51 protein-coding genes (1 of these 51 only partly in view) are annotated in these 56,421 nt (G+C 72.5%); 30 read left to right on the top strand and 21 right to left on the bottom strand.

Annotated features, from left to right (window positions below):
• On the bottom strand, nt 1-480 hold the 5' portion of the coding sequence (locus ACTVAJ_RS01240) for a TetR/AcrR family transcriptional regulator (RefSeq protein WP_470386125.1). 78 nt of this gene lie to the left of the window's left edge; 480 of the gene's 558 nt are visible here — the first part of the coding sequence; the start codon lies at nt 478-480; the stop codon falls past the left edge of the window.
• A gap of 67 nt (nt 481-547) precedes the next feature.
• Here ACTVAJ_RS01240 and ACTVAJ_RS01235 point away from each other — a divergent pair, with 67 nt between their 5' ends.
• From ACTVAJ_RS01235 to ACTVAJ_RS01195, 9 genes are all read left to right on the top strand, one after another.
• On the top strand, nt 548-1,540 hold the full coding sequence (locus ACTVAJ_RS01235) for a DsbA family oxidoreductase (protein ID WP_470386124.1): 993 nt from the start codon (nt 548-550) through the stop codon (nt 1,538-1,540).
• Between the two features lie 305 nt (nt 1,541-1,845).
• Nucleotides 1,846-3,309 carry a sugar transferase gene (locus ACTVAJ_RS01230; protein WP_470386241.1) on the top strand — a complete coding sequence of 488 codons (1,464 nt, stop codon included), beginning with the start codon at nt 1,846-1,848 and terminating at the stop codon, nt 3,307-3,309.
• A gap of 3 nt (nt 3,310-3,312) precedes the next feature.
• A complete protein-coding gene (locus ACTVAJ_RS01225) occupies nt 3,313-4,104 on the top strand; it encodes a 3'(2'),5'-bisphosphate nucleotidase CysQ (RefSeq protein WP_470386123.1) in 792 nt (263 codons plus the stop codon).
• Between the two features lie 51 nt (nt 4,105-4,155).
• Nucleotides 4,156-5,088: a sulfate adenylyltransferase subunit CysD gene (gene cysD / locus ACTVAJ_RS01220; protein ID WP_470386122.1), complete on the top strand. Its 933-nt coding sequence runs from the start codon at nt 4,156-4,158 to the stop codon at nt 5,086-5,088.
• Nucleotides 5,089-5,137: 49 nt separating this feature from the next.
• The gene (cysN, locus tag ACTVAJ_RS01215; protein WP_470386121.1) at nt 5,138-6,406 is read left to right on the top strand and encodes a sulfate adenylyltransferase subunit CysN; all 1,269 of its coding nucleotides are present in this window, start codon (nt 5,138-5,140) and stop codon (nt 6,404-6,406) included.
• A 319-nt stretch (nt 6,407-6,725) separates the two neighbouring features.
• Nucleotides 6,726-7,199 carry an ATP-binding protein gene (locus ACTVAJ_RS01210; protein WP_470386120.1) on the top strand — a complete coding sequence of 158 codons (474 nt, stop codon included), beginning with the start codon at nt 6,726-6,728 and terminating at the stop codon, nt 7,197-7,199.
• Nucleotides 7,200-7,314: 115 nt separating this feature from the next.
• Nucleotides 7,315-8,205 carry a sulfotransferase gene (locus tag ACTVAJ_RS01205; protein ID WP_470386240.1) on the top strand — a complete coding sequence of 297 codons (891 nt, stop codon included), beginning with the start codon at nt 7,315-7,317 and terminating at the stop codon, nt 8,203-8,205.
• Between the two features lie 109 nt (nt 8,206-8,314).
• On the top strand, nt 8,315-9,460 hold the full coding sequence (locus ACTVAJ_RS01200; RefSeq protein ID WP_470386119.1) for a glycoside hydrolase family 26 protein: 1,146 nt from the start codon (nt 8,315-8,317) through the stop codon (nt 9,458-9,460).
• 57 nt (nt 9,461-9,517) lie between these two features.
• The gene (locus tag ACTVAJ_RS01195) at nt 9,518-10,099 is read left to right on the top strand and encodes a 3'-5' exonuclease (RefSeq protein ID WP_470386118.1); all 582 of its coding nucleotides are present in this window, start codon (nt 9,518-9,520) and stop codon (nt 10,097-10,099) included.
• 14 nt (nt 10,100-10,113) lie between these two features.
• On the opposite strand, the gene ACTVAJ_RS01190 is transcribed toward ACTVAJ_RS01195, so the two are convergent.
• The 8 genes from ACTVAJ_RS01190 to ACTVAJ_RS01155 form a co-directional block, all read right to left on the bottom strand.
• Nucleotides 10,114-11,616, bottom strand: a complete 1,503-nt coding sequence (locus ACTVAJ_RS01190; protein ID WP_470386117.1) for a glycosyltransferase — start codon at nt 11,614-11,616, stop codon at nt 10,114-10,116.
• Nucleotides 11,613-12,071 (bottom strand): UDP-N-acetylglucosamine--LPS N-acetylglucosamine transferase, encoded by a 459-nt coding sequence (locus tag ACTVAJ_RS01185; RefSeq protein ID WP_470386116.1) that lies wholly within the window; start codon nt 12,069-12,071, stop codon nt 11,613-11,615. The genes ACTVAJ_RS01190 and ACTVAJ_RS01185 overlap by 4 nt, the downstream gene beginning before the upstream one ends.
• 58 nt (nt 12,072-12,129) lie before the next feature.
• Nucleotides 12,130-13,704: a lipopolysaccharide biosynthesis protein gene (locus ACTVAJ_RS01180; RefSeq protein WP_470386115.1), complete on the bottom strand. Its 1,575-nt coding sequence runs from the start codon at nt 13,702-13,704 to the stop codon at nt 12,130-12,132.
• Nucleotides 13,671-14,552, bottom strand: a complete 882-nt coding sequence (locus tag ACTVAJ_RS01175) for a sulfotransferase domain-containing protein (RefSeq protein ID WP_470386114.1) — start codon at nt 14,550-14,552, stop codon at nt 13,671-13,673. Before ACTVAJ_RS01175 ends, ACTVAJ_RS01180 begins: the two co-directional genes overlap by 34 nt.
• Before the next feature lie 80 nt (nt 14,553-14,632).
• Nucleotides 14,633-15,856, bottom strand: coding sequence for a phosphotransferase (locus tag ACTVAJ_RS01170; protein WP_470386113.1), 1,224 nt, complete (start codon nt 15,854-15,856; stop codon nt 14,633-14,635).
• Entirely contained in the window at nt 15,853-17,238 is a 1,386-nt protein-coding gene (locus ACTVAJ_RS01165; RefSeq protein ID WP_470386112.1) for a ligase, read from the bottom strand. The genes ACTVAJ_RS01170 and ACTVAJ_RS01165 overlap by 4 nt, the downstream gene beginning before the upstream one ends.
• Nucleotides 17,238-18,869, bottom strand: a complete 1,632-nt coding sequence (locus ACTVAJ_RS01160; RefSeq protein WP_470386111.1) for a Wzz/FepE/Etk N-terminal domain-containing protein — start codon at nt 18,867-18,869, stop codon at nt 17,238-17,240. The genes ACTVAJ_RS01165 and ACTVAJ_RS01160 overlap by 1 nt, the downstream gene beginning before the upstream one ends.
• Before the next feature lie 198 nt (nt 18,870-19,067).
• Nucleotides 19,068-19,463 (bottom strand): DUF4190 domain-containing protein, encoded by a 396-nt coding sequence (locus ACTVAJ_RS01155; RefSeq protein ID WP_470386110.1) that lies wholly within the window; start codon nt 19,461-19,463, stop codon nt 19,068-19,070.
• Between the two features lie 408 nt (nt 19,464-19,871).
• Between ACTVAJ_RS01155 and purN the strand changes: the two genes are divergently transcribed.
• The 4 genes from purN (at nt 19,872) to ACTVAJ_RS01135 (ending at nt 24,088) form a co-directional block, all read left to right on the top strand.
• Complete coding sequence (purN, locus tag ACTVAJ_RS01150; RefSeq protein WP_470386109.1) at nt 19,872-20,507, top strand: phosphoribosylglycinamide formyltransferase; 636 nt, start codon at nt 19,872-19,874, stop codon at nt 20,505-20,507.
• Nucleotides 20,504-22,072: a bifunctional phosphoribosylaminoimidazolecarboxamide formyltransferase/IMP cyclohydrolase gene (gene purH / locus ACTVAJ_RS01145; RefSeq protein WP_470386108.1), complete on the top strand. Its 1,569-nt coding sequence runs from the start codon at nt 20,504-20,506 to the stop codon at nt 22,070-22,072. Before purN ends, purH begins: the two co-directional genes overlap by 4 nt.
• Nucleotides 22,073-22,080: 8 nt before the next feature.
• Nucleotides 22,081-22,932 (top strand): bifunctional methylenetetrahydrofolate dehydrogenase/methenyltetrahydrofolate cyclohydrolase, encoded by an 852-nt coding sequence (locus ACTVAJ_RS01140; protein WP_470386107.1) that lies wholly within the window; start codon nt 22,081-22,083, stop codon nt 22,930-22,932.
• 205 nt (nt 22,933-23,137) lie between these two features.
• Nucleotides 23,138-24,088 (top strand): hypothetical protein, encoded by a 951-nt coding sequence (locus tag ACTVAJ_RS01135; RefSeq protein WP_470386106.1) that lies wholly within the window; start codon nt 23,138-23,140, stop codon nt 24,086-24,088.
• On the opposite strand, the gene ACTVAJ_RS01130 is transcribed toward ACTVAJ_RS01135, so the two are convergent.
• Nucleotides 24,034-24,519, bottom strand: coding sequence for a MarR family winged helix-turn-helix transcriptional regulator (locus ACTVAJ_RS01130; protein WP_470386105.1), 486 nt, complete (start codon nt 24,517-24,519; stop codon nt 24,034-24,036). The two genes, ACTVAJ_RS01135 and ACTVAJ_RS01130, sit on opposite strands and share 55 nt — an antisense overlap.
• 74 nt (nt 24,520-24,593) lie before the next feature.
• Between ACTVAJ_RS01130 and ACTVAJ_RS01125 the strand changes: the two genes are divergently transcribed.
• Nucleotides 24,594-25,052, top strand: a complete 459-nt coding sequence (locus tag ACTVAJ_RS01125; RefSeq protein WP_470386104.1) for an SgcJ/EcaC family oxidoreductase — start codon at nt 24,594-24,596, stop codon at nt 25,050-25,052.
• A 35-nt stretch (nt 25,053-25,087) separates the two neighbouring features.
• Here the strand turns inward: ACTVAJ_RS01125 and ACTVAJ_RS01120 are convergent, their stop codons facing one another.
• Nucleotides 25,088-25,693 (bottom strand): FHA domain-containing protein, encoded by a 606-nt coding sequence (locus tag ACTVAJ_RS01120; protein ID WP_470386103.1) that lies wholly within the window; start codon nt 25,691-25,693, stop codon nt 25,088-25,090.
• Between the two features lie 795 nt (nt 25,694-26,488).
• On the opposite strand from ACTVAJ_RS01120, the gene ACTVAJ_RS01115 reads away from it, so the two are divergent.
• Nucleotides 26,489-26,920 (top strand): DUF3017 domain-containing protein, encoded by a 432-nt coding sequence (locus ACTVAJ_RS01115; protein WP_470386239.1) that lies wholly within the window; start codon nt 26,489-26,491, stop codon nt 26,918-26,920.
• A 184-nt stretch (nt 26,921-27,104) separates the two neighbouring features.
• The gene (locus tag ACTVAJ_RS01110) at nt 27,105-28,322 is read left to right on the top strand and encodes an NADP-dependent isocitrate dehydrogenase (protein ID WP_470386102.1); all 1,218 of its coding nucleotides are present in this window, start codon (nt 27,105-27,107) and stop codon (nt 28,320-28,322) included.
• 602 nt (nt 28,323-28,924) lie between these two features.
• Here the strand turns inward: ACTVAJ_RS01110 and ACTVAJ_RS01105 are convergent.
• Nucleotides 28,925-30,214, bottom strand: a complete 1,290-nt coding sequence (locus ACTVAJ_RS01105; RefSeq protein ID WP_470386101.1) for an LCP family protein — start codon at nt 30,212-30,214, stop codon at nt 28,925-28,927.
• 147 nt (nt 30,215-30,361) lie between these two features.
• Complete coding sequence (locus ACTVAJ_RS01100; protein ID WP_470386100.1) at nt 30,362-31,483, bottom strand: galactokinase family protein; 1,122 nt, start codon at nt 31,481-31,483, stop codon at nt 30,362-30,364.
• A 137-nt stretch (nt 31,484-31,620) separates the two neighbouring features.
• Here ACTVAJ_RS01100 and ACTVAJ_RS01095 point away from each other — a divergent pair, with 137 nt between their 5' ends.
• From ACTVAJ_RS01095 to ACTVAJ_RS01075, 5 genes are all read left to right on the top strand, one after another.
• Nucleotides 31,621-32,736: a YihY/virulence factor BrkB family protein gene (locus ACTVAJ_RS01095; RefSeq protein ID WP_470386099.1), complete on the top strand. Its 1,116-nt coding sequence runs from the start codon at nt 31,621-31,623 to the stop codon at nt 32,734-32,736.
• Between the two features lie 160 nt (nt 32,737-32,896).
• The gene (locus tag ACTVAJ_RS01090; RefSeq protein ID WP_470386098.1) at nt 32,897-34,069 is read left to right on the top strand and encodes a glutamate--cysteine ligase; all 1,173 of its coding nucleotides are present in this window, start codon (nt 32,897-32,899) and stop codon (nt 34,067-34,069) included.
• A 25-nt stretch (nt 34,070-34,094) separates the two neighbouring features.
• Nucleotides 34,095-35,333 carry an amidohydrolase gene (locus ACTVAJ_RS01085; protein ID WP_470386097.1) on the top strand — a complete coding sequence of 413 codons (1,239 nt, stop codon included), beginning with the start codon at nt 34,095-34,097 and terminating at the stop codon, nt 35,331-35,333.
• 117 nt (nt 35,334-35,450) lie between these two features.
• A complete protein-coding gene (locus tag ACTVAJ_RS01080; RefSeq protein ID WP_470386096.1) occupies nt 35,451-36,548 on the top strand; it encodes an adenosine deaminase in 1,098 nt (365 codons plus the stop codon).
• Nucleotides 36,548-37,180 (top strand): PH domain-containing protein, encoded by a 633-nt coding sequence (locus ACTVAJ_RS01075; RefSeq protein ID WP_470386095.1) that lies wholly within the window; start codon nt 36,548-36,550, stop codon nt 37,178-37,180. Before ACTVAJ_RS01080 ends, ACTVAJ_RS01075 begins: the two co-directional genes overlap by 1 nt.
• Before the next feature lie 642 nt (nt 37,181-37,822).
• Here the strand turns inward: ACTVAJ_RS01075 and ACTVAJ_RS01070 are convergent.
• Nucleotides 37,823-38,647 carry a purine-nucleoside phosphorylase gene (locus tag ACTVAJ_RS01070; protein ID WP_470386094.1) on the bottom strand — a complete coding sequence of 275 codons (825 nt, stop codon included), beginning with the start codon at nt 38,645-38,647 and terminating at the stop codon, nt 37,823-37,825.
• A 393-nt stretch (nt 38,648-39,040) separates the two neighbouring features.
• Between ACTVAJ_RS01070 and ACTVAJ_RS01065 the strand changes: the two genes are divergently transcribed.
• From ACTVAJ_RS01065 to ACTVAJ_RS01055, 3 genes are all read left to right on the top strand, one after another.
• Nucleotides 39,041-40,423, top strand: a complete 1,383-nt coding sequence (locus tag ACTVAJ_RS01065; RefSeq protein ID WP_470386093.1) for an NAD(P)H-quinone dehydrogenase — start codon at nt 39,041-39,043, stop codon at nt 40,421-40,423.
• Between the two features lie 193 nt (nt 40,424-40,616).
• Nucleotides 40,617-40,988, top strand: a complete 372-nt coding sequence (locus ACTVAJ_RS01060) for a TFIIB-type zinc ribbon-containing protein (RefSeq protein WP_470386092.1) — start codon at nt 40,617-40,619, stop codon at nt 40,986-40,988.
• 7 nt (nt 40,989-40,995) lie between these two features.
• Nucleotides 40,996-41,640 (top strand): AAA family ATPase, encoded by a 645-nt coding sequence (locus tag ACTVAJ_RS01055; RefSeq protein WP_470386091.1) that lies wholly within the window; start codon nt 40,996-40,998, stop codon nt 41,638-41,640.
• Nucleotides 41,641-41,753: 113 nt separating this feature from the next.
• On the opposite strand, the gene ACTVAJ_RS01050 is transcribed toward ACTVAJ_RS01055, so the two are convergent.
• Both ACTVAJ_RS01050 and ACTVAJ_RS01045 read right to left on the bottom strand, forming a co-directional pair.
• A complete protein-coding gene (locus tag ACTVAJ_RS01050) occupies nt 41,754-43,037 on the bottom strand; it encodes a chemotaxis protein CheA (RefSeq protein ID WP_470386090.1) in 1,284 nt (427 codons plus the stop codon).
• A gap of 156 nt (nt 43,038-43,193) precedes the next feature.
• The gene (locus tag ACTVAJ_RS01045) at nt 43,194-44,639 is read right to left on the bottom strand and encodes a dicarboxylate/amino acid:cation symporter (RefSeq protein ID WP_470386089.1); all 1,446 of its coding nucleotides are present in this window, start codon (nt 44,637-44,639) and stop codon (nt 43,194-43,196) included.
• A gap of 422 nt (nt 44,640-45,061) precedes the next feature.
• Here ACTVAJ_RS01045 and ACTVAJ_RS01040 point away from each other — a divergent pair, with 422 nt between their 5' ends.
• A complete protein-coding gene (locus tag ACTVAJ_RS01040; protein WP_470386238.1) occupies nt 45,062-45,721 on the top strand; it encodes a Uma2 family endonuclease in 660 nt (219 codons plus the stop codon).
• 70 nt (nt 45,722-45,791) lie between these two features.
• Here the strand turns inward: ACTVAJ_RS01040 and ACTVAJ_RS01035 are convergent, their stop codons facing one another.
• From ACTVAJ_RS01035 to ACTVAJ_RS01025, 3 genes are all read right to left on the bottom strand, one after another.
• The gene (locus ACTVAJ_RS01035; RefSeq protein ID WP_470386088.1) at nt 45,792-47,561 is read right to left on the bottom strand and encodes an acetyl/propionyl/methylcrotonyl-CoA carboxylase subunit alpha; all 1,770 of its coding nucleotides are present in this window, start codon (nt 47,559-47,561) and stop codon (nt 45,792-45,794) included.
• A gap of 81 nt (nt 47,562-47,642) precedes the next feature.
• Complete coding sequence (locus tag ACTVAJ_RS01030) at nt 47,643-47,873, bottom strand: acyl-CoA carboxylase subunit epsilon (protein WP_470386087.1); 231 nt, start codon at nt 47,871-47,873, stop codon at nt 47,643-47,645.
• On the bottom strand, nt 47,870-49,480 hold the full coding sequence (locus ACTVAJ_RS01025) for an acyl-CoA carboxylase subunit beta (RefSeq protein ID WP_470386086.1): 1,611 nt from the start codon (nt 49,478-49,480) through the stop codon (nt 47,870-47,872). The genes ACTVAJ_RS01030 and ACTVAJ_RS01025 overlap by 4 nt, the downstream gene beginning before the upstream one ends.
• 252 nt (nt 49,481-49,732) lie before the next feature.
• On the opposite strand from ACTVAJ_RS01025, the gene ACTVAJ_RS01020 reads away from it, so the two are divergent.
• Nucleotides 49,733-52,378, top strand: a complete 2,646-nt coding sequence (locus tag ACTVAJ_RS01020) for a phosphoenolpyruvate carboxylase (RefSeq protein WP_470386085.1) — start codon at nt 49,733-49,735, stop codon at nt 52,376-52,378.
• 71 nt (nt 52,379-52,449) lie between these two features.
• Here the strand turns inward: ACTVAJ_RS01020 and ACTVAJ_RS01015 are convergent, their stop codons facing one another.
• Nucleotides 52,450-52,701: a hypothetical protein gene (locus ACTVAJ_RS01015; RefSeq protein ID WP_470386084.1), complete on the bottom strand. Its 252-nt coding sequence runs from the start codon at nt 52,699-52,701 to the stop codon at nt 52,450-52,452.
• A gap of 116 nt (nt 52,702-52,817) precedes the next feature.
• Here ACTVAJ_RS01015 and ACTVAJ_RS01010 point away from each other — a divergent pair, with 116 nt between their 5' ends.
• From ACTVAJ_RS01010 to ACTVAJ_RS00995, 4 genes are all read left to right on the top strand, one after another.
• Entirely contained in the window at nt 52,818-53,681 is an 864-nt protein-coding gene (locus ACTVAJ_RS01010; RefSeq protein ID WP_470386083.1) for a biotin--[acetyl-CoA-carboxylase] ligase, read from the top strand.
• A 220-nt stretch (nt 53,682-53,901) separates the two neighbouring features.
• Nucleotides 53,902-54,894, top strand: coding sequence for an adenylate/guanylate cyclase domain-containing protein (locus ACTVAJ_RS01005; protein WP_470386082.1), 993 nt, complete (start codon nt 53,902-53,904; stop codon nt 54,892-54,894).
• Nucleotides 54,895-55,009: 115 nt separating this feature from the next.
• Nucleotides 55,010-55,627, top strand: a complete 618-nt coding sequence (locus ACTVAJ_RS01000; protein ID WP_470386081.1) for an MBL fold metallo-hydrolase — start codon at nt 55,010-55,012, stop codon at nt 55,625-55,627.
• Nucleotides 55,628-55,742: 115 nt separating this feature from the next.
• A complete protein-coding gene (locus ACTVAJ_RS00995; protein ID WP_470386080.1) occupies nt 55,743-55,937 on the top strand; it encodes a hypothetical protein in 195 nt (64 codons plus the stop codon).
• Here the strand turns inward: ACTVAJ_RS00995 and ACTVAJ_RS00990 are convergent.
• The gene (locus ACTVAJ_RS00990; protein ID WP_470386079.1) at nt 55,907-56,272 is read right to left on the bottom strand and encodes a hypothetical protein; all 366 of its coding nucleotides are present in this window, start codon (nt 56,270-56,272) and stop codon (nt 55,907-55,909) included. The two genes, ACTVAJ_RS00995 and ACTVAJ_RS00990, sit on opposite strands and share 31 nt — an antisense overlap.
• Nucleotides 56,273-56,421 lie beyond the last annotated feature (149 nt).

Here is a 56,421-nt window from a genome sequence, read left to right as displayed (position 1 = left end):
GATCACCCCGACGAGCGCGCCCGCCAGGTAGGCGGCGTGGGTGCGCACCGGGACGTCGTCGAAGCCGGGCGGCCGGGCCCCCTCCGCGAACCGCGCGGCGAGCACCTGGGCCAGCCGTTCGCGGAGCAGGTGGGAGAACCGGGCGCTGCCCTGGTCCGAGAGCATGCGGCGGTAGAGGACGGCGTCCTGCGCCACGTGTGCGAACAGGTCCACCAGCGGTCCGGGCGGCCGGTCGGCGGGGACGTCGAGCGGGCACAGCGCGGTGCAGCGCGCGACGTGGGCGACGGCGCCCTCCATGGTGTCGGCCACGAGGGCGTCCAGGTCCGGATAGTGCTGGTACACGGTGGCCCGGTTGATCCCGGCCCGCCGGGCGACGGCCGCGATGGTGAGCGTGTTCAGGTCGTGCTCGGCGGCCAGGCTCCGCAGGGCGGCGCGCAGGCGGTCGCGGGTGCGTTGGACGCGGGGGTCGTCTGGGTTCACGGCACCAGCCTACGCCAGATAACCGACGCATGTTGCTTAAACAACGGGTGTTGTTTATCTTGGCTCCATGAGGATCGAGATCTGGGCGGACGTCGTCTGCCCCTGGGCCTACATCGGCAAACGGCGGCTCGAACGCGCCCTCGACACCTGGGACGGGGAGACCGTCGAGGTGGTCTGGCGCCCCTACCGCATCGACCCGACGGCCCCCGCCGAGGCCGAGCCCCTGGCCGAGCTGCTGCGCGACCCCCTCGTGGACACCGCGCTGCGGGCCTGCGCGCCCGACCTGACCCCGGCGCAGAACCGGGTGCGGGTCGGTGCGATCGCGGCGGACGAGGGGCTCGGTCCGCGGTGGGGCGCGGCCTGGCGCGTCAGCAGCCAGAACGCGCACCGACTGGCGTGGCTCGCCCTGGAACACGGCGGGGCCGGGCTCCAGGACGCGGTGGTGGAGGGCCTGCTCCACGCCCACTTCGTGGCCGCCGAGGACATCGGCGCGCCCGGCACGCTCGACCGGATCGCCCGCGACGCCGGGTTCCCCGAGGGAGGGGCCCTCCTGCGCGACGGGGCGGGGGAGGAGGAGGTCCGCGAGCTCGTCCTGCGCGGCCGGGCCGTCGGCGTGCGCACCTCCCCGAGCTTCGTCGTGGGCGGCCGGGCCCTGGCCGGGGCCCAGGAGGGCGACGCCGTCCTGGAGTTCGCCGCCGACGCGGCGGAGGCGGAGCGGAGCCGGGGCCGGTCCCTGCCTCCGGAGGTCGAACGGCTCCGCCAGGCCGAGTCGCTGCTCGCGGCGGCCGACCCGCTGGGCGCGCTCACCCTGCTCCGGCCGCTCATGGCCGAGCACGGGCGGGACCGCGGCCTCCGACTGCTCGCGGCGCGCTGCCACTACCGGGCGGCGGCGCTGGTGAGCGCCCGCGGCGTCCTGGAGGAGCTCGTGGCGGAGGCGCCCGACGACGGCTACGCCCACCTGCTCCTGGGGCGCGTGCTCCAACGGCAGGGGGAGCGGGAGCTGGCCGGGCCGCACCTGCGGTTGGCCGCTGCCCTGACCCCCGAGTACGCCGTGTCCTGACGGGCCTCCCGCCGCGGGCCGCCGCCCGGGGCGGGAGGTTTCGGTCTCGACCAAGACACGTTCTTGGGACGACCCGGACCAGCTTCACCAACAAGCCGACACGTCACGCGACTTCTCCACTACTTTTGGTTACTGTTCGGGTCGACGGTCCATGTCCGCCGCCCGACCCCACACCCCGCACCCACCCTTTCGCATGGGCCCCGAGGCGCCAGGTGTGGTGACTCATGGTGAGGTTCTCAGGACGCGTAGTGCCCTTGGGGGGAAGTGTGGTCACAACCAGCGGGGTGGAGCCCGCCCAGGATCGGATCGCCCGGCCGACCGGCGCGGAGGGACTCGACACCGAGGCGCGCGGCCGGTCGTGGACGCGTCCGTACGTGGCGGGGCTGGTCGCACTCGACCTGGTCGCCGCCACCGTGCCGGCCCTCGGCGGAACCGCCGTCCGGTTCCAGGACTCCGTGCGGGTGCCGGAGGCCGTCCCCTACCTCCAGCTCTCCCTGCTGCTCCCGGTGGTGTGGGTGGTCTTCGTCTGGCTGGGCGGCGGCTACGAGCGCCGCTTCCTCGGGATCGGGACCGAGGAGTACCGCCGGATCGCCGTCGCCGGGGTGTTCCTGGCCGCCTCCCTGGCGATCAGCGCCTACGCGGTCGCCTTCGACCTGTCGCGCTGGTACGCCCTCGCGGTCCCGCCGCTCGTCGTCGCGTCGAGCCTGGCCCTGCACTACGCGCGCCGCAAGGCCCTGCACCGGAGCCGCCGCTCCGGCCGGTGCATGAGCGGGGTGGTGGTCGTCGGCTACCGCTGCGCCGCCCGCGACCTCATCCGCCGCTTCCGCGGGGAGATCTACCACGGCATGCGGGTGGTCGGGGTGTGCCTGCCCCCCGAGGAGACCGGCGCGCGGGGGAGCGGCCCCGACACCGTGGAGGGCTGCCCGGTCCTGGGTACCTTCGCCGAGGCCGCGGAGGCCGCCAGCCTCGTCGGGGCCGACACCGTGGCCGTGCTGGCCTGCCCCGAGATGGACGGCGTCGAGCTGCGCCGGCTGGCGTGGGCGCTGGAGAAGAACGGCACCGACCTCATCGTCGCCTCCGCGCTCATGGAGGTCGCCGGTCCGCGCACCTCCATCCGCCCGGTCGCCGGGCTTCCCCTCCTGCACGTGGAGCACCCCGAGCTGGAGGGAGGGCGCCGTCTGCTCAAGGGGGCCTTCGACCGCTGCGCCGCTGCCCTCGCGCTGGCCCTCCTCTCCCCGTTGTTCCTGGTGCTGACCGTGCTCATCCGTTCCGAGGGCGGCGGGCCCGCCCTGTTCACCCAGACGCGGGTCGGCAGGGGTGGCGTCGAGTTCACCGTGTACAAGTTCCGTACCATGGTGGTCGGGGCCGACGCTCTGAAGAAGATGCTCAGGCCCCGCAACGAGCACGACGGGGTGCTGTTCAAGATGCGTCGCGACCCCAGGGTGACGCCCGTGGGGGCATGGCTGCGCCGGTACTCGCTCGACGAGCTTCCCCAGCTCGTCAACGTGGTCCGGGGGGAGATGTCGCTTGTCGGCCCCAGGCCGCCGCTGCCGGAGGAGGTCGCCCAGTACGGGCACGACGTCCGACGCCGGCTCGTGGTCAAGCCGGGCATGACGGGTCTGTGGCAGGTCAGCGGCCGATCCGATCTCTCCTGGGAGGAATCGGTCCGCCTGGACCTGAGGTACGTGGAAAACTGGTCGCTGACGTTGGACATCCAGATCCTGTGGAAGACGTGGTCAGCGGTGATCCGTGGGGCGGGAGCTTACTAGCCGGTGAAGAGCATCAGAAACGATCATGAGGTGGCCCGGGACCTGGCGACCGAGGCGGGCCAGCTCCTGCTGCGGCTGCGCGCCCGGCACGGGTTCGCCGAGCCCGACGTGCTGCGGACCCTGGGGGACAGGACCTCCCACGAGTTCCTCTTCTCCGCCCTCGGGCGGCTGCGTCCCAGCGACGCGGTGCTCTCCGAGGAGGGCGCGGACGACCTGTCACGGCTGCGGGCCCGGCGCGTCTGGATCATCGACCCGCTGGACGGCACCCGGGAGTTCGCCGAGGCGGGCCGCACCGACTGGGCCGTGCACGTGGCCCTGTGGGAGAACGGCGACCTCGTCGCGGGCGCCGTCGCCCTTCCCGCCCAGGGCAGCACCGTCTCCACGGTCGACCCGCCGTGGCTGCCGAGCGAGCGCCCCGGAGACCAGCGCCTGCGCATCACCGCGAGCCGGTCGCGGCCGCCCGCCTTCGTGCAGCGCATGGCCAACCAGCTCGGCGCCGAGGTGATCCCCATGGGGTCGGCGGGGGCGAAGATCTGCGCCGTCCTGCTGGGCATCGCCGACATCTACGTGCACGCGGGCGGCCAGTACGAGTGGGACAGCGCCGCGCCCGTCGCGGTCGCGCGCGCCGCGGGCCTGCACACGTCGCGGATCGACGGTTCGCCGTTGCGCTACAACGTGGCCGATCCGCTACTCCCCGATGTCCTTGTATGTCGATCGGAATTGTCGGGTATGTTGTTGGCAAGCATCCGCGACGGTGCGGACCTGGACAGCGCGGGGCCGCACGCGGGGGGCTGACCGAAGGGGGCCCTCCGCCGTCGGCCGTGTCGGTATCACAAAGGCGGATTCATGGGTCAGTCCAGTCAGCAGGCGCCCGGGCGCTACCAGCTCTCCCAGCTCGACGTGCTGGAGGCCGAGGCGATCTTCATCATGCGCGAGGTGGCCGCGGAGTTCGAGCGGCCGGTGCTGCTCTTCTCCGGCGGCAAGGACTCCATCGTCATGCTCCGCCTCGCGGAGAAGGCCTTCTGGCCGGGCGCCATCCCCTTCCCCGTGATGCACGTGGACACCGGCCACAACTTCGACGAGGTGATCGAGTTCCGCGACCGCCGCGTCGCCGAGGCGGGCGTCCGGCTGGTCGTGGCCTCCGTCCAGGAGCAGATCGACGCGGGCAAGGTCGCCGAACCCACCGGGCGCTGGGCCAGCCGCAACCGGCTCCAGACCTCCGCACTGCTGGAGGCCATCGAGGACCACGGCTTCGACGCGGCCTTCGGCGGCGCCCGCCGCGACGAGGAGAAGGCCCGCGCCAAGGAGCGGGTGTTCTCCTTCCGCGACGAGTTCGGGCAGTGGGACCCCAAGAACCAGCGCCCCGAGCTGTGGAGCGTGTTCAACACCCGCATCGAGCGCGGCGAGCACATCCGGGTCTTCCCGATCTCCAACTGGACCGAGTTGGACGTGTGGAGCTACATCCAGCGCGAGCGGCTGGAGCTGCCCTCCATCTACTTCGCGCACGAGCGCCGGGTCTTCGAGCGTGACGGCATCCTGTTGGCCGACTCGCCCATCATCCAGCGCGACGAGACCGAGACCGTCTTCGCCGAGACCGTGCGCTACCGCACCGTCGGCGACCTGACCTGCACGGGTGCGGTCAAGTCCACGGCGGTGGAGCTGGACGACATCATCGCCGAGATCGCCGCGACCCGGATCACCGAGCGCGGACAGACCCGGGCCGACGACCGTGCCAGCGAAGCCGCCATGGAGGACCGCAAGCGCGAGGGCTACTTCTAGTCGGGCCGCGCCGCACGCTCCCACCCCTTCGACCCTGGACCAGGCAAGCATGAGCAACGACATCCTGCGGTTCGCCACGGCGGGCTCCGTCGACGACGGCAAGAGCACCCTGATCGGCCGACTGCTGTACGACTCCAAGTCGATCTTCGAGGACCAGCTCGACGCGGTCGAGCGCACCAGCGCCGCCCGCGGCGAGGAGCAGACCAACCTGGCGCTGCTCACCGACGGCCTGCGCGCCGAGCGGGAACAGGGCATCACCATCGACGTGGCCTACCGCTACTTCGCCACGCCCAAGCGCACCTTCATCATCGCGGACACCCCGGGCCACATCCAGTACACCCGGAACATGGTCACCGGCGCCTCCACCGCCGACCTGGCGATCATCCTCGTGGACGCCCGCAAGGGCCTTCAGGAGCAGAGCCGCCGCCACGCCTTCCTCACCTCCCTGCTCCAGGTCCCGCACCTGGTGCTGGCGGTGAACAAGATGGACCTGGTGGACTACTCCCAGGACCGCTTCGAGGAGATCAAGGCGGAGTTCGCCGACTTCGCGAGCAAGCTCGACGTGTGCGACCTCACCTTCGTGCCGCTGTCGGCGCTGCACGGCGACAACGTGGTGAGCCGCTCGGAGAACATGCCCTGGTACACCGGGCCCTCCCTGCTCCACCACCTGGAGAACGTGCACATCGCCTCGGACCGCAACCTGATCGACGCGCGCTTCCCGGTGCAGTACGTCATCCGGCCGCACAAGTCCGACGACCCCGAGCTGCACGACTACCGGGGCTACGCGGGCCAGCTCGCGGGCGGCGTGCTCAAGCCGGGCGACGAGGTCACCCACCTGCCCTCGGGGCTGAGCACGCGTGTGTCCAGGATCATGACCGCCGACGGCGAGGTGGCCGAGGCCTACTCGCCGATGTCGGTCACCCTCCTCCTGGAGGACGAGATCGACATCTCGCGGGGCGACATGATCTGCCGTCCCAACAACACGCCGAAGGTGTCGCAGGACATCGAGGCGATGGTGTGCTGGATGACGGACGCGCGCAAGCTCACCCCGCGCTCCAAGCTCATCGTCAAGCACACGACGCGCACCGCGAAGGTCGTGGTCAAGGACCTGCGCTACCGGCTCGACGTGAACTCGTTGCACCGGGACGAGGAGGCCGACCACCTGGCGCTCAACGAGATCGGCCGGGTGCGTCTGCGCTCCACCCAGCCCCTGTTCGTGGACGAGTACGCCAAGAACCGCCAGACGGGCGGGTTCATCCTCATCGACGAGGCCACCAACGCCACGGTCGCCGCGGGGATGGTCGTCAAGGCCGACTAGGGCGGTGTGCGTTCCCGGGCCCGTCCCGCGGCACCCTGTCGGCGTCCCGACGACGCACCTGCCGGGGCGACCGTTCCGGAAGGGAGTCCGTGACCGGGGCCGCCTCCGGGCGGCCCCTCCGCGCGTGCCGGATGCCGGTATCCGGACACCGTGACCTCTGAGGACTCAGAAGTTCACAATGAACACAAGGTTTACATTCGGCAACGCATGAGTCATCCTTGGGGCATCAGTGCAGGTGAGACCGGTGTCCTTGGCCCAAGTGGCGCGTCGCACGCCCCACCGCCGATCGGCACCGAGTCCTGTTCGAAGGAACGGCGTGATGCCCTCCACCGCAAAGGTCGACCCGTCTCCCCTCCCCGCCGCCGGGGAGTTCGTCGAGGAGGACCCGGGTACGCCCGCCTCCGCCGGTGAGACCCACCGTCTCCCCGGTGTCCTGGCCAGCGCGTCCAGCGCCCGCCGCGTGGTGGAGCAGTTCCTGTTCCGCCTGGGCCGCACCGAGCTCGTCGAGTCCGCGACCCTCGTCGCCAGCGAACTCGTGACCAACGCCGTCACGCACGGCCGTCCGCCCGTGCACCTGGACCTGACCTGGTCGGCCGACGGCCACCCCGCCCTGCGCCTCGACGTCCACGACCACGGGCGCATCGCCCTCCACGCGGTGGACCGCCACAGTGACGAGGAGGCCGAGCGCGGGCGCGGGCTCGCCGTCATCGACCACCTGGCGGCCCGCTGGGGTCTGACCCCCCACCCCGTCCACGGCACCCACGCCTGGGCGGAGCTCGTCGCCGCGGGATAGCCCGGTCGCGCCCACGCGGACCCCGACCCCCGAATGTCACGTTTCGACCACGCGTGGTGACTCCACGTCATATCCTGGACGCGTGGATGGCTATCGTCTGGTGTTCGTCGGTGGAATGGGGCGCTCCGGGTCGACCCTGGTCGAGCGGCTCCTCGGTGAGTTGCCCGGGTTCTGCTCGGTCGGGGAGGTCGTGCACCTGTGGCGGCGCGGGCTCCTGGAGAACGAGCGCTGCGGGTGCGGTCGGCCGTTCGCCGACTGCGGATTCTGGTCGGACGTGGGCAAGGAGGCCTTCGGCGGCTGGGACCGTCTGGACGCGCACGGCGTGCTGCGGCTCAAGGACGGCGTCGACCGTACGCGCTTCCTTCCCATGCTGCTCAACGGGTCCGGCGGGGGTGTTCTCGCCGCCCGCGCCGAGCGCTACACCGATCTCTACCACCGCCTGTACTCGGCGGTGTCGCTGGTCAGCGGTGCGCACGTGGTCGTGGACGCCAGCAAGCACGCCTCGCTCGCCGCGTGCCTGCGGTGGCGGTTCGGCGCCCGGATGCGACTGCTCCACGTGGTGCGCGACCCCCGGGCGGTCGCGCACTCCTGGGGCAAGCGGGTCCCGCGTCCCGACGCCTCCCCGGACAGCAGCGAGCCGGAGATGGCGCGCTACTCGGCCGGTCGGGCCGCCGTGCAGTGGATGTCCCAGAACACGACCCTCGACGCCCTCGCCCGCCGGGGCACCCCGACCCTGCGGGTGCGCTACGAGGACTTCGTCGCGGACCCGGTGGCCGAGTTCGCCCGCATCGCCGAGTTCTCCGGGTACACCGGAGATCCGCCCGCGGTGGGGGAGGAGGCCGTTCCGCTGGCGCGCACGCACGCGCTCTCGGGCAACCCGATGCGCTTCTCGGCGGGGGCGGTCGGGGTGCGGCCCGACCACGGCTGGCGGGACTCCCTGGCGCCCTGGCGCCGGGGGCTGGTCTCGGCGGTGACCGCGCCCGTGCGCGGCCGCTACGGCTACTGACACCGAGACGGGCGAGGCGGAGAGCGGTTGGGGGTTGCTTTGCGCCCGAATTATAACGTAAAGTCATTACCCACGAACTCTGTGTAGTTCTGGCTCTGGGGGCACTGACGTGAACAGGGGACCGACACGAGGACTGGCGGCGACGGGCGCGATGCTCGCCGCACTGACACTGGCGGGACCCGGGGTCACCGCCGAGGGGCGGGTGGCACCGCTCGACGACCACTCCCCGCCCACCGACCACCCGCTGCCCGTGGACCGGATCGGCGGGAACACCGCGGCCCTCCTCGGGCTGCCCGCGCCGACCGAGTCCGTGTGCACGGTCTCCGAGATCCTCGAACCCTCCTGCGGGGTGTGGTGGGGCGCCAGCCCCTACGCCGACCGGGTCGAGTCCCTGGAGTCCGCCGTCGACCGCGACATGGACATCGTCTACACCTGGCGCGGTATCGACCAGGCGGACGCGCCGGGGGACCGCGAGCGGCGCCTGGTCGCCGAGGGCCGGTTCGTGCACACCAACATCGAGGCGCGCCGCTTCGAGCGCTCCGGGCACCCCGACATCGCCTACGAGGACATCCTCGACGGCGATTTCGACTCCTCGCTGCGTTCGCAGGCGCGCACGATCGCCGAGTTCGACGTGCCCTACTTCGTCACCTTCGACCACGAGGCCGACGCGGACAAGCGCTACCGCAAGCGCGGCACCCCCGACGAGTTCGTGCGCGCCTGGCGGCACGTGGTCGACCTCTACCGCGAGGAGGGCGCCGACAACGTCATCTGGGTGTGGAACGTGACCGGCTGGCGCGACAACCTCGACCGCCTCCCCGGCCTGTGGCCCGGCAACGACCACGTCGACTGGATCAGCTTCGAGGCCTACAACATGACCGACTGCGACCTCATGCCGCACTGGGACGACGTGCACTCCTTCGAGGACGCCCTGCGGCCCGCCTACGACTGGATCCAGGAGGAGGGGCCCGGCCACGGCATCGACCCCGGCAAGCCGATCATGATCGGCGAGATGGGCACCACCGACATCGGTCCCCGGGAGACGCTGCGCTGGTACGCCGACATCCCCGAGGTCCTGCGGCGGTACGAGCGGGTGCGCGCGGTCAAGGTCTGGGACAACGAGGTCTCCGGCTGCGACTTCCGGATCAACGCCAACGAGTACGCGCGGCGCGGTTTCGAACTGGCCGGACGGGACCCCTACGTGAACCTGCCCGACCGGGTCCGCCGGATGGCCGCCTACGCCCACAGCCGGGACTGAGCGCCGCCGGGGCGTAAACCCGGTGACACGGGCGGCGCCGGTCCCTAGGGTCGCGGCATGGACCAGAACCTGCTGAACGTGGTCGACGTCGAGGCGACCTGCTGGCGGGGCTCGCCGCCACCGGGCCAGGCCAACGAGATCATCGAGATCGGACTGACCGTCGTCGACCTGGCCGAGCGGCGGCGCGTGGCCCGGCACGGCCTGCTCGTGCGGCCCGGCCGCTCCCGGGTCAGCGCCTTCTGCACCGAACTGACCTCGCTCACCCAGGCCGAGGTGGACACCGGAGTGGACTTCGCCGAGGCGTGCCGGTGGCTGGTGGAGGAACACGGGGCCCAGGGGCGCCCCTGGGCCAGCTGGGGCGACTACGACCGCGACCAGTTCACCCGCCAGTGCCTGGACACCGGGACGCCCTACCCCTTCGGGGAACACCACACCAACGCCAAGCGGGTGTTCGGTGAGTTCCACGGCACACGGAAGAAGGCTCCGGGCATGGACCGCGCGCTGCGCATGGCCGACCTGCCCCTGGAGGGGCGCCACCACCGGGGTGAGGACGACGCCTGGAACATCGCCGCGCTGGTCCTCTTCCTGGTGGAGCGCGACGCCTGGCCCGGACCGGCCCCCGGGGACCGGGACCGGTAACGGGCGCGCCCCGCCTAGACCCCCTTGCCCCGCAGGTGGAGGGCGCGAAGCACCCATCCGGCGGGCACCCCGCACACGACGACCAGCGCGACCAGGGCGCGGCCCTCGGTGAGCCGGTGCCGCAGGGTGGTGCGGATCCAGCGCATCGCCTCGCCGCGCCGGCCGGCCGCCGCCTCGGCGAAGGCGATCTGGCCCGCCACCCGCGCGTAGCCGCGCGGCACGAGGGCGAACTCGGGATAGCGCTCCAGCAGCCAGCGCAGCGCCGTGGAGATGGTCCGCCACCGCCCCGCGAAGTGCGACTTGCGGTGCCACAGGACCCGCACGCCCGGCTCGGGCAGGTTGCGCACGGGCCTCCGGCGCGCCAGCCGCAGCAGGAGTTCGTAGTCCTCCGCGTAGCTGCCCGGGATCTCCTCGCTCACCGTCCCGCAGCCGTCGATCATCGCCCGGCGGCGGATGAGGAAGGTCGACGGGTGCAGTTCGGTCAGCCGTGAACCGAGCAGGTCGCCGAAGGTGACCGTGGTGCGGTCCAGGATCCGCTCGGCCTCGACCCGGTCGTAGACCACCCGGATGCCGCAGCACACCAGCTCGGTGTCCGGCTCGGCCACCATGACCAGCACCTGGGCGCGGAGCTTGTCGGGCAGCCACGTGTCGTCGTCGTCGCAGAAGGCCACCAGGTCCGTGTCGGCGGCCAGCACGCCGGTGTTGCGCGCACCGGCCAGCCCGGGGGTCAGGGTGTTGGTGACCACGCGCACCGGGCGGTCGCCGCCGTCACGGGCCAGGGAGGCGTCGGGCTGGTCGTTGTCGTACACCACGATCGTGGTGATCCGCCCGGCGTAGGCCTGCTCGCGGATCGCGCGCAGGGTCCGGCGCAGCAGCTCGGGGCGGTCCCGGGTGGGGACCACGACCGTCACGTCGGGCCAGTCGTCACCGACGGGAGCGGTCCGGGACTCGGGCGGGGCCGTGCGGGGGGACTCGCTCAGCAGGTCGATGAGCTCACCGGCGCGCAGCGCGGCGCGCTCGGGGCCGTCGTCCTCGCCGGGGCGGACGTGGAAGTCCCCGGGGGAGGCGAGGGCCCGGTCGATCAGCGCGGCCAGCTGCTGGGGGGTCGAGCACGCGCGGACCCGCCCCGCCTCCTCCAGCCGGTTGACGAACAGGAGCTGGTGATCGTCGACGTGCTCGTCGAGCTCGGGGTCGCGGGCCACGACGATCGGCAGGTGGCCGGCTCCGCGCGCCTGGACGATGGTTCCCGGACCGCCGTGCGTGACCACGACCCTGGCCGCGCGCATGTGCGTGCCGAGCTCCTCTCCCCCGAGGAAGGCGGTGCCCGCCGCGCGCTCGGGCGGGGTGCTGTGCCCGTACTGGACGAGGACGCGCAGATCCCGGTTGCGGCGGGCGTAGTCGTCGGCCCACCGGACCAACCGGTCGAACGCGTGGTGGTCCGTGCCGAGGCTGACCACCACGTCCGGATGGTCGCGGTCGTCGGGGCGCGGTGTCGTGCGGGCGGTCTGTTCGGTCACAGGAGCGGTCCTACCGTGATGGCACCGGGCATGAACGATCGCTGCTCCTCCCACTGGGCGAGGAACAGCCGGGTGAAGGGGCGGCAGAGGCGGGCGGTGAGGGTGGGGGTGTCGAGGCGGTCGTAGACCTCGATGTAGACCGTCGGAACCCGCAGGAACCACGCCAGGACGAAGAACGGCAGCGCCACGCCGGCCCCGGTCGTCACGACCGCGCTGGGGCGCCCCTCGCGCAGGACCCGCACCGCCAGCCACGTGTTGCGCAGGAGGTTGCCCACGTGGCGGGTGGTGGGGTGGAAGGCCCAGCGCACCTCCTCCCCGCCGAGGGCGGACACCGCGTCGGGGGTGCGGAAGGTCACCCAGAGGCGTCGCCTGTCCCGCCACCAGGGCCGCAGGGACAGGAGTTGGGCGAGGTGGCCGCCGCTGGAGGCGACCAGGAGAACCGGTCGAGCAGACATGGAGTCATCATGGCATAACTCAACGTAGTGATTCGGGTGGTGCGGCGAGCCCGAGGTCTCAACTTCGCAGCCGGAGACCGAGATGCCCGCGCAGCAGCCACACGACGGACAGGTGGCCGACGGCTCCGACGGCGACGGAGACCGCGAGCGCCGCCGGGACCTGACCCAGGAGGCCCACCACCAGCAGGGGGAGGGCCGCGAACCAGATGAGGGCGCTGCCCGCGGCGACCATCACCGAGTCCCCGAAGGGGTGCAGGACCACCCGTTCCCGCAGCTGCCACAGCGGTAGCACCTTGCGCACCGCCACGGAGGCCACCAGGGCCACCGCGGCGCCCGTCGCTCCCAGCGCCGGTGCCAGGGCCACGCACACCAGGACGTTCGCGGCCAGTGCCAGGACGTTGTTGACCAGGTTGAGCGCGCTCCGTCCGGTCATCGCCAGGATCAGGTCGCCCATCCCCAGCACGGACCCGACCAGCTGTCCCGAACACACCACCACCAGGGCGGTCACCCCGGCCGCGTACCCGCCGCCGAACAGGCCCATGACCTGCGGTGCGAACACCAGGGCGGACAGGTACAGGGGCCAGGTCAGACACACCAGCCACGCCGTTCCCGCCTGGTACAGCGACCGGACACCCCGGTGGTCGCCGGTCGCCAACTGCTCCGCGAACTGCGGCTGGGCGGCGGCCAGTACCGCCTGGTTGCCGAACTGGCCCAGGACCATGACCCGCGTCGCGGCCGTGAACACCGCCGCGCTCGTCAGTCCGCCCAGCAACGCCACGAGCACCACCCCGCCGCGCTGCACGCCCATCTGGGCGACCCCGGCCACCGCGCGGGGCAGGGCGAAGGACCAGAACACGCGCGGCGGGACGCTCCCGTCGCTCCGGAGGCCGTCGAGGGCCTCCGGCGCGGTGTCCGTCGCTCCGGACGCCGCGCCGTCGTCTCCCCCCGGTGCCGGAGCGGCCCGCGTGAGGAGGCGGCCCAGCCAGAACCACGCCAGCACCCCCGCCGGAAGGTAGGGCCCCGCCCACGCCAGTGCCAGCAGCCCCGCCGACCCCGACAGCGCGACCGCGCCCACCAGCGCCAGCTGGGCCAGCGGCCGGCCGACCTTGTCCACCAGGACCGTCGCGGCCATGTCGTGGTGCGCGCGGGTGGCGGCCAGGGCCGAGTCGACCATGACCGCGAACGGTACGAACACGGCCAGCAGCCGCAGGTAGGTCTCGGCGTCCTCGGTGGCCAGGGCCCCGGCCACCGGATCGGCGAACAGCACCATCAGCACGCCGAGCAGCCCGGAGAGGGCCACGGGCGGTCCCAGGGCGACCCGCAGCAGCCGTCGCACGGCCTCCGCCCGGCCGAGCACGCGCAGGCGCGTGATGAAGTAGACCAGCCCGTCCGGGGCGCCCGCGCCCGCCACCGTCGCCGCGATGAGGAACACCGACGTCGCCGAGAACAGCAGCCCGGCCGCCTCCTGGGAGAAGGCCCGGGTGATCGCCACGATCAGCGCCAGGTTGAGCACGGCGCCGACCGCGGCCCCCGCCATGTTGAGCACACCGCCGCGCAGGACGCGGCTCAGTGCGGCGCCCGCGCGGTCCTCGGTGGCGGTCACGCGCACCACGACGGGGTCCGCCCCCACCATTGGGCCAGCCGCGCGTCGCTCTCGGTGAACCGCTCGGTGAGTTCGGCACGCAGCGGTTCGGGCATCGACGAGCGGCGGCGGGCGTTGTGCCGACCGGGCGGTGTGCCCGGCCCCGGGGGGAGGCCGAGGAACCGCTCGATCCCGGCCAGAGCCCGCGCGGTGCCGTCGAACAGGTCCGCGTAGTCCACGACATGGATCCGCTCCCGACCCAGGTACCGCTCCAGCCGCGCCAGCTGCTCGGCGTACCGGCCGCGTGCCAGGTAGGCGTGGTGCTGGTGGGCGAACGAGTAGTACCCGGGCTCCGTGAGCAGCCGTTCCTCCTCGCCGGACAGCCTCCCCTCCTCCAGGTCGACCGCCCGGGCGAACGGCTCGGACTCGAACCCGCGCGCGCTCTCGTGGGCGTGCGCCGAGTAGGCGCGTTCCACGGGGTCGCGCAGGATCACCACGACCAGCACCTCCGGGAGCGTCCGCGCGATCCGCTCCGCCGCCAGGGGGTGGAACAGGTAGTACGGGCTGGACTCCATGACGCGCACGCGCGGCCGACTCCGGCGTTCCCGCAGCGAGGCGCGCAGCGGGAAGCACGACCGGTACCATCCCACCCCCCGGGAGTACCCGACGTCGAAGAAGTGGACCCCCTTGCGCAGCGTGGGCCCGGTCACCGCGGGATGTCGGGTCAGGGACTTGAAGAGCGACGTCGTTCCCGACCGCTGGGCGCCGCAGATGAGTACGTCGGGCAGGGCACGCGCGGTGCTGGTCGCACCGCCCAGCCCGTCCGCCAGGGGCAGGAGCGCCCGCCGGACGGGATCGGACAGGCGGCGCAGAGCGGCGGTCGGCGTGTCCACGTGCATCACGGAGTCCTTCGCTGGTCGTGGCGGATGGGCCCGTTCCCGGCCGGGGCCGGTCGTGGGCGCTGTGGGGCGGGCCGGTGTCAGCCGGTGTGGGCGGCCTCGTGCGTCGCCCTCTCCTGGAGACCCTCCAGGGCGGGGAGCAGCCAGTCGTCCACGGACGCCAGGTGGCCGCCGCTCTCGGCCTGACGGTCGTACAGGTAGCGGGTGGCCAGGTCGATGAGGTACAGGGCCATGACCGTCGACACCGCGTGCGGGCGCAGCCCCGTCTCGGCGACCAGCGGGTCGCGCAGCAGCCGCGAGCCGCTGTCGAGCCACCGGTGCACACCGGGGTGGACGCCCGCCTGGACGCACTCGTTGAGGTCGTAGTGCAGCGCGTCGAACCCGGCTGGCGCGTCCAGGGTCAGCCGCTCCCAGTCCCACACGAAGGCCCGGCGCGCGGTACTGGCGATGTTCCAGCGGGTCAGGTCGCCGTGCCAGGCCCCGAAGGGGAGGGTCACGTCCGGCAGGCGGCGCAGCGCCGCGCGCAGCGGGGCCGCCTCGGGGCGCGTTCCGAGCGCCGCGATCCGCTCCTCCAGGGCGATCCGGTAGGGGCTGTCGGACAGGCGCCGTTCCCGGACACCGGTCAGCCCGACGATCTGGATCACGCACCGCAGCAGCTGGCGGCGGGTGGGCCGGTCGGTCTGGTCGCCGACCGGCAGGGCCTCCTGGACCAGCAGCGGGTGGCCGTTCCACTCGCCCTCGTAGAGCAGGCGCGGGACCGTCACGTCCCGGAGCCGGGCGTCGGTGAGGTGGCGCAGGGCCCGGATCTCGGCGCGCACGAGGCGCGACGTCAGGTCGTTCACCGCGACCTTGGCGTAGCCGATCGTCCGGCCGCCGGGGGTGAGCAGCAGCAGGACGGGCTTGCGGTTCGCCCTGGGCGGGCCCAGGTGGATGGCGATCGCCAGCTTCCGGTCGAGCGCCGAGGTGAGCGCGTGCTCGATGCCGGGTCCCGCGCCCACGTACAGGCGGTCGCGGAGCAGCAGCGGCGCCAGGCCCGTGGCGAACGCTCCGGTGAGCAGGGCGGCGCGGACCCGTTCGGAGAACGAGTGCCCCTGGAAGAAGGAGGCGATGCCCCGGGTGGCGGCCGAGCGGTCGTGGGCGGGCAGGATCACGCGCGGATTGTGCGCGTTGGGGACCGGAAGGTACTGGTTGCCCCGCTCGTGGCGGACGAGCCGCCGCACACCGCCGTCCCCGGGACCGAGCAGGCCGCCGCACGGCCACAGGACCGCGGCCAGGTCGGTCAGGTAGGTCGTCTCGCCGTTCACCGAAGACCCCCTCTGGTGCGCACGGTGGCCCCGGGCGTCGGCCGCGCGCCGCCGCGCCAGAGCAGGGCGACGGCGACGAGGGTGACGGCCAGCGGGGACATCAGCGCGACGTAGAAGAACATGTACCAGAACAGCAGCAGTACGGTCAGCAGGGCGCCCTGACCCGCGGGGGAGGCCGTGGCCCGGTGGCGCCACACCGTCCACGCGGGCAGGGCCAGGAGGAGCGCGGTACCCACCCATCCGTTGGCGACGAGGGTCATCCACAGCTGACCGGCGTTGCCGATGACGTGCTGGCCGCAGCCGGGGCACTCGGCGGTGGGGCCGATGGCGATCGACTCCGAACTGCCCTCCATCTCCCGCGTCGTGCCCCAGCCCACGACCGGCGACAGGTCGGCGGCGGCCACGGACGCGACGTTGCTCGCGGCCCGGCCGTCGTCGCTGTGCGGGTTGTCGGCGCGGGCGCGCACCACGTCGGCCAGCGGAGACACGGCCAGTACGAGCAGTGCGACCGCGACCGCGACCGCGCAGGCGCCCACCAGGGCCACCCGGCCCCGGCGGAGTGCCTGGACGGCGCCGTAGGCCAGCGACAGCACCAGCCCCGCCCACAGCGCCCGGTTGAGGGAGTGGACGACCGGGACCACCGCCGCCGCGGTGGCGGCCAGGGCGGCCCACCGCACGGCTCCCCTCCCGTGGAGGATCCAGCCGACCACGAGCCACACCAGGAGCAGGGAGATCATGTACCCCCAGATGTTGGTGTACTCCCAGGGCGCCTTGGGGCGGGCCGACTCGTAGCCGAAGATGTCCATGACCTGCGCGGACGCCGGGTGCACCAGGGTCTGGACGTAGGGGTCGGAGGCCAGGGCTCCGGGCAGCAGGTACTCCAGCGGGGCGGTGAACTCGAACCGGGGCGCGAGCATGCCCAGGTAGCCGCCCGCGATCGTGGCCAGGCACAGCACGGACAGCGCCCACACGACCGTCCGCGTCGGCAGTTCGCGCTCGGACAGGTTGCCGACGTAGAGCATGAGGACGGTCAGCGCCAGGTAGTTGACCACGCGCAGCGCGGCCCCCGCGTAGCCTCCGCTGCCCGGTACGGTGCCGGGTACCTCCAGCGGGACCATGGCCAGTCCGAACACGGTCCACAGCAGGAACAGCGCCCACATCCAAAAGCCCGAGGGCAGCCGGAGCCCGACCGTCCGGTGGCGGCGGACCAGTTCCGCCGCCATGGGGACGGCGAACAGCCAGTACGCGAACTGGCCCAGGCCCAGCGCCCACCACAGCGGATACCCGGCCAGCAGCCAGACCACCGGCCGACCGGTGGCCGGGGGCGGGCCGACCGGGACACCGGACCCGGGGAGGGGACGCGGGGCGGTGGGTGCCGCCATCAGTTCCGTGCCCCGACGGTGTCGGCGGCCGGGTCCTGCGTACCGGCTCCGGGCCGGTCGGCGGAGTCCTCCGCCGCGGTGGCCGCGCGCGCCGTGTCGGCCCTCTCCGGCGCCGCGCCCTCCGCCCCGCTCCCGGCGTCACCCGCCTGGTGGGAGGCGCCGTCGTCGGCACGGGGCAGGCGGGGCAGCGCCGCCACCCCGGGGACGGGCAGGCCGAAGCGGGCGGCGGCACAGGTCAGCGACGCCAGGTCGGCGCGACGGGTGCGGCCGAGTTCGACGACCGGGAGCAGCAGGTCGGCCGAGGAGGCCAGGGCGTGGACGTCGGCCCGCTCGGTCGCGGACGGGACGGCGATCACCACGTACTCCGCCCCCTCCCGCAGGAGTCCGAGCAGTTCCGGCATGGCGGTTCCCTGGACGGGTGCGGCGGCCCCGGGGCGGCCGTACCGGAGCACGCGCAGGCGGGGCGCGGACGCGGGGCGCACCTCCAGTCGGGCGGGGTCCTCACCGTCCAGGAGCGCCTCGGCCAGTCCCGGCCCCGGGGGTAGGTCCAGCGGGTCGGCGGCGGTGTCGGCGCAAACGAGCAGGGTGTCCGAGCCGGTGCGGGCGAGGGAGGCGGCCAGGTTGGCGGCGGCGGCCGGACCGGAGCGTCCGGGCGCGGTGGCCGCGACGAGCAGGACGCCGGGGGCCGGGACGCGGGCGCGCACCGCGTGGGCGCACTCGTTGACGCGCTGCCCCGCGCGGTCGCCGTCGCCGAACAGGCCGGGCGCCTTCCGGTCCGGTGCGGTCAGGTCCAGCAGGACCGGGACGCCGCCGATCCGCGCGGTGGCCTCGGTGTCGCGCAGGACCGGGTCGAGGCGGTCGCGCGCGTACGCGAGAAGGAGTCCGGCGAGCAGCCCCGCGGCGACGCCGCTGGCGAGCCACACGGGGACCACGGGGGAGGTCGCGCTCTCGGGGAGGTTCGCGGGGGTGATGACCCGGCCGGGTTCGACGGTCTCCCGGAGCGCGGTGAGCGGTCCGGCCCCGCGCCCGAGCTCGGCGATCTCGGCGCGCAGGGAGTCGGCCTGGGCGGAGGAGCCCTCACCCAGTTCGGCCAGCTCGTCGTAGCGGGCCTCCTGCTCGCCGCGCAGGGCGGCCAGGTGGGCGGCGATCAGGTCGCCGACCTCGGACCCGCGCTGTTCGAGGTAGGCCCCGGCGTAGGCGTCCGCGCCCTCCCTCGCCGCCTCGGGGCTCCGCGCCGTGTACGTGATCTCCAGCACGTTGCTGTTGGGCGGTACGGACAGCGACACGCGGTCGCGCAGCTCGTCGCTGTCGGGCGGGGCGGCGTCGGGTCCGGCGAGGGTGGCGGCGGCCGCGGTCGAGACCTGGTCGGACAACACGACCTGCGCCTCGGTGTCGAGGTTGACGTCCCCGGCCAGGCGGCCGGAGCGTTCGCCGGTGAACTCGGCCATGCCGCTGGGGCGGACCTGGACGGCTGTCGTGGACTCGTAGGTGGGGGGGAGCGCGACCACCCCGGCCGTGGCGAGGACCAGTCCTCCGAGCACGCCGACCCCGACCAGCCGCCAGCGGCGGCGCAGCAGGGCCGTGTACTCCTTCAGTTCCGGTCCGGGCGGGCCAGGGGCGTCGGTGTCCATCGGGTCCTCTCCACACGCGCGTGTGCCACACTTTTAGTGAACGATTGCATACTAAGTGTAGTCCCTTTGGGGGTGCGTGTTGCTTGCGGAAACTGCCGTTTCCGGCGGGGAGGTGCCCGGAAGAACCGGTCGGGCGGCGGTTCCGGCGGCAGGGGGCGACGGGGGTCATCCCACCGCCCCCGGGGGCTCGGACGTGGCCTAGCCGGCGAACACCGCCGACGGGGGAAGGCCGGTGGCGGACTCCCATGCCTCGTCGCACGCCGTCTGCGTGGACACCGTGTGCGCGCGGGCCGAGCAGTCGCGGTAGGCCCGCACCTCCTCGTCGTACATCACGAACACCGAGATCACCGCGAGCGACATGACGATGCCGAGCGTTCCCACCACCACGCTCAACAGGGCACCGGGCGCCTGGGTCTGGTTCGCCCGCGCGGACCGGCGCGCGCGGAACCCCTGGACGACTCCGAACAGGGACAGCACGACGCCGTAGGGCTGGAGCAGCAGGCCGGCCATCCCGAGGAAGAGGCCCCACAGGCCCCCTCGCTCGACCTTGGGCGTCTGCCCGTCGGTTCGGGGTTCCGGGCTGTTGTCGGTCACGGGTTCACTCCTTCGACGCGCCCCGATCGGGCGCCGTGGTCCGCGTCCGCACGCGGACCCTCCTCTGTGGCGGTGGTTCCGGGGCAGGTCCGCGAAGCACGGGCGCGGTCCGGTCCCGGGCGCGCTTGGCCCGGTCCCCGTGGGTCCGACGCTACCCGGACCGATAGGGTGGGAACACGGACGGGCCGCCTCGGTCCGGCCGCCACCCGTCATGACCCCAGGGGCACCGCTCCGCCGGGGACGCGCGGGTCACCCCCCAGCGACGCCCCTGGCACGGCCCGGAACGGGCCCGAGGCCCTGCGGGCGCGCGAACCCCGGATGCTGCGCCGTCCCCCGGCGCCCCCGGACATCGGGAGCCCGCTCCCGCACCGCCTTCTACACACTGGGAGAAGCACATTGTCCGCGCGAGTGGTCGTCCTCATATCGGGCACGGGCAGCAACATGGCAGCCCTGGTCGACGCGGCCCAGGATCCCGGGTACGGCGCCGAGATCGTCGCCGTCGGCTCGGACCGGCGGGGGACCCGGGGTATCGAACTGGCCGGGAAGGCCGGGGTGCCCACGTTCGTCGTCCCCTTCCGAGACTACTCCGACCGAGCCGAGTGGGACACGGCCATGGCCGACCGGATCAGCGAGTACGAACCCGACCTGGTGGTCTCCGCCGGGTTCATGCGCATCCTCGGCCCCGCCGTCCTCGGCCGCCACACCGCGGTCAACATCCACCCCGCCCTGCTTCCCTCCTTCCCCGGCGCGCACGCCGTGCGTGACGCGCTCGCCCACGGTGTCCGGATCACCGGCACCACCATCCACTTCCTCGACGAGGGCGTCGACTCCGGGCCGATCATCGACCAGGTGGCGGTGCCCGTCGAGGACGGCGACGACGAGTCCAGCCTCCACGAGCGCATCAAGGGCGTGGAGCGGCGGATGCTGGTCGACACGGTCGGCAGGCTCGCCCGCGAGGGCTGGACGGTCGACGGCAGGCACGTGCGGTTCGGCCGCACCGAGCACAGCGTCGCGGACGCGACCGACACGAAGGAGCAGCGGTGACCCAGCAGGCCATCAGGCGTGCGTTGATCAGCGTGTACGACAAGACCGGTCTGGAGGAGCTGGGGGCCGGCCTGGCCGAGGCCGGGGTGGAGATCGTCTCCACCGGCTCGACCGCCGCGCGGCTGCGCGACGCGGACGTCCCCGTCACCAACGTCGAGGACGTCACCGGCTTCCCGGAGATCATGGAGGGCCGGGTCAAGACCCTGCACCCGAACGTCCACGCGGGTCTCCTCGCCGACCAGACCAACCCGGACCACGTCGCCACCATCGAGGGTCTGGGCATCGCCCCCTTCGACCTGGTCGTGGTCAACCTCTACCCGTTCCAGGAGACCGTCGCCTCGGGCGCCTCCGCGGCCGACTGCGTCGAGAAGATCGACATCGGCGGCCCCGCGATGGTGCGCGCCTCGGCCAAGAACCACGCCAGCGTCGCCGTCGTCGTCGACCCGGCCGGCTACGACGACACCCTCCGGGCCGTGCGCGAGGGCGGGTTCACCCTGGAGCAGCGCAGGCGCCTGGCCGGGCTCGCCTTCCGCCACACCGCCACCTACGACGCGGCCGTCGCCTCCTGGTTCGCGGGCGCCTACGCCCCCGACGAGGAGGGGGCCGAGTCGGGCTGGCCGTCCTACCTGGGCATCGGCTACTCCCGCAAGGACGTGCTGCGCTACGGCGAGAACCCGCACCAGAAGGCGGCCCTGTACACGGTCGAGGGCGTCCCGCCGGTCGGGCTGGCCGGAGCCGAGCAGCTGCACGGCAAGGCCATGTCCTACAACAACTACGTCGACGCCGACGCCGCCCTGCGCGCCGCGCACGACTTCGACGCCCCGTGCGTGGCGATCATCAAGCACGCCAACCCGTGCGGCATCGCGGTCGGCGCGGACAACGCCGAGGCGCACCGCCTGGCGCACGCCTGCGACCCGCTGTCGGCGTTCGGCGGTGTGATCGCCACCAACCGCCCGGTCGGGGCGGAGCTGGCCGGGCAGATCGCCGAGATCTTCACCGAGGTCGTCGTCGCCCCGGGCTTCGCGCCCGAGGCCGCCGAGATCCTCACCAGGAAGAAGAACATCCGCCTCCTGGTCGTGGAGAACCCCGGCTTCGCCACGGGCGTGGAGAACCGCCAGATCAGCGGCGGCCTGCTGGTGCAGTCCCGCGACGCGATCGACGCCCAGGGCGACGACCCCGCGAACTGGACGCTGGCCACCGGCGAGCCGGCCGACGAGGCCACCCTCGCCGACCTCGTCTTCGCCTGGCGGGCCGTGCGCGCGGTCAAGTCCAACGCCATCCTGCTGGCCTCCGGGGGAGCGACCGTGGGCGTGGGCATGGGCCAGGTCAACCGCGTCGACTCCGCCCGGCTCGCGGTCACCCGCGCGGGCGAGCGCGTGAGCGGCTCCGTCGCCGCCAGCGACGCGTTCTTCCCCTTCCCCGACGGCCTGGAGATCCTCACCGGGGCTGGCGTGCGCGCCGTCGTCCAACCGGGCGGGTCCGTCCGCGACGAGGCGGTCATCGCCGCGGCCAAGGAGGCCGGGGTCACCATGTACCTCACCCGCACCCGCCACTTCTTCCACTAGGAGCCGACATGAGCGCGACGATTCTCGACGGCAAGGCCGTCGCGAAGGCCATCCGCGGGGACCTGGCCGAGCGGGTGGCCAAGCTGAGGGCCAAGGGGATCACCCCCGGCCTGGGCACGGTCCTGGTCGGCGACGACCCCGGCAGCCACTCCTACGTCCGGGGCAAGCACCGCGACTGCGCCCAGGTGGGCATCGCGAGCATCCGCCGCGACCTGCCCGCCGACGCCACCCAGGAGGACGTGGAGCGGGCGGTCCGCGAGCTGAACGAGGACCCGGCCTGCACCGGCTACATCGTGCAGCTGCCCCTGCCGAAGGGCCTGGACGAGAACCGGGTGCTGGGCCTCATCGACCCGGCCAAGGACGCCGACGGGCTCCAGCCCTCCAACCTGGGCAAGCTCGTCCTGATGCAGGAGGCCCCGCTGCCGTGCACCCCGCGCGGCATCGTGGAGCTGCTCACCCGCTACGACGTGCCGCTGCGCGGGGCCGAGGTGGTCGTGGTGGGCCGCGGCGTCACCGTGGGCCGTCCGCTCGGCCTGCTGCTGACCCGTCGCTCGGAGAACGCCACCGTCACCCTGTGCCACACGGGCACGCGCGACCTGGCCGAGCACACCCGCCGCGCCGACGTGATCGTCGCCGGCGCCGGCGTCCCCGGGCTGATCGGCAAGGACATGGTCCGTCCGGGCGCTGCCGTGCTCGACGTCGGTGTCTCGCGCACCGAGTCGGGCCTGGTCGGCGACGTCCGGCCGGACGTGGCCGAGGTCGCCGGGTACCTGTCGCCCAACCCCGGCGGCGTGGGCCCGATGACCAGGGCGATGCTGCTGGTGAACGTCGTGGAGGCGGCTGAGCGCCAGGCGGTCTGACGACCCTTCCGGACCGGGGCGGTGGCGCGCCCGCGCCACCGCCCCGGCCCGCGTTCGTGCGGCCGTTGCCGAACGCGGGCCGGGGCGACGCGCAGGCCCACCGCACGTACGCGCCGGAGCGGCCCCGTCCTACGCGCGTCCGCGTACGCGAAAGCCCGATCCGGGCCGACGACGCCGGAGCCCCGTCCGTTCAGGATGGTCCGGTATGAGCACCCCGGTACGCGTCGTGTACGACGCACTCTCCCGACTCTGGACCCGGGGCGGCCGCGTCGACCGGACCGCCCTCCTCGTCGCCGGCGCCCTGTTCGCGAGCGGCCTGCTCCACGTGGCCGTGCTCGTGTGGACGGGCGGCCCGTGGACGGGGCCCCTGTCCCTGCGCAAGCCCGCCACCTTCGGCCTCTCCTTCGGACTGACCCTGGCCACGGTGGTCTGGGCCACGACCCTCGTACGGATCCGCCCGGGACTCCGCGCCTTCCTGCTCTGCCTGTTCACCGCCGCCTGCGTGGTGGAGACCGTCCTGGTGGCCACGCAGGCGTGGCGCGGGGTCCCCTCCCACTTCAACTTCGAGACCCCCGTCGACACGGCCGTGACGGGCACGCTCGCGGCCGGCGGCATCGTGATCATGGCCGCCGTGCTGACGTTCACGGCCGCGGTCCTCTCGCGCGGGGCGACGGCGTCCCCGAGCACGCGGATCGCGGTGCGCTTCGGCTTCCTGGCGCTCCTGCTGTCGATGGCGACCGGAGCGGTGATGATCGCCACCGGCGTGGCGGAGGTCAGGACCGGCGATCCTGAGGTCGCCTACACGACGGCGGGCGCGCTCAAGCCCCTGCACGGAGCCGCGATGCACGCGGTACTGGTCGTGCCGGGGATCGCCTGGCTGCTGTCGCGCTCAAAGACGCAGGAGCGCACCCGCCTGCGGTCGGTGTGGGCGGCGGTCGCCGCGTACACGGTGCTCCTGGCGGCGGCGGGATACGTCTCGTTCGCCGCAGGTCCGGTCCTGGACGCGCCGCCGTTCGTCGTGGCGGCCGCCGCGGGCGCGCTCTCCGGGCTCGCCGCGGTGGGCGCGACGGCTCTGTACCGGCTCCGGGGGACCGGCCGCGCTCAGGACGACGGTGGGGAGGGGGGCGTGCGCAACTCCTCGGCGGCCTCCCGGTAGGCCTCGGCGGCACCGGTGACGTAGGCGAGCACCGCCGCGGCCTGCTCGGGGGAGAATCCGGCGATCACCGCGCCCACCTTCTCCCGGACGGCGGCGAGGGTGCCGTCGAGGTCGGCGGGTTCGTGGCCGGTCGGGCTGACCAGGACGCGGCGGCGGTCGTCGGCGTCGCGTTCGCGGCGGACGTACCCCTGGCGCTCCAGGCGGTCGATCATCCGGGTGGTCGCCCCGGTGGTCAGTCCGGTGCGCTGTGACAGCTCGCCGGGCGAGCACGGGCCGTTCAGGGTGAGCAGGTTGAGCGCCTGGAAGTCGGTGGGGTTGAGGCCGGTCCGCTCCGCGGCGACCTGGTGGTAGAGGACGATCGCCGCGACGTAGCGACGGTAGGCGGCGTGCATCGGCTGGTCGGCGGGCGGTTCTTCCCGGGGCGTTGACATCGGCGGGGATCCCTTGGATAGTATCTGCATTGGTGCAGATACTTTATCAGAGCAGATAACCTTGGAGGTCCGACATGACACGCACTGATGCCAGGGCACGGGACGAACGCGCGCTGACCGAGGCGGTGGAGGAGATGTCGCGGGCCTGGAACGCCGGGGACGCGCGGGCCTACGGCGCCTGCTTCGCCGAGGACGCCACCTACACGACGTGGGTCGGAACCACCTACGTCGGACGGGAGGAGATCACCTCCTCGCACGCGGCCCTGTTCGAGACCTTCCTCAGGGGGTCGCGCATGAGGGCGGAGGTCACCCACACGCGCTTCTTCGGGTCCGACGTGGCCGTGCTCACCACCCGGGGAGACGTCGCCAAGGGGCGCGGGCCCGGCAGGCTCACCAAGGCCCAGACGTTCACGATGGTGCGTCAGGGGCAGCGGTGGCTGGCGGCGTCCTTCCACAACACCAAGCGGCGGCCGCTGATGGAGGCGCTCAGCTTCCGGATGGAACCCCGGACCGCGCCCGTACCGGTGCGGTGAGTCCCTCCCCGTGCCCGCGGCGGGAGGAGCCGGGGTCAGCTGGCCCGGCGGGAGGACCCGCCGGCGGGCATCGGGCGGACCAGCCCCAGCGCCACGACCTCGTTGGCCAGGCGGGTTCGGCGGTTCTGCCCCTCGGGGATGCGGAACTTCTGGTACAGCCGCAGCAGGTGCTGTTTGACCGCGGCCTCGGTGACGACCAGGGCCTCGGCGATGTCGCGGGCCGTGGCGGGGGCGACGAAGGCCTCCTCCGACAGCGCGGGCTGGCACAGGGCGGTGAGCACGTCCAGTTCCCGGCGGGTCAGCTCGGGGGCCGCGCCGCGGCGGAGTTCGATGTCGGGGCTGATCTGTTCACGCGGCAGTCCGCCCACCCGGCAGCGCGCCGTGCCGAAACTCACGACGTCGTCCTCCTCCAGCACCCTGCGCGCGATGGGGCGGCCGTTGACACGGGTGCCGTTGCGGGACAGGCCCAGATCGACGACGTAGACGTAGGGTCCGCGGCGAACGAGTTCGGCGTGCAGCAGTGAGACGCTCGGATCGCCCAGCCGGACGTCGGCGCCCTCGCCGCGTCCGACGGTGGTGACCTCACCGGTGAGCTGACGGATGTCCCCGGTCTCTTCGACCCGGAGGTAGGGACCGTCCACGGTGACTCCTCCCGGGCTGGTGGTGTGGCGCGGCCTGCGGGGGTTCGGGTGACGGTGGGGGAGTGGCGGTCGTCGAGTGGTGGCTGCTCGGTCTGCGCGTTGAGTGGGCTTCATGGGGGTCGGTCCTCGCTCACCGTTGCACTCGTCTCAGGTTGGATTACCCGGGTGGTACGCGTTCTACGCGCTTACTCCGGAGTTAGGCGGATACGGCGCGGAAACACACGCGTCTGACCCCTCCGGGCGCGGGTAACGGTCGTAGGGGCCATCCACGGGCGACGTGGCCGATTCCGTGAGCGCTGGGGCGTCAGCGACACGAATGACCGACCGGGCAGTGCGTCGCCGCATCCCGCGCCCAAGCCGAGAAGGACATCGGGAACCGGGTGCCCGTACGGCAGCGGGCCGGGACGCCCGGGCTCGGGAAGGGGCACACGGCCGATCCGGCGTCGAACCACACCCGGCGGGGGTCCCGGTGGAAAGGCGGGCGTCCGCGGGGCGTTCGGGCGGCCCGGGCCGGGAATCCCCGCACAACCCATGGCGGGAGGGGACCCGACCACGGTTCCCCTTCCTGCGGAGAGGGGAGCAGTCAATACAATGGGCCGCGTCTCGTCCGCTCGGGCTGCGGTATGCCCAGGGCGGACCCCCGTAGTCACCTGGTCGGTGCGGCCCAGTGGCGCCGCATGCCCGTGCGGACACGTCGCAGTGTGCCGTGTGGCCGATCTGTGCCGACTGCGGGACGAGCAGGTGGGCGGGCCGCGCGGCGGCCGCCGCCTTCGGATCGGACGGGTCGGACGCGCTGTGGACAAGGCGGGGCAGGCGGAGTTGGCGGACAGGGAAGAGGGCACCCCGGAGGAGACCCCCGGAGAGGGGGAGCGTGCGCCGGAGGCGCCGTCCGACGGCGGGCGCGACGAGGCGGGCGCGGTCCCGGAGCCCGGGCGGGAGGCCCCGGTCCGCGCGAAGGTGCCGTTCTGGCTGGCCCAGGTGCCCTACTCCCTCGTGCTGGCGACCCTGTCCGCCGGGATCATCGTCGTGGCGGCCGCCCACTTCAAGCGCGGCCCGGCGATCATCGCCGGGGCGCTGCTGCTGGCCGCCGCCTTCCGGCTGGTCCTGCCCAAGGACTGGATCGGCCTGCTGGCCGTCCGTCGGCGCTGGATCGACCTCGCCACGTGTGTCAGCCTCGCCGGACTGCTCATCGTGCTGGCATGGGTGGCGCCGCAACTCTCGGCCTAGCGGTGGAATAAGCTTGATGTCGAGATACCGCGACACCGAACAAGCCACCGCCTCCCCGGTATGCACGGATACCGGGCGGGATCAGGGGATCTGACGAGCGGGCGGGGCGGTCACGGCCACGAGCCGCGGCCGCGCGCGGCCGTGTGAGGCGGTAGCCACAGACTGAAGGGACAGCCACACAGCCATGGCCAAGATCAAGGTCGAGAACCCCGTAGTCGAGCTCGACGGCGACGAGATGACCCGGATCATCTGGTCCTTCATCAAGGACCGCCTGATCCTTCCGTACCTCGACATCGACCTGAAGTACTACGACCTGGGCATCGAGGAGCGCGACCGCACCGACGACCAGGTCACGGTCGACTCCGCCAACGCCATCAAGCAGTACGGCGTCGGTGTCAAGTGCGCCACCATCACCCCGGACGAGGCCCGGGTCGAGGAGTTCGGCCTCAAGAAGATGTGGCGGTCGCCCAACGGCACCATCCGCAACATCCTCGGCGGCGTCGTCTTCCGCGAGCCGATCATCTGCGAGAACGTCCCCCGGCTCGTCCCGGGCTGGACCAAGCCGATCATCATCGGCCGCCACGCCCACGGCGACCAGTACAAGGCCACCGACTTCAAGGTCCCCGGCCCCGGTTCGGTCACCATGACCTACACCCCGGCCGACGGCGGCGAGCCGGTCGAGTTCGAGGTCGCCAACTTCCCCGAGGGCGGCGGCGTCGCCATGGGGATGTACAACTTCCGCAAGTCCATCGAGGACTTCGCGCGCGCCAGCCTGAACTACGGCCTGGACCGCAACTACCCGGTCTACATGTCCACCAAGAACACGATCCTCAAGGCCTACGACGGCATGTTCAAGGACGTGTTCCAGGAGATCTTCGAGGCCGAGTTCAAGGAGAAGTTCGACGCCGCGGGCCTCACCTACGAGCACCGCCTGATCGACGACATGGTCGCCGCCGCGCTCAAGTGGGAGGGCGGCTACGTCTGGGCGTGCAAGAACTACGACGGCGACGTGCAGTCCGACACCGTCGCGCAGGGCTTCGGCTCCCTGGGCCTGATGACCTCGGTCCTGCGCACCGCCGACGGCCGCACGGTCGAGGCCGAGGCCGCGCACGGCACGGTCACCCGCCACTACCGCCAGCACCAGCAGGGCAAGCCCACCTCGACCAACCCGATCGCCTCCATCTTCGCGTGGACCCGCGGTCTGGAGCACCGGGCCAAGCTGGACAACACCCCGAAGCTGACGGAGTTCGCCAACACCCTTGAGGACGTCGTCATCAAGACCGTCGAGGGCGGTCAGATGACCAAGGACCTCGCGCTGCTGGTCGGCGGCGACCAGGAGTGGCTGACCACCGAGCAGTTCCTCGCCGCGCTGGACGAGAACCTGGCCAAGCGTCTGGCCTAGGCTGCACCCGACCCGGTCGGCTGAGACCTCGGTCACGCCCGGGCGCCCTCACGAGGGGTCGCCCGGGCGTCGTCGCGTCCGGGGCCGCGCGCGTGTCCCGATCGCCCCGATCGCGCTCCCCACGGGCGGTTTGGCCACTTCGGCGGGCCCAACTTTCCCGGAGTGTTTTCCGTGTTCGGCGCACATGCGGGGGGTGTGGGTGCGAGGATGGAGGGGTCGCGCAGCAAGGCTGAACGCCGGGTGCGACATAGGCCACGCGAGCAGGATTTACACCTTTCGCGAACTTTGACCTATTGTGGAGTCACGCCGGTGAGAACCGGCAGGCCAGAGTGGGTGTCAGCCCCTCTGAGCCACCACGAACCGACGTGCCGGCCGTGCGCCCGCTGGGGGGTAGGCGCGCACAGTACGGAACGTCACGAAGAAGGGCCCGTCGCCTCGTGCGACGGGCCCTTCGCCTTTCCCGCACGGGTTCGGGGCGCGGGGTACCGGGGTGTTCGTCGTCGCTTTCGCCTGGCTCGTTCCTCGCTGGCGGCTCGGCTCCTCCTGCACACCCCGGTGCGCCCCTCGCTGTGTTCGTGCGGCCTCGCGGGCTCGGCCGGGGGTCAGTCCCGCATGGTGCCCTCCGGGATCGGCTCGCCCGCGCGCATCGCCGCGAACATCTCCTCGGACAGCCCCTCGTCCCAGATCACGACCGATCCGACGCCGTCCAGCGTCGGCGTCTGGCCCACGGGGATCGACGTGGTCTGCGTGCCGCCCCGCATCGCCAGCAGCATCGTGGCCATGTGCCGCATGTGCACGTCCTCGTCCACCACGAACGTGTCCGTGCCCGCCGAGATCAGCGGCAGCGCGCGGAACGGGTTGAACATCGTGGAGGGCGCGGAGGCCTTCTCGACCAGCACCGAGAAGAACTCCCGCTGCCGCTGGATCCGGTCCAGGTCGGCCCGCGGGGTGGCACGGGTGCGCACGTAGCCCAGCGCGGTGGCGCCGTCCATCTCCTGGCAGCCCGCGTCGATGTCCAGACCCGCCTTCGGGTCCTCCATCGGCTCCTCCGGGCACATCTCCACGCCGTCGAGGGCGTCCACCAGGCCCACGAAGCCGCCCATGCCGATCTCGACGTAGTGGTCGATGTGCACGCCCGAGGCGCGCTCGAAGGTCTCCACCAGGGCGCTGGGACCGCCGCAGACCTCCTCGCCCGCGTCGTCGGTGCCGCACAGCGCGTCGGCGAAGGAGGCGTTGATCTTGTTCTCGGCGTAGCCCGGGATGGCCAGCTGGACGTAGGAGTCGCGGGGGACGCTGACGATGGTCGGCTCCCCGTCGTCGGGGACGTACAGCACCATGATGGAGTCGGTCCGGCGCCCCTCGGCGTAGCCGGTGGCCATCTCGTCCATCTGCTCCTCGCTGAGCCCGTCCCGGCTGTCGGAGCCGACGATCATGAACGTCGTCCCCGGCTGCCCGTCCGGCCGACCCTCGTAGTCGGTCAGGGCGTCGATGCGGTTCAGCTGCCCGTCCGCCCAGAGGTAGACGGAGGCCGGGGCCACGACCAGGACGACGACCAGGACCGCCACGACCGTCAGCGCGATGTTCCTGACCCGGTTCTGGCGCCGCTCCCGGGCCCGGCGGGCCCTGCCGGTGCCGTCGTACTCGCGCGCCGCGCTGTGCGTGCGGCCCCGGTTCCGCGAGGTGCGCGGCTTCGGTACCGGGCGCCGCGGCGGCGCCTCCTCAGCGGTCGGGACCCGCCTCGCCCCGCCCAGGGTCCGCTGCTCCGACTCGCGCTCGCGGTAGAGCCGTTCGAACTCGTCCGGCTTGTCGGGGTCGCCCGCGCGCCGGAACACACCCGGACTGTCGTGTTCACCGGTCGAGCCCGAGCCGCTCCGGTTCCGTGGGTCTGCCATCGAATCGCCTTATCCGCTCCGCACTGCACGTCGACTGCGTCTGTCCGTCGTGTGTGTGATCGCGGAAACTGTAGCGGGGTTCACTCCGAAAGCGCCGGGCCGCCCTCGGTCCCGGCGCCGACGGCACCCGACGGCGCGCGGGGCGGTTCAGCGCAGCCGGTGGGCGCCCGCCGCGGGGAGCGCGGCGCGGACGCGGGGAGGGACCCGGCCGCGGTCGGTGAACGCCCGGGTGAGGGCCCGTGCGACCCGCTCCGCCCGCTCCTCGCGCACCAGCGCCACGGCGGTCCCCGCCCAGCCGGTCATCCGCACACCGCGCGCACCGGAGCGGGCGGCGGTCTCCGCGGCGAGTTCGACCTCCTCCGGGGGCAGGCCGAAGCCGCGCAGGGACAGGTGCGAGGCCTCCAGGACGGGACCGACCTCCCCGGCCCGGCCCGCGCGCAGCAACCCGACCGCCGCGTTGAGCCGGTGCGTCTCCGTGGCCTCGAACTCGACCCGCTGGCGCAGCCGCCGGTCGGGCAGCTCCCGCAGGGCGGCACGCAGGTCGCCCACGGAACGGAGGGGCCCCAGGACCTCCTGCGCGGACCGGATCGCGTCGGCGTGCACGGCCTCCGGGTCGCGGCGCGGCAGGGCGCCGGTGTCGACGACCAGCAGCCGCAGCCCCTCCGCGGCCAGGTCGAACGGCAGCACCCTGGTCCGCAGGGTCCGCAGGTTCACCCTGACCACGTGCCCCGGTCGCGCCGCGAGCACCGCGCGCTGGTCCGCGTCGGACCCCTCCGGCGGGGGGCCGCCCGCGAGGTCGGCGAGGGCGAGCGCGACCGCCGCCCGCACAGCCGCCGTGCGCCCCAGGGACGCCCGTTCGGGCAGATCCGACCCCAGGAGCACCCGCACCCCCTGACCGGCTCGGAGAAGGCCGCTCCGGCGGGCCTCGTCGATCACCCCGGCCATCGCCCGTACGGCGCTCTCACGGGCCCTGAGCGGCCCGTCCGGCGTGGCCGCGCGCACGCCGCCGTCGGGGGTCAGGCCGACGGCGGCGGTCACACCCCAGGGCAGGGCGGCGTACAGGGCGGCGCCGCCGCTGGCCGCCGTGTGCTCTCCCATGAGCGCCACCCGTCCCGGGGCGTGCCAGACGCCCTCCGCCGCCGTGCCGTACGCGGCGGCGAAGGCCCCCGCCAGCGCGTCGGCGTCCGGGGCGGCTGTCGGCCAGTCCCCCCAAGGCCCCGCCGGACGCAGCCCCAACACGGCACGCCACCGTGCCCCCGTACCCCCCACCTGACAACCTCTCTCACTCGGTGAACACCCACCCACAAGTCTGCCGTCCGCCGCCGGTCCGGGATCTCGCGTGGCGGGTTTCCCCTTTCCGCCCGTCTGGTTACGGTTGCGGTCCACCACGGGAGCGAAGGGGAACCATGCCAGCAGTGCTGGACCGGGCCCGGGACACGGCCCGCCACTACCGGAACCTGGCGATGGACGCCTACTGGGGGCTCCGCCGCAGGAGGCCGGGCGTCGACCACCTGGTCCGCGCCTACGAGCGCTACGCCGACCGCAACGGCGGCCTCCTGGCCGGCGCGGTGACGTACTTCACCTTCCTGTCCTTCTTCCCGCTGATCGCGCTCGCCTTCGCGGCGCTCGGTTTCGTCGTCGCGGCGGGCGGTCCGGAGCTGAGCTCCTACCTGGAGCGGGCCCTGGACGAGGCCCTGCCGGGCCTGTCCGAACAGCTGCCCATGGAGCAGGTCGCCCGCGCGCGCGTGGGCGCGGGGCTCATCGGTGTGCTCGGCCTGCTCTACGCCGGGTTGAACGCGGTCTCGGAGCTGCGCCAGGCGCTGCACTCGATCTGGCTCAAGAGCGTCAAGGACGGGCCGGGGTACCTCGTGCGCAAGGGCGGCGACCTGCTCGTCATGGTCGGCCTGGGGGCGGCCCTGCTGTTCACGGTCGCCTTCACCAGCGTCGCGCAGGCCGCCACGACCTGGTTGTTGTCGTTGGTGGGCCTGGACGGCTCCGTACCGGCCAACCTCACCCTGCGCGCGCTCGCCGTGGTCATCGCGGTGGGCGCCAACTCGCTCATCTTCGTGCTGGTCTTCTCCCTGCTCTCCGGGAGCGGGCGGCCCACCCGGGCGATGTGGCGCGGCGCGGTGATCGGCGCGGTCGGCTTCGAGGTCCTCAAGGCCGCCGCCGCGGTCCTGCTCGCCGGAACCCTGAGCAACCCCGTGTACGCCTCCTTCGCCGTCCTGGTGGGGCTGCTCGTGTGGATCAACCTGGTGATGCGCCTGGTGATGTTCAGCGCGGCGTGGACGGCGACGTGGCTGCCGATGCCGCCCCCCTACACCGGGACCCTGCCGCTGCCCGAGCAGAACGGGCTCCACTGGGCCCGGCGGGCCCCCGCCCCGCGGGAGTCCCCGACGGCCGCCCGGAGGCGGCGCGCCGCCCAGCGGGCGGTGGCCGCCGCGTTGTCACTGGTCGGCGCCGGAGGTGCGGCCGCGGCGGCGGTGTGGGCGCTGCGGAGTCGCGATTCCGGCGGGGAATGAACCTCCTTGACGCACGAGGAAATTACCTCACTCTCCGTTCTCCTCCCGTATGCGCGAGGTGTCGGCAGGGTAGTCCTCCTCTGTCCCGGTTGACCGTTTCACCGGGGCGCACCGACCGCCGACCATGAGACCGTCGGCGACCACCCCCCTCGGAGGGCAGATGGGAATCGCATTCAAGTCGTCCGAACGCGCGACGCTCGGCGTGGAGTGGGAACTCCAGCTCGTCGACCGCGGCACCCGACACCTGAGGCAGGAGGCGCAGGAACTCCTTTCCGAACTCCCGGACCTCAGCGCGGGCGCGGACGTCCCCCCGCTCCGGCACGAACTGATGCAGTCGCAGGTGGAGGTCGTGACCGGCATCTGCGAGACGGTCGAGGACGCCAAACGCGACCTCGCCCGCAACATCGACCGGATGCGGGAGGTTCTCGAACCGCGCGGAGCCACCCTGGCCTGCTCGGGAACCCACCCGATCGACGACTGGCGGGACCAGTCGCTCAGCCCCGGGGAGCGCTACGGGGAGCTGGTCGAGCAGATGCAGTGGCTCGCCCGGCGCATCCTCACCTGCGGGGTCCACGTCCACGTGGGGGTGCGCAGCCCGGAGAAGGCCATTCCCATGGTGAACGCCCTTGCGAAGTTCCTCCCGCATTTTCTTGCTTTGAGTGCTTCCAGCCCATTTTGGAGTGGGCACGACACGGGTCTGGCGTCCGCCCGTTCCGTTGTCTTCGGCGCCCTTCCCACCTCCGGGCCGCCGCCGAACCTGTCCGGCTGGTCGGCTTTCGAGGAATACCTCGAAACGCTTCTGAGGGCGGGTACCATCGCCTCTATCAAGGAAGTGTGGTGGGACATCCGGCCGCACCCGGATTTCGGCACCATCGAGATCCGGATGTTCGACGGGATTCCCACCCTGCGCGAGGTGGGAATGGCCGCCGCGCTCTGCCAGAGCCTGGTCGAGCTGTTCGACCACCAGCTCGACCGGGGGTACGGGCTGCCCAATCCGCCGTCCTGGCTGGTGAGCGACAACAAGTGGCGGGCCACCCGCTACGGACTCGACGCTCGTGTGATCACGGACGGGCACGGAACCACGGTGCCCATCCGGGACGACCTGTACGAGCTGGTCCGCGAGCTGCGACCGGTCGCGGCCCGCCTGGGCTGCGCCGAGGACCTGGACCTGGTCTCCGAGATCCTGGACAAGGGTGCCTCCTACGAACGGCAGCGCGCGGTCGTCGCCGAGGGCGGATCGCTCGACGACGTCGTGGACATGCTCGCCGCCGAGCTCCGGGGCGGCCCCACCCGCGCAGAGGTCAGTGTCGGCGACGGAGCCGGTGCGCGCTGATACGCGAAGAAGAGGGGACCCTCGCATGCAGGGACGTGACCTGCCGGAACAGTTGACCGCTTTTCTGGCGCGCCATGAGCGGGAGTTCACCGGCTTCCGCCGGGACCTGCACATGCACCCCGAGCTCGCCTTCGCCGAGCACCGCACGACGGGGCGGATCGCCGAGCGGCTGCGCGAGGTGGGCCTGAGCCCGCGCGTCCTCTCCCAGGGCACCGGCCTGGTGTGCGACATCGGTTCGGGCCCGGGCCCCCTGGTCGCGCTGAGGGCCGACATCGACGCTCTGCCGATCACCGACGAGAAGTCGGGGGTTCCCTACCGCTCCACCGTTCCGGGCGCCGCCCACGCCTGCGGACACGACGTACACACCACGGTCCTGCTGGCGTCGGCGGTCTTCCTCGCCCAGCAGGACCGCGCGGGTGCCCTCCCGGGCCGGGTCAGGCTGATCTTCCAACCCGCCGAGGAACTGCCCGGCGGCGCGGTCGAGGTGGTCAACGACGGCGCGATGAAGGGTGTGGACCGGATCTTCGCCCTGCACTGCGACCCCCGGCTGATGGTGGGCCGGGTCGGGCTGCGCGTGGGCGGCATCACCGCCGCCTGCGACCAGATCATGGTGCGGCTGTCGGGGCCGGGCGGCCACACGGCGCGCCCGCACCTGACCTCCGACCTCGTCTACGCCATGGGCAAGGTGGTCACCGAACTGCCCGCCGCGCTGTCCCGGCTCGTCGACCCGCGCGCCGGTTTCAGCCTGGTCTGGGGGCGGATCAGCGCGGGGGCGGCGCCCAACGTCATCCCCGACGACGCCGTCGCCGAGGGCACCGTGCGCTGCCTGGACGACGAGGCCTGGCACGCGGCGCCGGACGTGGTCAAGGGCCTGGTCGAGTCGGTGGCCTCCGTCTACGGCGCCGAGGCCGAGGTCACCTACCGCCGTGGGGTCCCGCCCACCATCAACGAGGCCGAGAGCGTGGAGATCATGCGCGAGGCGGTCGGCCTGGCGCTCGGCCCGGAGGCGGTGTCCAGCACCCCGCAGAGCCTGGGCGGGGAGGACTTCGCCTGGTACCTGGAGCACGTGCCCGGCGCGCTGGCGCGCCTGGGCACCCACTCGCCGGACTGGGACGGCCCCATGCTGGACCTGCACCGGGGGACCTTCGACGTCGACGAGCGCGCCATCAGCGCGGGGACCCGCTTCATGGTCACCACGGCGATGACCGCGCTGTGGAACGCCGCCCGGGCCGGGGAGCGGGTGGACGACGAGGCCCTCGCCTGAGCGGTGTTCTCCCGCTCCTCCGCCGCGTTCGGGACCCCGGGGCGGATCTGCCGGATTCTCGGAAACTTGGCGCCGACGTGGGCGGCCGTGTGCGACCCGGGTGGCATTCTGAGAAGTATGAACCACCCACTCACAGTTGAGCAGATCCGGCGGGCGCCGAAGGTCCTGCTGCACGACCACCTCGACGGCGGACTGCGCCCGTCCACCATCGTCGAACTGGCGAGGGAGGTCGGCTACACCGGTCTGCCCACGTACGACCCCGCCGAACTGGGCGTGTGGTTCCGGGAGGCCTCCGACTCCGGCTCCCTGGAGCGCTACCTGGAGACCTTCGCGCACACGACCGCCGTCATGCAGACGCGTGACGCGCTCGTGCGGGTGGCCGCCGAGGCGGCCGAGGACCTGGCCGCCGACGGCGTGGTCTACGCCGAGCAGCGCTACGCCCCCGAGCAGCACCTGGCGGCCGGTCTGACCCTGGAGGAGGTCGTCGAGGCCGTCCAGGAGGGGCTGGAGCTGGGCGAGAAGCGCGCCGCCGACCAGGGGCGCAGCATCCGCACCGGGCAGTTGGTCACCGCGATGCGGCACGCGGCCCGCTCGTCGGAGATCGCGGAGCTGGCCGTGCGCTACCGGGACGCCGGGGTGTCGGGGTTCGACATCGCGGGAGCCGAGGCGGGCAACCCGCCCACCCGCCACCTGGACGCGTTCGAGTACCTGCGCCGCGAGAACTTCCACTTCACCATCCACGCGGGCGAGGCGTTCGGCCTGCCGTCCATCTGGGAGGCCCTCCAGTGGTGCGGGTGCGACCGGCTGGGCCACGGTGTGCGCATCATCGACGACATCACCACCAACGAGAACGGCGTTCCGCGCCTGGGCCGGCTCGCCCAGTACGTGCGGGACAAGCGCGTTCCGCTGGAGATGTGCCCCAGCTCGAACGTCCAGACCGGTGCCGCCGAGTCCATCGCCGACCACCCCATCCGGCTCCTGCACGACCTGCGGTTCCGCGTCACGGTCAACACCGACAACCGGCTCCAGAGCGGCGTCACCCTCTCGGAGGAGTTCGCCAAGCTCTCCGAGGCCTTCGGCTACGGCTGGGACGACCTGGAGTGGTTCACGGTCAACGCCATGAAGTCGGCCTTCCTGCCCTTCGACGAGCGCCTGGCCCTGATCAACGGCGTCATCAAGCCCGGCTTCGCGCAGTTGAAGTGGGCGACGGTCTGATGGACCGAGGGGAGTCCACCACCCACGCCTCGACCTCCTCACGGGTCCTGGCGCTGGTGTGGGTCGTCATCGCCGTCCTGCTGCTGGTCGACGTGCTCCTGCGCGGTGAGGGCCGTTCGGGGTGGGTCGCGACCGCCGTGCTGGTGGCGAGCATCGCCGGGGTGTACCTGGTGTGGCTGCGCCCGCGCGTGGTCTCCACCCCGCGCGGACTGCGCGTGGTCAACCCGGTCCGGGAGACCTTCGTGCCCTGGGCCGCGGTGGTGTGGGTGGACGTGACCGACGTGCTCCGCGTGCACACGCCGACCGGGATCGTGCGCTCGTGGCCGCTGCGCGAGACGAAGCGCGCCAGGGTCCGCGAGAACCTCCGTCGCGACTCGGGGCTGGCCGACGCGCCCGACGACGACGCCGACCCCTCCCGGCAGCGTCCGGTGGACGTGGTCGCGGGCCAGCTGCGAAGGGACGCCGAACGGTACAAGGCCCGCCCCCTGAGCGGTCCGATCCGGGACGTGGCCGAGGCGGGTCCCGCCGCGCTGGGCGCGGAGGCCGAGCCGCAGGCGATGGTGCCGGTCGAGGTGATCGTCATCGTCGCGCTGACGGTGCTGTTCGTCGTGGGGGCGCTCGTCCTGGCCTGAGCGGCGCCTCTCCACGAACACCCTGGTAGGACCCGGTTTCCGCACGTCGCGGGGCCGGGTCCTTGGTCGTGCACCCCGGGGTTGACGCGACCCTCGGCATCTGGTTAGGTAAGGCATGCCTAAGGGAGAGCGTCGGGCGGTCGGGCTTCGCGCGGATGGCCAGCCGCCCGTTTCCTCCCCCGAGGGCGCCGCGCGCGGTTCAACCGAACAGCGGGAAGTAGAGGTGTCCGCCTCGCGAGTCCAACGGGATCTGCGGGGATCCCGCGCGGGCGGGCACCGGGGAAGCACCACCTCCGGCCGCACCACGGTCGGTGCCGTCCACCCCAAGGCCTCGGGGTGTACGCTCGCCACGCCGGTACCGGCCTCGCCCGGTGCGGCCGGAGGAGCCCCAGCAGGATTGCCCCGCGGGTTCGCCCGCGGCAGGCGAACTTCCCGTGGCGCGAGTCAGGAGGCGCTCCGGTGCGTCGCGAGTCCAACGGGATCTGCGGGGATCCCGCGCGGCACCGGAGCCCGTCCTCTCCCGGCGGGCGACGGTCCCGCCCCCCACCCTCTGCCCCTCGGCGGACGCCTTCGGCGCGGTCCCCTCCGGTCGGAGGCGCCCTCCGGGCCCGTCGCGTGTCCGTCCCGCCGGAGGCCGCGTCCTCAGGCCCGGTCGATGACCCGGTGCAGCAGCTCGCCGAGCCGCCGGGACCGCTGCGTGACGACCTCCAGCGCCTGGTCGGACTCGAAGGGCTCCAGTACCGCGCCCATCGCGTCGTTGGTGACGACCGCCAGGCCCAGCACCTCCGCACCCATGTCCACGGCCGCGATGGTCTCCAGGGCGATCGACCGCCCGACCACGTCCGCCCCCGCCTGGCGGAGCAGTGCCAGTTCGGCGGGGGTCTGCAGCTGCGGACCCACGGTGGAGACGTACACCCCCTCCGCGAGCGACGGGTCCACGTCGTGGATGATCTCCCGCAGCCTCGCGCTGTAGGCCTCCGACAGGTCGACGAAACGCGCCCCGGCCAGCGGGGAGCGCGCGGTCAGGTTGATGTGGTCGCGCACCACGACCGGCAGGCCCGGTGCGAAGTCGGCCCGCAGCGACCCGGCCGAACCGGTCAGGACCGCGATCCCCGCCCCGGCGGCCAGCCCGGTGCGCACCGCGTGCGTGGCCCGCATCGGGTCGTGGGTCTCGTACTCGTGGACGCGCCCCATGAACACGACCACGCGCTTGTCGCCCACCCACATGCTCCGGACCTTGCTGGAGTGCCCCTTGGCGGTGGGGGAGACGAACCCGGGCAGCTCGGAGACGTCGAACTCGATGTCGGAGGCGCCCAGGGTGTCGACCGCGCCCGCCCACCCCGACCCGAGCACCACCAGTGCGTCGAAGCTGTCGGCGCCCGCGCGGGACAACAGCTCCCGCGCCGCCTCGGCCGCGAGGTCCTTGGCTGCGTCGGTCGTCTGGGTCGACTGCTCTGTTTCACTCACAAGCCGGATGCTACCGCTGTGTAGTCGGATTGTTCCGGAACGCAACGCAGTGTGTCCGCCGGGCGGAATGGGTGGGCGTCCACCCCGATGGGAGGCGGGGCCGGGGACGCACGGTGACACCGGGAACGCCCCGGGCCACCCTCCGGCGCGGCCGGTTCGCGGCCGTGAAGTGGTGTTCGTCCCATTCTCCGTCGCTGTGGGGCGGCGCACACGTCGTGAGACCGCCCACGGAGGGCGCGGGAGCCGGTTGACCGGGGGCGCCTGCGGTTTGCTCCGGCCGGGATGGACGACAATGGAGGCAAGCGAAAAACCTGGTGGTGCCCTGCCATGCCCGATTTTCGCCCCGGACCGGGAACGGGCGCGGCGGTCCAACCGAAGAGGGAGTGAAGCAGCGTGACGAAGGTCGTGATCATCGGTGGCGGACCCGGGGGCTATGAGGCGGCGCTGGTCGCGGCGCAGCTCGGCGCGGACGTGACCGTGGTGGAACGCGACGGCATCGGCGGCGCCTGCGTCCTCACCGACTGCGTACCCTCCAAGAGCCTCATCGCCACCTCCACGCGGACCACCTACGTACGCGAGGCGGACGCCCTCGGCATCAACGTCCACGACCTCCACGACGGCAAGGCCGAGGTCGAGGTCGACCCCGGGCGGATCAACCCCCGCATCAAGGCGCTGGCCCGAGCCCAGTCCGACGACACCCGCGCCCGCCTGGTCAAGGAGGGGGTGGAGGTCGTCATCGGCGAGGCCCGCCTGGTCGACCCGCACATCGTGGCCGTCGGCGACCAGCGGATCCGCGCCGACGTCATCCTCATCGCCACCGGAGCCCACCCCCGCGAGCTGCCCAGCGCCAAGCCCGACGGCGAACGCATCCTCACCTGGCGCCACCTGTACGACATGGCGGAGCTCCCCGAGAAGCTCATCGTGGTCGGGTCCGGTGTCACCGGCGCCGAGTTCGCCAGCGCCTACCAGTGCCTCGGCTCCAACGTCACCCTCGTCTCCTCGCGCGAGCACGTCATGCCCACCCAGGACGCCGACGCGGCCGAGGTCCTGGAGGACGTGTTCATGCGCCGCGGCATGACCGTCCTCAGCCAGACCCGCGCCGAGTCGGTGGTGCGCACGGGCGACGGCGTCCTGGTCACCCTGACCGACGGGCGGACGGTCGAGGGCAGCCACTGCCTGATGACGGTCGGCATGATCCCCAACACCGAGGGGCTGGGCCTGGAGGAGGCCGGCGTCCGCCTGGGCCGGGGCGGGTTCGTCGAGGTCGACCGCGTCTCCCGCACCACCGTGCCCGGCGTGTACGCGGCGGGCGACTGCACCGGCGTCAACATGCTGGCCTCCGTCGCCGCCATGCAGGGCCGGATCGCCATGTGGCACGCGCTCGGTGAGGCCGTCTCCCCGCTGAAACTGTCCACGGTCGCCTCCACCGTGTTCACCCACCCGGAGCTGGCCGCGGTCGGCGCCAGCGAGGACGACGTGCGCAGCGGCCGGATCGACGGCCGGTCGGTGACGCTGCCGCTCAACACCAACCCGCGCGCCAAGATGAACGAGGTCAGGGAGGGCTTCGTCAAGCTGATCTGCCGCCAGCACACGGGCATCGTCCTGGGCGGCGTCATCGTGGGACCGCGCGCCAGCGAGCTCATCCTCGCGGTGTCGGTCGCCGTCCAGCAGCGTCTGACCGTCGACGACCTGGCGCACACCTTCGCCGTGTACCCGTCGCTGTCGGGCAGTGTCACCGAGGCGGCGCGTTCGCTCATGCTGGCCTCCCCGGAGTAGGGGCGGTCCCCGACCGGGGACGGGAGGGGCCCGCCGGGCGTCAGGCCAAGGACGCCGACGGCGGACCCGCTCCGGCGGGGCGGATCAGTGCCCCCGGGCAACGGTTCGGCACGGACGGCGGGGACACGGGTGCGGGTACGCGGATCGCCCCCGTTTACGCCGATCTCACGGCCGAGCGGGTAGTGTCTGCGGTGTGATCTGTCCCAAGTGCCAGAGCCCCATGCGTACCTACGACCGACAGGGCGTCCACATCGACCGGTGTGACGTCTGCCAGGGCATCTTCCTGGACCGGGGTGAGCTGGAGAGCATCATCGCGGCCGAGCAGCGCCACTACGCGGCGCCGCCTCCGCCGGACCCGAGCGCCCCCCAGCCCGGTTACCACCAGACCCCGCCGCAGCCCTATCCCCAGGCCCCGCCCCGGGGTTACCGCAAGGGCGGTTACCCCGACTCCCCGCGCGGCTACGGCGGCTACCGGGACTCGCCGCGCGGCTACGGGGGGTACCGGGACTCGCCCAAGCCCTACCGCGGCCGCCGGAAGAGCTTCCTGGAAGAGCTCTTCGACTGAGCCGCACGTGCATCCGCTGATCTGTACGCGCTGCGGGGAGTGGAACGAGACCCCGGACACCAGCGCGGGCGAGTCCGTCCTGCGCTGTGCCTCGTGCGGGCTGACCCGGCCGTTCGCGCGCCTGCCGCTGTACTGCGTGTCGGGCCCGAGCGGCACCGGGAAGTCCACCATCGCCGGGCTGCTGCTCGAACGGCTCCGCGACCGCTTCGTCGTGCTCGAACAGGACCTGCTGTGGGTGGGCGGCCTGCGTGACCCCGCCGGGCACCACCGCCTGTTCCGCTCCACGTGGCTGCGCACCGCCGCCATGGTGCAGCAGAACGGGCGGCCCGTCGTGCTGTGCGGGACCGTGGTCCCGCCGGAGTTCGAGCCCCTCCCCGAGCGCGCCCTGTTCACCGACATCCACTACCTGGCGCTGACCTGCGACCCGGACGTCCTCGCCGAACGGCTGAGGGCACGTCCCGCCTGGCGCGAGTGGGACGAGGAGCGGATCGCCGAGACGCTCGACTACGCCGCGTGGGTCGCGGGGGAGGGGCCCCGCCTCGACCCGCCGCTGACCCTCGTCGACACCACCGCCACCGCACCCGGGCGGACCGCCGATGCCGTGGTCCGGTGGGTCGAGGAGCTGCACGCGCGCTCCGGCGCGGCGGCCTGACCCCGGGCGGCACCGCCGTCCCGGTGACGGCCACCGGACCGGAGAACGCCGACGGCCCCGGGCGCGCGCCCGGGGCCGTCGGCGTTCCTGTGCGGGTGTCCGGGGACCGCCCGCTAGAAGTCGAAGCCGCCGAAGTCGCCTCCGCCGAAGTCCCCGCCCCCGAAGTCCCCGCCGAAGTCGTCGCCTCCGCCGAAGTCCCCGGCGTCGCCCATGTCACCGGCGCCCATCATGCCGCCGCCCAGCATCGACCCCATCATGGAGCCCATCATCATGCCGGTGAACATGCCCATCATCATGTCCATACCGAAGTAGCCGCCGGCGTAGGGGGAGTAGGCCGGACCCGCGTCGTAGTACGGGCGGCGCTCACCGTTGACCTCGACCAGGCGCACGTCCGGCTGTCCGCCGGTCCGCACCGCCTGCGCGCAGGCGGGGCAGGCGGTGACCGAGCGGGGCGCACCGCCGGGCGGGGCCCAGGTGACGTCCTCGGAGGACGGTCCGTGCTGCGGGTTGAAGAAGCAGGGACCGCGCCGCTCGGGCACCGGGTCACCGTTCATCCGCGCCCGGGTGGCGCTCATGTAGTAGCGGCCGTCCTCCAGGGCGCCGGTGACCATGCGGACCTGGTCGGGTTCGGAGATGGTGTCGAGCAGGCTCTTGGCCTGGTCGTAGGAGTCCATCGCACGGGTGTAGTCGGCGCGGGTGGCCTCGTCGACGGCGGTGAGGTCGATCTCCAGCCGGGCGACGTCCTCACCGAGCCGGACGACGTCCTCGGTGGCCATCTGCCGGATCTCGGCGAGCTCCTTGGCCTTCTGCGCCGCACGCCGCTTGCGGCTGTTGTAGACGAACCAGCCGCCCGCCGCCGCGACGAGGACCAGTACGGCGAGCAGGACGACCGCGGAACCCGCGCCTGCGGCGGCGTCGGACTCGGCCTGCTCGACGGCGTCGGGGACGGCGGCCAGGGTGTCGATCTGGTTCCCCGCGCCCTCGTCGAGCGCGATCTGCCGGACCGCCTCGGTGTCCTCGATGTTCGGGGAGGTGACGCGGAAGGTGTCGGAGCCGGCCAGGATGCCGTAGGCGCCGTCGCCGACCTCGGCCATCACCGGTTCCATGACGGCGTTCAGGCCGGTGTCGGAGCCGGCGGCCCCGGTCGGCAGGATCACGTAGTAGACGGGCACGTCGGACCCGGCCGCGACCGCCTCCAGGGCGGACTCGTCGGCGCCGGGGATCTGGTCGATGCTGGGGTCGATGAAGACACCGTCGCCCTCCAGCTCGTCGACGATGTCCTGGGTGTCGGGCAGCTCGGGGGTGGTGTCGGCCGCGGCGGGCATCGCCGAGGCGGTCACGACCGCCGCCGCGAGCCCGGCGGTCAGGAGTGTGGGTGTTACCAAGCGGCGCAGCATGTCGTTCCTCTCGCCTCCGTCACTAGCAGGGACGAACGGGGTGTCCGCACAGTTCCCGCCACGGCCACGGTCTCACCGTGTCCTTGGCCCCACAACGCCGGGCGGCCCGCCGGAGGGGTCTCCGGCGGGCCGCGGTGCGCCGCGGGATCGGGCGGGTCAGCGCTCGGCGGTGGCGGCGGGCTCCCTGGCCTCGTCCTCCGCCTCCGGGGCCGCCTCGGCGCCCTCCGCGCCGACCGGCCGGTCGGCCTCGCCGTCCAGCGGGACGAAGCCGCTGGCGCCGCGCGGAGCGTGGTAGCGGGCCACGTCGAGGATGCCCTCGCGCTTGGCGACGATCGCCGGGACGAACGCCTGACCGGCCACGTTGGTGGCGGTGCGGCCCATGTCCAGGATCGGGTCGACCGCCAGCAGCAGGCCGACGCCCTCCAGGGGCAGGCCCACGGTGGACAGGGTCAGGGTGAGCATCACGGTCGCGCCGGTGGTTCCGGCGGTGGCGGCCGAGCCGATCACCGAGACGAACACGATCAGCAGGTAGTCGGTGACGCCCAGGCTGATCCCGAAGAACTGGGCGACGAAGATCGCCGAGATCGCCGGGTAGATCGCGGCGCAGCCGTCCATCTTGGTGGTGGCGCCGAACGGGACGGCGAACGCGGAGTAGTGGCGCGGCACGCCGAGGTTCTGCTCGGCGACCCGCTGGGTGACGGGCAGGGTGCCCATGGAGGAGCGGGAGACGAAACCGAGCTGGACGGCGGGCCAGACGCCGGTGAAGTACTTGACCGGGGACAGGCCGTTGAGGCGGGCGATCACCGGGTAGACGACGAACACCACCAGCGCCAGGCCGACGTAGATCGCCAGGGAGAACTTGCCGAGCGCGCCGATGGTGGTCCAGCCGTAGCTGTAGACCGCGTTGCCCAGCAGGCCGACGGTGCCGATCGGGGCGAGGCGGATGACCCACCACAGGGCCTTGAGGACGACGTCCAGGGCGGAGGAGGTGAAGTTGATGAACGGTTCGGCGGACTTGCCGACCTTCACCGCCGCGATGCCCAGGACCACGGCGATCACGATGAGCTGGAGCGCGTTGAACGACAGCGACGTGCTCAGCGAGCCGTCGTCGGCCGCGGAGGTGCTCGCCGTCAGACCGAGGAAGTTGGTCGGGACGATGCTCTCGATGAAGGCGATCCAGGAGCCCTGCGTGGAGGGCTCGGCGGCGGTCGAGGCGTCCACGCCGCTGTTGAGCCCCGGACGGAAGACCAGACCGAGGCCGATGCCGATCGCGACGGCGACCAGGGCGGTGACGGCGAACCAGAGCAGCGTCTTCCAGGCCAGCCGGGCGGCGTTGGCGACGTTGCGCAGGTTGGCGATCGAGGAGATGACCGCGAGGACGATCAGCGGCGGGACGATCGTGCGCAGCAGCGTCACGAAGATCGAGCCGACGGTCTGGAGGGTGGTGGCGAGCCAGTTCGGCTCACCGTCGCCGGTGGTACCGAGCTGGAGGGCGACGACGCCGAGGGCGAGGCCGAGGACCAGACCGCCCAGGACCTGGACGGAGAAGGGGATGCGTGCGAACGGATTTCGCGAACGTGCGGTGGCACTCTGCGAGGACACGGAGGTGACTCCAGAAGGGTGGCGATGACAGCCGAGGGTCCGACGGCACGGTCGGGACCGCCGGGTCGGCTTCGGGGCAGGGATGGGGGTATCACCGGGAAGGGGTGACACACGGGGCGGGTGTGCGGCGCGCGCCTCGACGGGCGCGCGTGAACCTAGCTACACGCGTGACAGCCGCGGCGGCACAGGTCGATGTGCCACCGTCGCGTCAGTCCCCAGATGTTCGTCACGATCAAGGACAATAACGTCAAACCCTTACTTATTCCATACGTGTCATGGGATGAATCCTGGGCGGGTTCGTCCGATGGGCCTGTGCCGTGGGGGGTCCCGCCGCACGGCGGGCGCGGTCGTGTGGTGAGGAGCACTCCGGATGCTGGGTCTGGGCGAGATGATTCGGGAAAAACCGTTACGGGATGACGGATATGGCTACCGTGGGTGACGAGAACGATCCGACGGCCGGAGGCGACGACATGTCCGTTCCAACCGCGGCTGAGCGGCCGGTCTCCGAGTTCGACACGGTGACCCTTCCGATGCCCCCGCAGGACGGTTTCACCGCTGATGACCTCGACCGAATCCCGGATCTTCCGCCGCATACCGAACTCATCGACGGAAGTCTGGTACTGGTGAGCCCCCAGAAACGCTTTCACATGCGCATGCTCAGGCGCTTGGAGCTCCAGATGATGATGCAGGCTCCGGAGGAGCTTGAGGTGGAGCGCGAGATGACAGCCGTACTCGGAGAACGTCAGCGTCCCGAACCTGATCTCATGCTGATCCGTGCGGAGGCCGCGCAGGACGAGGACGCAACATGGGTAGGGGCTGAGGACGTGCTGTTGGCGGTCGAGGTGGTGTCCCCTGAGCCGGGGGTGAGGGACCGAGAGCGCAAGCCCGAGCTGTACGCCGAGGCCGGAATCCCCCACTTCTGGCTGGTGGAGAAAGAGGACGGCGGCCCGGTCGTGTATGTCTACGAGCTCGATCCGGTGAACAAGCGGTACACGAACACCGGCGTTCACCGGGAGCGACTGAAGGTCGCTGCTCCCTGCCCGCTGGACATCGATCTCGCGAGGCTGTCGTTCGACAAGTAGGTACAGCGAACGCGAAGGGGGGAGGCACCGGCTCCGGTGCCTCCCCCCCTGACGCGTGGTCCGGCGGTCGCTACGCGTCCTTGATGTCGCAGACCACGGCGCCGTTGGCGACGGTCTCGCCCGCGGCCAGGCTCAGCCCGGTGATCACACCCGACCTGTGCGCGTTCAGCGGCTGCTCCATCTTCATCGCCTCGATGACCACCACCGGGTCGCCCTCGGCGACCTGTTGGCCCTCCTCGGCCACCAGCTTGACCACCGTGCCCTGCATCGGCGACACCAGCGCGTCCCCGCTCGCAGCCGCCGAACCGCCACCGCCGCGGCGCGCGGACCGCTTCCTCTTCGCGCCGCCCGCGCCCGGGCCCGCGACCGCCGCCGACCCCAGCCCGGCGGGCAGCACGACGTCGATCCGCTTGCCGCCGACCTCCACGGTCACCGTCTCGCGCTCGACGGGATCGGCCGTGCCGGGCTCACCGGCCCACGGCTCGATCGTGTTGACGAACTCGGTCTCGATCCACCGCGTGTACACCCCGAACGCCTCGTCCGGGTCGGCGGGGGCGAACGCCGGGTCGGACACGACCGCCTGGTGGAACGGGATCACCGTGGGCATCCCGCCCACCGTGAACTCGGCCAGCGCCCGCCGGGACCGCTGGAGCGCCTCGGTCCGGGTGCGGCCGGTCACGATGAGCTTGGCGACCATCGAGTCGAACGCCTGCGGCACGGTGAAGCCGGCCTCGCACCCGGTGTCCACCCGCACGCCGGGGCCGGTGGGCAGGTTCAGCTCGGTGATGGTGCCCGGGGCGGGCATGAAACCCCGCCCGGCGTCCTCGGCGTTGATCCGGAACTCGAAGGAGTGCCCGCGCACCTCGGGGTCGCCGTAGCCCAGTTCCTCGCCGTCGGCGACGCGGAACATCTCCCGCACCAGGTCGATACCGGTGACCTCCTCGGTGACCGGGTGCTCGACCTGGAGACGGGTGTTGACCTCCAGGAACGAGATGGTGCCGTCCACCCCGACCAGGAACTCGCAGGTCCCGGCGCCCACGTACCCGGCCTCCTTGAGGATGGCCTTGGAGGCGCTGTGGAGGCGGTCCATCTGGTCGGCGGACAGGAACGGGGCCGGGGCCTCCTCCACCAGCTTCTGGTGGCGGCGCTGGAGCGAGCAGTCACGGGTGGAGACCACCACGACGTTGCCGTGGGAGTCGGCCAGGCACTGGGTCTCCACGTGGCGCGGCTTGTCCAGGTAGCGCTCGACGAAGCACTCGCCGCGTCCGAACGCGGTGACCGCCTCGCGCACCGCGGACTCGTAGGCGTTCTCGACCTCGTCCAGGGCGTGGGCGACCTTGAGACCGCGCCCGCCGCCGCCGAACGCGGCCTTGATCGCGATGGGCAGTCCGTGCTCGTTGGCGAAGGCCACGACCTCGGCGGCCGAGTCGACCGGGTCGGGGGTGCCCGCCACCAGCGGGGCGCCGACCTTCTGCGCGATGTGGCGGGCCTGGACCTTGTCGCCCAGCGCGGTGATCGCCGCGGGGGGCGGGCCGATCCAGGTGAGCCCGGCGTCGATGACGGCCTGGGCGAAGTCGGCGTTCTCGGCCAGGAACCCGTAGCCGGGGTGGACGGCGTCGGCGCCGGACTCGGCGGCCACGGCCAGCAGCTTGGCGATGTCCAGGTAGGAGTCGGCGGGGGTGGCGCCGCCCAGGGAGTGGGCTTCGTCGGCGACCTTGACGTGCAGCGCGTCCAGGTCGGGTTCGGCGTAGACGGCGACGCTGGCCAGGCCGGCGTCCCGGCAGGCGCGGGCGATACGCACGGCGATCTCGCCGCGGTTGGCGATCAGAACTTTACGCACGGTGGGAAATCCTCCTGCTGTGGCACGGAGCGGGAGCGCGCCGTCCGCTCAACGGAAAGTCTATGGATCGGGGTGACGTGGTCACCTGGTGCTGAGCCGCCAGGCACCGGGTCCGGGCCGCGGCGGGACCTGGGTGCGCAGGTTCCGCGAGCGGTCTCTCCATCCGGAGACCGGTTCCGTCGCCTCGGCGGTGTCGGTGGCGCGTCGTGCCGCCGCGCGTGCGCTGAGCACGGCGGTGAGGGCCGCGAGCTCCTCCTCGGAGGGGGTGCCGCGGACCACGACCACGTGCGGCGGGAGTTTCGGTTCGCTCACAGCGGGATGTTCCCGTGCTTCTTGGGCGGAAGCTGCTTGCGCTTGTTCCGCAGGGCCTGCAGGGCCTTGGTCACCTGGTCCCGGGTCTCGGAGGGCAGGATCACCCCGTCCACGTAGCCGCGCTCGGCGGCCGAGTAGGGGTTGAGGAGCGTGTCCTCGTACTCCGTGACCAGCCGCGCGCGCTCGGTCTCGACGTCGTCGGCCTCGGCCAGCGTGCGGCGGTGCAGGATGTTCACGGCGCCCTGGGCGCCCATGACGGCGATCTGCGCGGTCGGCCACGCCAGGTTGACGTCGGCGCCCAGGTGCTTGGACCCCATGACGTCGTAGGCGCCGCCGAAGGCCTTGCGCGTGATCACGGTGATCAGCGGCACGGTGGCCTCGGCGTAGGCGTAGAGCAGCTTGGCGCCGCGCCGGATGATGCCGTCCCACTCCTGGTCGGTGCCGGGCAGGAATCCGGGCACGTCCACGAAGGTCAGGACCGGGACGTTGAAGGCGTCGCAGGTGCGGACGAACCGGGCGGCCTTCTCCGAGGCGTCGATGTCCAGGCAGCCCGCGAAGCTCATCGGCTGGTTGGCGACCACACCCACGGAGCGGCCGTCGACCCGGCCGAAGCCCACCACGATGTTGGTGGCGAACTGGGCGTGCACCTCCAGGAAGTCGCCGTCGTCGAGGACCGCCTCGACGACCTGCTTCATGTCGTAGGGCTGGTTGGCCGAGTCCGGGATGAAGGTGTCCAGGGCCAGGTCGGTCTCGGCGGGTTCGTCGCCCGGCTCCTCCTCGGGAGGCAGAACCGGTGCCTCCTCCAGGTTGTTGTCGGGCAGGTGCGACAGGAGCGTGCGCACGTACTCGATGGCGTCCTGCTCGTCGGCGCCCATGTAGTGCGCCACACCCGACTTGGTGTTGTGGGTGCGGGCGCCGCCCAGCTCCTCCATGGACACGTCCTCACCGGTGACGGTCTTGATGACGTCGGGTCCGGTGATGAACATCTGGGAGGTCTCGTCGACCATGACGACGAAGTCGGTGAGGGCGGGCGAGTAGACGTGCCCGCCCGCCGCCGCGCCCATGACGAGCGAGATCTGCGGGATGACGCCGGAGGCGTGGGTGTTGCGCTTGAAGATCTCCGCGTACAGGCCCAGCGAGACGACGCCCTCCTGGATGCGCGCGCCGCCGCCCTCGTTGATGCCCACGACGGGGCAGCCGTTGGTGAGGGCGTGGTCGAGCACCTTGGTGATCTTCTCGCCGTAGACCTCGCCGAGGGACCCGCCGAAGACGGTGACGTCCTGGCTGAAGACGGCGACGGGCCGGCCGTCGACCGTTCCGTGGCCGGTGACGACGCCGTCGCCGTAGGGCCGGTTGCGGTCCAACCCGAAGCTGGTCGAGCGGTGTCGGGCCAGGGCGTCGAACTCCACGAACGAGCCCGGGTCGAGGAGGGCGTCGATCCGCTCGCGAGCGGTCATCTTGCCCTTGGCGTGCTGTTTCTCAACGGCTCGCTGCGAACCGGCGTGGACGGCCTCGTAGCGCCGTCGCTGCAGGTCGGCGAGCTTGCCCGCGGTCGTGTGGATGTCGATCTCAGCCGCGGACAGCGGTTCTGGGGCTTCTGTGGCCATGACACCCCAGGCTAGTCGTTCGGACGTCCAAGGAACCTATCCGGGTTTGGGTTACTGGCCAGTAACCATCCACCCGCCCGCAGGGGCGCCACGCCCCCGTGCGGCGCCGAAATCCGGCCGGCGGGCGGAATTGGCGCGTGACCGAATGTGAATTCATCGCCGCAGCACACAATTGTTAACGCGCTGGCAAAACCGACGAAATCCACCCCCCGAACGCATCCGCGCAGGCACGTCCTCTGTAGTCTCGGCCCCATGACAGCGGTTAGCGCAGAACGCGACAGTGCCCGGCAGGAAGTTCCCGAGCAACTCCGGAATGACGTCAAACTGCTCGGCGAGATGCTCGGAACGGTCCTGGCCGAAAGCGGCGGCGAGGACCTTCTCGCCGACGTCGAGAAGCTCAGGCACGCCGTGATCGGCGCGCGGGACGGGGCGGTCTCCACCGACGAGATCACCGCGATCGTCGCCGCCTGGCCCCTGGAGCGCGCCAAGCAGGTCGCGCGTGCCTTCACCGTCTACTTCCACCTCGCCAACCTGGCCGAGGAGCACCAGCGCATGCGCGCCCTGCGCGAGCGCGACGACGCCGCCCACCCGCCCCACGAGTCCCTGGCCGCCGCCGTGCGCGCCGTCCGGGAGACCGACGGGGGAGAGGAGCGGCTGGCCGACCTCGTCGCGGGCATGGAGTTCCACCCCGTGCTCACCGCGCACCCGACCGAGGCCCGCAGGCGTGCGGTGTCCACGTCCATCCTGCGCGTCAGCGCCCAGTTGGACGCCTGGCACGCCGCCCACGAGGGCAGCAGCGCCGCAGCCGAGGCCCACCGGCGCCTGCTGGAGGAGATCGACCTGCTCTGGCGCACGTCCCAGCTGCGCTACACCAAGCTCGACCCGCTCGACGAGGTGCGCACCGCGCTCGCGGCGTTCGACGAGACGATCTTCGACGTCATCCCGCAGGTGTACCGGACCCTGGACACCGCGATCGACCCGGAGGGCACCGGGGTCCGGGCCCCGCGCGCGACGCCGTTCGTCCGCTACGGCAGCTGGATCGGCGGCGACCGCGACGGCAACCCGTTCGTCACCCACGAGGTGACGCGCGAGGCCGTCCGGATCCAGTCCGAGCACGTGCTGCGCGGCCTGGAGCGGTCCTGTGACCGCGTGGCGCGCACCCTGACCGCCTACTCCAACCTCACCCCGGCCAGCCCCGCACTCCTGGACGCGCTCTCCGCCGCCAGGGCGGGCCAGCCCACGCTGATGTCCGACATCACCGGGCGCTCGCCCAACGAGCCGCACCGCCAGATGCTGCTCATGGCCACCGCCCGGCTGCGCGCCACGCGCGAACGCGACGCCGACCTGGCCTACCCCACCGCGGACGACTTCCTCGCCGACCTGCGGACCGTCCAGGACTCCCTGGTCGAGGCCGGCGCCGTCCGCCAGGCCTACGGCGAGCTCCAGCACCTCGTCTGGCAGGCCGAGACCTTCGGCTTCCACCTGGCCGAACTGGAGATCCGCCAGCACAGCGAGGTGCACGCCGCCGCCCTGGCCGAGCTGCGGGCCGGGGAGCGCCCCTCCGAGCGCACCGAGGAGGTCCTGGCGACCCTGCGGGTGATCTCCTGGATCCAGGAGCGCTTCGGCGTGGAGGCCTGCCGCCGCTACATCGTCAGCTTCACGCGCTCGGCCGAGGACATCGCGGCCGTGTACGAGCTGGCCACCTACGCCCTGCCCGCCGACCGGGTGCCGGTCCTGGACGTCATCCCGCTGTTCGAGACCGGCGCCGACCTGGACGCCTCACCCGGCGTCCTCGACGGCATGCTGGAGCTGCCGCAGGTCCGGCGCCGACTCGACGAGACCGGTCGGCGGATCGAGGTCATGCTCGGCTACAGCGACTCGGCCAAGGACGTCGGACCGGTCAGCGCCACGCTGCGGCTGTACGACGCCCAGGCACGGCTCGCGGCGTGGGCGCGGGAGCACGACGTGCGGCTGACGCTCTTCCACGGCCGCGGCGGTTCCCTGGGTCGCGGCGGCGGTCCGGCCAGCCGGGCGCTGCTCGCGCAGGCACCGGGTTCGGTCGGCGGCCGGTTCAAGGTGACCGAGCAGGGCGAGGTCATCTTCGCCCGCTACGGACAGCCCGACATCGCCCGCCGCCACATCGAACAGGTCGGCCACGCCGTCCTCATGGCCTCCACCGACGCCGTCCAGGAGCGCGAGCGCTCCGCCGCCGAGCGGTTCCGCCCGTTCGCGGACACCATCGCCGCGGCGGCCCAGCAGACCTACCTGGACCTGATCAACACCGAGGACTTCGCGCTGTGGTTCTCCCGGGTCAGCCCGCTGGAGGAGCTGGGCGAGCTGCGACTGGGCTCGCGGCCCGCGCGCCGCGGCAAGGCCAAGGGCCTCGGTGACCTGCGCGCGATCCCGTGGGTGTTCGCCTGGACCCAGACCCGCGTCAACCTGCCCGGCTGGTACGGGCTCGGCACCGGTCTGGCCGCGGTCGAGGACGTCTCGGCGCTCCAGCGGGCCTACCGCGAGTGGCCGATGTTCGCCTCCCTGCTGGACAACGCGGAGATGAGCATGGCCAAGACCGACCGGACGATCGCCGAGCGCTACCTGGCGCTGGGCGGTCGGCCGGAGCTGAGCGAGCGGGTGCTGGCCGAGTACGACCGCACGCGTGAGCTGGTGCTGAGGGTGACCGGGCACAGCCGCCTGCTGGAGAACCGTGCGGTGCTCTCGCGGGCGGTGGACCTGCGCAACCCGTACGTGGACGCGCTGTCCCACCTCCAGCTGCGCGCGCTGGAGGCGCTGCGGGGCGAGGAGTCGGACTCCCTGTCCGAGCAGGACCAGCAGCACCTGGAGCGGCTGCTGCTGCTCTCGGTCAACGGTGTGGCCGCCGGGCTCCAGAACACCGGCTGACCGCCGGCGGACGCGACGCGCCCCCGCACCCTGGACCCGGGTGCGGGGGCGCGGTCGTTCGTGCCCGGGGGTCAGGCCGGGAACCCCGAGGTGTCCAGCATGACGCCGAACGGCTCGGGGAGGTGGATCTCCTTACCGGGGGGGGGGACCTTCGTCGCCGAGGTGTACCGGCCGCCCTCGGGCTCGGAGGAGAGGGTGACCTCGCCCCTGCCCGTCTGCGGGTCCCAACGGTCCACCGACGGGTACGGGGGAACCCGGGCGTGCGCGTGGCCCCACAGCTCGGCCTTGCGGTCCTCTTCCGCGCTACTCGTCTGTCGCGCCACCTCCGGTAGCTGAACGTGGCAACGCGTCATCACCGATGTGCTGGTTCCAGGGTGACCGGTGGTCCTCCACAGCGCGGGGTTTTCCACAGCGGTTCCGGCGCTGCTGTAATGGGCGCATGTCCCATGACACCGACGACGCCCCGCGCCCGCCGCTCGACCCGGCGGCACTCAACGCCTCCCTGGCCCGCACCGGAGGGATGTGGCACGGCGTCGACGTGCTCCCCGCCGTGGGATCCACCAACACCGAGCTGATCGCGCGCGCCAGGGCGGGGGCGCCGCACGGCAGCGTGCTGGCCACCGAGCACCAGACCGCCGGGCGCGGCCGTCTCGGCCGCGGTTTCACCACCCCCGACCGCGCCGCGCTCACCTTCTCCGTCCTCCTGCGCATCACCGTCCCCGCGGACACCCTCGGCTGGCTGTCGATGCTCATGGGGGTGGCCGCGGTCGACGCGGTCCGCCGGACCACCGGGGTCCGGGCCGCCCTGAAGTGGCCCAACGACGTCATCGTCCCCGCCGAGGTCCGCGCCGAGGCGGCGGGCGCCGACGGCAAGCTGGCGGGCATCCTCTCCGAGGCCGACTTCTCCGACCCCGACTCCCCGGCCGTGGTCGTCGGCATGGGCGTGAACGTCTCCCAAACCCGCGCCGAACTTCCCGTGGACACCGCCGTCTCCCTGCGCGGTGAGGGCGCCGCGGACCTGGACCGCTCCGCGCTGCTCGCCGCCGTCCTGGGCGGGTTCGAGGAGCTGTACACCGTGTGGTCGGCCGCCGACGGTGACGCCGAGGCCAGTGGGCTGGCCGACGCCTACCGGGGCATGTGCGTCACCGTGGGGCGCAGGGTGCGCGTCCACCTGCCCGGCGAGGAACTGCTGGAGGGCACGGCGACCGGCGTCGACGCCCACGCCAGGCTCGTGGTGGAGGCGCCGGGGGGCCCGCGGCGGCTCAGCGCGGGCGACGTCGTCCACGTCCGGCCCGGATCCTGACCACGTGGTCCCACCTGCCGGGAACGCGACGGGGGCGCGGAACGTTGTCGGTGCAGTCCGCCTCCCGACGGCCGGGACCGGGCCCCGCCTGGCCCTGGCCGGCCGGGACTCCGGGCGTAAGCTGGAGAGGAACCGCCGGAACGAACCGAGCGCCGCACCGTCGGCCCAGTGGCGAAGTGCTGGTTCCCCGTACACGCGGGGATGGTCTGAGAGAGAACGTATGCCGTCGCGTCCCGACCCGAAAGCGATCGAGTCCGCCCTGCTCGGCGGTGAACCGGTCTACACCAGGGAACAGGCGGTCGAGCTCTCCGGAGCCGACCCCGAACTCGCGGGCCGCGTCTGGCGCGCCCTCGGCTTCCCCACCCAGGGCGAGGACTCCGTCGTCTTCGCCGAGAGCGACGTCGAGGCCCTGCGCATCGCCAACTCCCTCCTGGCCGAGGGCGTCCTGGACGAGGAGGGCGTCGTCCGCTTCGCCCGCGCGATGGGCCAGACCATGGCCCGCCTCGCCGACTGGCAGACGAGCATCCTCAGCACGCTCATCTTCAAGGACGGCGACGACTCCGCCGCCAGCCCGCTGATGAACCAGGTCAAGGAGCTCCTACCCGACGTGGAGCGGCTCCTGCTGCACATCTGGCGGCGCCAGCTGGCCGCGTCCACCGCGCGCACCCTGGCGGTGATGTCCAGCAACAACGACATCGTCCCCAACTACTACCCGCTCATCGTCGGCTTCGCGGACCTGGTCTCCTTCACCACCCTCAGCCGCGAACTGGACGAGGTCGAACTGGCCGAGGTGGTCGAGGGCTTCGAGGCCACCGCCGCCGACATCGTCGCCTCCGGCGGCGGGCGCGTGGTCAAGACCCTCGGCGACGAGGTGCTCTACGTCGCCGACTCCCCGCGCGAGGCCGCCGACATCGCCCTGCGCCTGGCCTCCGGCGTCAAGACCCACGTGGAGGTCCCCGACGTCCGGGTCGGCGTGGCCTACGGCCCCGTCCTCACCCTGCACGGCGACGTGTTCGGCACGACGGTCAACCGGTCCAGCCGCCTGACCTCCTTCGCCCGCCCCGGCACCGTCCTCATCGACGACAACCTCGCCGAGAGCCTCACGGGGGAGGAGGGGCTCCAGGTGGTGAAGGTGAGAGCCCGCCACGCGCACGGCCTCGGCCTCATCCAGCCCTACACCCTGCGCCGCGACTTCGAGCCCGGCGGCCACTGACGGCCCGGACCCGCGAACGCCGGCTGTGCGACCGGACCGGAGGGATAGGCTGCCAGAGGCAGAGCCGGACCGCGACGCAGACAGGATGTGAGCCTTGTCGAGTGCCCCTCCCCCCGTGGAGAGACTGCGCACCTCCGGCATCTTCAGCCTGGAGGGCGGCGAGTTCGACGTCGAGAACAACGTGTGGATCGTCGGCGACGCCGACACCGCCGTCGTGATCGACGCCGCCCACGACCACGAGCGCATCGCCCGGGGGCTGGGCGACCGCGAACTCATGGCCATCGTGTGCACCCACGGGCACAGCGACCACGTGAACGCGGCGGTCGCCCTGGCCGACCTCACCGACACCCCGATCCTGCTGCACCCCGACGACGCCGAGCTGTGGCACCAGGTGTACCCGAACCGCGAGCCGGACGCCCCGCTCCTGCACGGGGAGACCCTCGTCGCCGGGGGAGTGGAGCTGCGCGTCCTGCACACCCCGGGGCACACGCCCGGCGGGGTCTGCCTGTACGCGCCGGAGATCGGCACGCTGTTCAGCGGGGACACGCTGTTCCCCGGCGGCCCCGGTGCCACGGGGCAGCCGTTCTCGGACTTCCCCACGATCATCGCGTCCATCCGCGACCATCTGGTCGACCTTCCGCCGGAGACCGTCGTGCACCCCGGGCACGGTGAGTCGACCACCGTCGCCGAGGCCGCCGAGCACCTGGACGAGTGGGCCAGACGGGGTTTCTGAGGCCGCCGGAACCCGTGGCGGACGTGCCGGGTGCGGGGATGCTTCCGGAGCGCGGGGAGGCCGGTGGCGTCGCCGCACGCCGACGCCGTGGTGGATCGCCCTCGCCGGGATCGCCATGAGCGCTCTGGCCCTCACCGGTGCCGTGGTCCGGGCCCTGCCGGAACGCTGGTTCGGGCGTATGGCCCTGCCGCTGGTGGCCCTGGCCGCCGGGGCTCCGCCGGGCGGCGCCTTCATGGTCGACGTGCGCTGGTCCGGTGCGTATGCCCGGCGGAAACCCCCTCAGCCGTCCTCGGCGACCTGTCCCTGGTAACGGAGGCCCCCGAAGCCTCCCGGCGCATAACGGGCACGGCCACCGTCGTGGGTGTCCAGAACCACGCCCTCGTGTCCGCGCCGAACCTCGCTCCGAGGTATGCGGGCCCCGTCCCATGGCCCGCCGAACAGTTCGAGCCGACCACGGCGGTCGGCGAGGAGGCAGACCACTACGACGGCCACGAACAGGGCCCCGCCCGCGATGGCGAAACCCGCTTCGCGGGCCCAGGCCCACATCATCATCGATCCGGCCACGGTCAGGAGGAGCGGGCAGACCACCAGGGCACGGGTGCGCCCCCGGTGCGCCCCCGGGTTCCGGCGAGGTTCCTGGCACATGTCACGATCCCCTCCGTGGTGCCGTACGGGGCGAACCGGTTCCCGGAGCCCTCACCCGTCCACCGGCTCGGTCGTACCCGTCCCCGCCGCATGGGGGTGGTTCAGGTCGAACGCCGGACGCTCGGACCGGATCCGCGGCAGCGACGTGA

It is taken from the genome of Nocardiopsis sp. KDC1DS13DA1 (assembly GCF_055632325.1).
This window is presented reverse-complemented; position numbering and strand designations above follow the sequence as displayed.

Coding starts and splice junctions, on each gene's coding strand:
- ACTVAJ_RS01075 (WP_470386095.1), top strand. CDS start 36,548: ATGGACCGAGGGGAGTCCACCACCCACGCCTCGACCTCCTCACGGGTC.
- ACTVAJ_RS01235 (WP_470386124.1), top strand. CDS start 548: ATGAGGATCGAGATCTGGGCGGACGTCGTCTGCCCCTGGGCCTACATC.
- ACTVAJ_RS01140 (WP_470386107.1), top strand. CDS start 22,081: ATGAGCGCGACGATTCTCGACGGCAAGGCCGTCGCGAAGGCCATCCGC.
- ACTVAJ_RS01110 (WP_470386102.1), top strand. CDS start 27,105: ATGGCCAAGATCAAGGTCGAGAACCCCGTAGTCGAGCTCGACGGCGAC.
- ACTVAJ_RS01080 (WP_470386096.1), top strand. CDS start 35,451: ATGAACCACCCACTCACAGTTGAGCAGATCCGGCGGGCGCCGAAGGTC.
- ACTVAJ_RS01025 (WP_470386086.1), bottom strand. CDS start 49,480: ATGGCCACAGAAGCCCCAGAACCGCTGTCCGCGGCTGAGATCGACATC.
- ACTVAJ_RS01105 (WP_470386101.1), bottom strand. CDS start 30,214: ATGGCAGACCCACGGAACCGGAGCGGCTCGGGCTCGACCGGTGAACAC.
- ACTVAJ_RS01095 (WP_470386099.1), top strand. CDS start 31,621: ATGCCAGCAGTGCTGGACCGGGCCCGGGACACGGCCCGCCACTACCGG.
- ACTVAJ_RS01185 (WP_470386116.1), bottom strand. CDS start 12,071: ATGTCTGCTCGACCGGTTCTCCTGGTCGCCTCCAGCGGCGGCCACCTC.
- ACTVAJ_RS01135 (WP_470386106.1), top strand. CDS start 23,138: ATGAGCACCCCGGTACGCGTCGTGTACGACGCACTCTCCCGACTCTGG.
- ACTVAJ_RS01130 (WP_470386105.1), bottom strand. CDS start 24,519: ATGTCAACGCCCCGGGAAGAACCGCCCGCCGACCAGCCGATGCACGCC.
- ACTVAJ_RS00990 (WP_470386079.1), bottom strand. CDS start 56,272: ATGTGCCAGGAACCTCGCCGGAACCCGGGGGCGCACCGGGGGCGCACC.
- ACTVAJ_RS00995 (WP_470386080.1), top strand. CDS start 55,743: ATGAGCGCTCTGGCCCTCACCGGTGCCGTGGTCCGGGCCCTGCCGGAA.
- ACTVAJ_RS01020 (WP_470386085.1), top strand. CDS start 49,733: ATGACAGCGGTTAGCGCAGAACGCGACAGTGCCCGGCAGGAAGTTCCC.
- ACTVAJ_RS01125 (WP_470386104.1), top strand. CDS start 24,594: ATGACACGCACTGATGCCAGGGCACGGGACGAACGCGCGCTGACCGAG.
- ACTVAJ_RS01175 (WP_470386114.1), bottom strand. CDS start 14,552: ATGCACGTGGACACGCCGACCGCCGCTCTGCGCCGCCTGTCCGATCCC.
- ACTVAJ_RS01040 (WP_470386238.1), top strand. CDS start 45,062: ATGGCTACCGTGGGTGACGAGAACGATCCGACGGCCGGAGGCGACGAC.
- ACTVAJ_RS01050 (WP_470386090.1), bottom strand. CDS start 43,037: ATGCTGCGCCGCTTGGTAACACCCACACTCCTGACCGCCGGGCTCGCG.
- cysD (WP_470386122.1), top strand. CDS start 4,156: ATGGGTCAGTCCAGTCAGCAGGCGCCCGGGCGCTACCAGCTCTCCCAG.
- ACTVAJ_RS01090 (WP_470386098.1), top strand. CDS start 32,897: ATGGGAATCGCATTCAAGTCGTCCGAACGCGCGACGCTCGGCGTGGAG.
- ACTVAJ_RS01210 (WP_470386120.1), top strand. CDS start 6,726: ATGCCCTCCACCGCAAAGGTCGACCCGTCTCCCCTCCCCGCCGCCGGG.
- ACTVAJ_RS01085 (WP_470386097.1), top strand. CDS start 34,095: ATGCAGGGACGTGACCTGCCGGAACAGTTGACCGCTTTTCTGGCGCGC.
- cysN (WP_470386121.1), top strand. CDS start 5,138: ATGAGCAACGACATCCTGCGGTTCGCCACGGCGGGCTCCGTCGACGAC.
- ACTVAJ_RS01160 (WP_470386111.1), bottom strand. CDS start 18,869: ATGGACACCGACGCCCCTGGCCCGCCCGGACCGGAACTGAAGGAGTAC.
- ACTVAJ_RS01180 (WP_470386115.1), bottom strand. CDS start 13,704: ATGGTGGGGGCGGACCCCGTCGTGGTGCGCGTGACCGCCACCGAGGAC.
- ACTVAJ_RS01195 (WP_470386118.1), top strand. CDS start 9,518: ATGGACCAGAACCTGCTGAACGTGGTCGACGTCGAGGCGACCTGCTGG.
- ACTVAJ_RS01205 (WP_470386240.1), top strand. CDS start 7,315: ATGGGGCGCTCCGGGTCGACCCTGGTCGAGCGGCTCCTCGGTGAGTTG.
- ACTVAJ_RS01165 (WP_470386112.1), bottom strand. CDS start 17,238: ATGGCGGCACCCACCGCCCCGCGTCCCCTCCCCGGGTCCGGTGTCCCG.
- ACTVAJ_RS01010 (WP_470386083.1), top strand. CDS start 52,818: ATGTCCCATGACACCGACGACGCCCCGCGCCCGCCGCTCGACCCGGCG.
- ACTVAJ_RS01005 (WP_470386082.1), top strand. CDS start 53,902: ATGCCGTCGCGTCCCGACCCGAAAGCGATCGAGTCCGCCCTGCTCGGC.